Source organism: Kitasatospora sp. NPDC032757, from assembly GCF_055579305.1.
Window position 1 is genome coordinate 1 of record NZ_JBVINN010000051.1, and the last position, 55,887, is coordinate 55,887.

47 protein-coding genes, 1 tRNA gene and 3 pseudogenes are annotated in these 55,887 nt (G+C 74.4%); 22 read left to right on the forward strand and 29 right to left on the reverse strand.

Annotated elements, in window-relative coordinates:
• Positions 1–239: 239 nt before the first annotated feature.
• From ACZ5WK_RS35550 to ACZ5WK_RS35560, 3 genes are all read left to right on the forward strand, one after another.
• Positions 240–1,406, forward strand: a complete 1,167-nt coding sequence (locus tag ACZ5WK_RS35550) for an N-acetylmuramoyl-L-alanine amidase (RefSeq protein WP_465553903.1) — start codon at positions 240–242, stop codon at positions 1,404–1,406.
• Between the two features lie 155 nt (positions 1,407–1,561).
• Positions 1,562–2,455: an NAD-dependent protein deacetylase gene (locus ACZ5WK_RS35555; protein WP_465553905.1), complete on the forward strand. Its 894-nt coding sequence runs from the start codon at positions 1,562–1,564 to the stop codon at positions 2,453–2,455.
• A 135-nt stretch (positions 2,456–2,590) separates the two neighbouring features.
• On the forward strand, positions 2,591–3,400 hold the full coding sequence (locus ACZ5WK_RS35560) for a DeoR/GlpR family DNA-binding transcription regulator (RefSeq protein WP_396324899.1): 810 nt from the start codon (positions 2,591–2,593) through the stop codon (positions 3,398–3,400).
• Positions 3,401–3,591: 191 nt separating this feature from the next.
• Here the strand turns inward: ACZ5WK_RS35560 and ACZ5WK_RS35565 are convergent, their stop codons facing one another.
• Positions 3,592–4,641, reverse strand: a complete 1,050-nt coding sequence (locus ACZ5WK_RS35565) for a substrate-binding domain-containing protein (protein WP_465553907.1) — start codon at positions 4,639–4,641, stop codon at positions 3,592–3,594.
• 389 nt (positions 4,642–5,030) lie between these two features.
• Between ACZ5WK_RS35565 and ACZ5WK_RS35570 the strand changes: the two genes are divergently transcribed.
• From ACZ5WK_RS35570 to ACZ5WK_RS35580, 3 genes and pseudogenes are all read left to right on the forward strand, one after another.
• Positions 5,031–7,112, forward strand: a complete 2,082-nt coding sequence (locus ACZ5WK_RS35570) for an alpha-galactosidase (RefSeq protein WP_465553909.1) — start codon at positions 5,031–5,033, stop codon at positions 7,110–7,112.
• Positions 7,113–7,245: 133 nt separating this feature from the next.
• Positions 7,246–8,886, forward strand: a pseudogene (locus ACZ5WK_RS35575) (NPCBM/NEW2 domain-containing protein); the annotation flags it as partial.
• A 33-nt stretch (positions 8,887–8,919) separates the two neighbouring features.
• Positions 8,920–9,339: pseudogene (locus ACZ5WK_RS35580) on the forward strand (NPCBM/NEW2 domain-containing protein); the annotation flags it as partial.
• A 109-nt stretch (positions 9,340–9,448) separates the two neighbouring features.
• Here the strand turns inward: ACZ5WK_RS35580 and galK are convergent.
• From galK to ACZ5WK_RS35620, 8 genes are all read right to left on the reverse strand, one after another.
• A complete protein-coding gene (gene galK, locus ACZ5WK_RS35585) occupies positions 9,449–10,585 on the reverse strand; it encodes a galactokinase (RefSeq protein ID WP_465553911.1) in 1,137 nt (378 codons plus the stop codon).
• The gene (gene galT / locus ACZ5WK_RS35590; protein WP_465553913.1) at positions 10,582–11,700 is read right to left on the reverse strand and encodes a galactose-1-phosphate uridylyltransferase; all 1,119 of its coding nucleotides are present in this window, start codon (positions 11,698–11,700) and stop codon (positions 10,582–10,584) included. The genes galK and galT overlap by 4 nt, the downstream gene beginning before the upstream one ends.
• Positions 11,701–11,927: 227 nt before the next feature.
• On the reverse strand, positions 11,928–12,974 hold the full coding sequence (locus ACZ5WK_RS35595; RefSeq protein WP_465553915.1) for a LacI family DNA-binding transcriptional regulator: 1,047 nt from the start codon (positions 12,972–12,974) through the stop codon (positions 11,928–11,930).
• A gap of 34 nt (positions 12,975–13,008) precedes the next feature.
• Complete coding sequence (locus tag ACZ5WK_RS35600; protein WP_465553917.1) at positions 13,009–14,724, reverse strand: glycoside hydrolase family 36 protein; 1,716 nt, start codon at positions 14,722–14,724, stop codon at positions 13,009–13,011.
• Between the two features lie 3 nt (positions 14,725–14,727).
• Positions 14,728–15,564, reverse strand: coding sequence for a carbohydrate ABC transporter permease (locus tag ACZ5WK_RS35605; RefSeq protein ID WP_465553919.1), 837 nt, complete (start codon positions 15,562–15,564; stop codon positions 14,728–14,730).
• Positions 15,561–16,475, reverse strand: coding sequence for a carbohydrate ABC transporter permease (locus ACZ5WK_RS35610; protein ID WP_396322398.1), 915 nt, complete (start codon positions 16,473–16,475; stop codon positions 15,561–15,563). The genes ACZ5WK_RS35605 and ACZ5WK_RS35610 overlap by 4 nt, the downstream gene beginning before the upstream one ends.
• A gap of 5 nt (positions 16,476–16,480) precedes the next feature.
• The gene (locus tag ACZ5WK_RS35615; protein WP_396322382.1) at positions 16,481–17,824 is read right to left on the reverse strand and encodes an ABC transporter substrate-binding protein; all 1,344 of its coding nucleotides are present in this window, start codon (positions 17,822–17,824) and stop codon (positions 16,481–16,483) included.
• Positions 17,825–18,032: 208 nt separating this feature from the next.
• Positions 18,033–19,172 (reverse strand): aminotransferase class V-fold PLP-dependent enzyme, encoded by a 1,140-nt coding sequence (locus tag ACZ5WK_RS35620; RefSeq protein ID WP_465553923.1) that lies wholly within the window; start codon positions 19,170–19,172, stop codon positions 18,033–18,035.
• 236 nt (positions 19,173–19,408) lie between these two features.
• Here ACZ5WK_RS35620 and ACZ5WK_RS35625 point away from each other — a divergent pair, with 236 nt between their 5' ends.
• The 5 genes and pseudogenes from ACZ5WK_RS35625 (at position 19,409) to ACZ5WK_RS35645 (ending at position 25,677) form a co-directional block, all read left to right on the forward strand.
• Entirely contained in the window at positions 19,409–20,074 is a 666-nt protein-coding gene (locus tag ACZ5WK_RS35625; protein ID WP_465553925.1) for a hypothetical protein, read from the forward strand.
• A 101-nt stretch (positions 20,075–20,175) separates the two neighbouring features.
• Positions 20,176–20,889: an SMI1/KNR4 family protein gene (locus ACZ5WK_RS35630; RefSeq protein WP_465553927.1), complete on the forward strand. Its 714-nt coding sequence runs from the start codon at positions 20,176–20,178 to the stop codon at positions 20,887–20,889.
• Between the two features lie 420 nt (positions 20,890–21,309).
• Positions 21,310–21,702: pseudogene (locus ACZ5WK_RS35635) on the forward strand (LLM class oxidoreductase); the annotation flags it as partial.
• Between the two features lie 244 nt (positions 21,703–21,946).
• Entirely contained in the window at positions 21,947–22,906 is a 960-nt protein-coding gene (locus ACZ5WK_RS35640; RefSeq protein WP_465553929.1) for a polyphosphate kinase 2 family protein, read from the forward strand.
• A gap of 53 nt (positions 22,907–22,959) precedes the next feature.
• The gene (locus ACZ5WK_RS35645; RefSeq protein WP_465553931.1) at positions 22,960–25,677 is read left to right on the forward strand and encodes a cation-translocating P-type ATPase; all 2,718 of its coding nucleotides are present in this window, start codon (positions 22,960–22,962) and stop codon (positions 25,675–25,677) included.
• Between the two features lie 69 nt (positions 25,678–25,746).
• Here ACZ5WK_RS35645 and ACZ5WK_RS35650 read toward each other — a convergent pair whose 3' ends face one another.
• Complete coding sequence (locus ACZ5WK_RS35650) at positions 25,747–26,610, reverse strand: SDR family NAD(P)-dependent oxidoreductase (RefSeq protein WP_465553933.1); 864 nt, start codon at positions 26,608–26,610, stop codon at positions 25,747–25,749.
• 106 nt (positions 26,611–26,716) lie between these two features.
• On the opposite strand from ACZ5WK_RS35650, the gene ACZ5WK_RS35655 reads away from it, so the two are divergent.
• Complete coding sequence (locus ACZ5WK_RS35655; protein ID WP_465553935.1) at positions 26,717–27,298, forward strand: CGNR zinc finger domain-containing protein; 582 nt, start codon at positions 26,717–26,719, stop codon at positions 27,296–27,298.
• A 74-nt stretch (positions 27,299–27,372) separates the two neighbouring features.
• Here ACZ5WK_RS35655 and ACZ5WK_RS35660 read toward each other — a convergent pair whose 3' ends face one another.
• Positions 27,373–27,981, reverse strand: a complete 609-nt coding sequence (locus ACZ5WK_RS35660) for a GNAT family N-acetyltransferase (RefSeq protein WP_465553937.1) — start codon at positions 27,979–27,981, stop codon at positions 27,373–27,375.
• Positions 27,982–28,029: 48 nt separating this feature from the next.
• Positions 28,030–28,953 (reverse strand): LysR family transcriptional regulator, encoded by a 924-nt coding sequence (locus ACZ5WK_RS35665; RefSeq protein ID WP_465553939.1) that lies wholly within the window; start codon positions 28,951–28,953, stop codon positions 28,030–28,032.
• 87 nt (positions 28,954–29,040) lie between these two features.
• Between ACZ5WK_RS35665 and ACZ5WK_RS35670 the strand changes: the two genes are divergently transcribed.
• Both ACZ5WK_RS35670 and ACZ5WK_RS35675 read left to right on the forward strand, forming a co-directional pair.
• Positions 29,041–30,048, forward strand: a complete 1,008-nt coding sequence (locus tag ACZ5WK_RS35670; RefSeq protein ID WP_465553941.1) for an NAD-dependent epimerase/dehydratase family protein — start codon at positions 29,041–29,043, stop codon at positions 30,046–30,048.
• 1 nt (position 30,049) lies between these two features.
• Positions 30,050–30,958 (forward strand): aldo/keto reductase, encoded by a 909-nt coding sequence (locus tag ACZ5WK_RS35675; protein ID WP_465553943.1) that lies wholly within the window; start codon positions 30,050–30,052, stop codon positions 30,956–30,958.
• 42 nt (positions 30,959–31,000) lie between these two features.
• Here the strand turns inward: ACZ5WK_RS35675 and ACZ5WK_RS35680 are convergent, their stop codons facing one another.
• The 3 genes from ACZ5WK_RS35680 to ACZ5WK_RS35690 form a co-directional block, all read right to left on the reverse strand.
• Entirely contained in the window at positions 31,001–31,438 is a 438-nt protein-coding gene (locus ACZ5WK_RS35680) for a hypothetical protein (RefSeq protein WP_465553945.1), read from the reverse strand.
• Positions 31,439–31,546: 108 nt separating this feature from the next.
• The gene (locus ACZ5WK_RS35685) at positions 31,547–31,852 is read right to left on the reverse strand and encodes a hypothetical protein (RefSeq protein ID WP_465553947.1); all 306 of its coding nucleotides are present in this window, start codon (positions 31,850–31,852) and stop codon (positions 31,547–31,549) included.
• 198 nt (positions 31,853–32,050) lie between these two features.
• A complete protein-coding gene (locus ACZ5WK_RS35690) occupies positions 32,051–33,037 on the reverse strand; it encodes a hypothetical protein (RefSeq protein WP_465553949.1) in 987 nt (328 codons plus the stop codon).
• Between the two features lie 145 nt (positions 33,038–33,182).
• On the opposite strand from ACZ5WK_RS35690, the gene ACZ5WK_RS35695 reads away from it, so the two are divergent.
• The gene (locus ACZ5WK_RS35695) at positions 33,183–33,581 is read left to right on the forward strand and encodes a hypothetical protein (RefSeq protein WP_465553951.1); all 399 of its coding nucleotides are present in this window, start codon (positions 33,183–33,185) and stop codon (positions 33,579–33,581) included.
• Between the two features lie 27 nt (positions 33,582–33,608).
• Here ACZ5WK_RS35695 and ACZ5WK_RS35700 read toward each other — a convergent pair whose 3' ends face one another.
• A complete protein-coding gene (locus tag ACZ5WK_RS35700; protein WP_465553953.1) occupies positions 33,609–34,487 on the reverse strand; it encodes a carbohydrate kinase family protein in 879 nt (292 codons plus the stop codon).
• Between the two features lie 4 nt (positions 34,488–34,491).
• A complete protein-coding gene (locus ACZ5WK_RS35705; RefSeq protein ID WP_465553955.1) occupies positions 34,492–35,418 on the reverse strand; it encodes a pseudouridine-5'-phosphate glycosidase in 927 nt (308 codons plus the stop codon).
• 112 nt (positions 35,419–35,530) lie between these two features.
• Here ACZ5WK_RS35705 and ACZ5WK_RS35710 point away from each other — a divergent pair, with 112 nt between their 5' ends.
• Positions 35,531–36,433: a LysR family transcriptional regulator gene (locus ACZ5WK_RS35710; RefSeq protein ID WP_465553956.1), complete on the forward strand. Its 903-nt coding sequence runs from the start codon at positions 35,531–35,533 to the stop codon at positions 36,431–36,433.
• 230 nt (positions 36,434–36,663) lie between these two features.
• Positions 36,664–37,083: a PPOX class F420-dependent oxidoreductase gene (locus ACZ5WK_RS35715; RefSeq protein ID WP_396322366.1), complete on the forward strand. Its 420-nt coding sequence runs from the start codon at positions 36,664–36,666 to the stop codon at positions 37,081–37,083.
• Between the two features lie 69 nt (positions 37,084–37,152).
• Here the strand turns inward: ACZ5WK_RS35715 and ACZ5WK_RS35720 are convergent, their stop codons facing one another.
• Positions 37,153–38,811 carry a phospholipase D-like domain-containing protein gene (locus ACZ5WK_RS35720; RefSeq protein WP_465553959.1) on the reverse strand — a complete coding sequence of 553 codons (1,659 nt, stop codon included), beginning with the start codon at positions 38,809–38,811 and terminating at the stop codon, positions 37,153–37,155.
• A gap of 158 nt (positions 38,812–38,969) precedes the next feature.
• On the opposite strand from ACZ5WK_RS35720, the gene ACZ5WK_RS35725 reads away from it, so the two are divergent.
• A complete protein-coding gene (locus tag ACZ5WK_RS35725) occupies positions 38,970–39,884 on the forward strand; it encodes a DMT family protein (RefSeq protein ID WP_465553961.1) in 915 nt (304 codons plus the stop codon).
• 326 nt (positions 39,885–40,210) lie between these two features.
• Positions 40,211–41,563, forward strand: a complete 1,353-nt coding sequence (locus ACZ5WK_RS35730; RefSeq protein ID WP_465553963.1) for a PASTA domain-containing protein — start codon at positions 40,211–40,213, stop codon at positions 41,561–41,563.
• Between the two features lie 124 nt (positions 41,564–41,687).
• Here the strand turns inward: ACZ5WK_RS35730 and pgm are convergent, their stop codons facing one another.
• The gene (gene pgm, locus ACZ5WK_RS35735; protein WP_465553965.1) at positions 41,688–43,325 is read right to left on the reverse strand and encodes a phosphoglucomutase (alpha-D-glucose-1,6-bisphosphate-dependent); all 1,638 of its coding nucleotides are present in this window, start codon (positions 43,323–43,325) and stop codon (positions 41,688–41,690) included.
• 265 nt (positions 43,326–43,590) lie between these two features.
• A complete protein-coding gene (locus tag ACZ5WK_RS35740; RefSeq protein ID WP_396322363.1) occupies positions 43,591–43,890 on the reverse strand; it encodes a YciI family protein in 300 nt (99 codons plus the stop codon).
• A gap of 159 nt (positions 43,891–44,049) precedes the next feature.
• Here ACZ5WK_RS35740 and ACZ5WK_RS35745 point away from each other — a divergent pair, with 159 nt between their 5' ends.
• Positions 44,050–44,352 (forward strand): cupin domain-containing protein, encoded by a 303-nt coding sequence (locus ACZ5WK_RS35745; protein WP_465553967.1) that lies wholly within the window; start codon positions 44,050–44,052, stop codon positions 44,350–44,352.
• Positions 44,353–44,401: 49 nt separating this feature from the next.
• Here ACZ5WK_RS35745 and ACZ5WK_RS35750 read toward each other — a convergent pair.
• A tRNA-Tyr gene (locus tag ACZ5WK_RS35750) sits at positions 44,402–44,482 on the reverse strand.
• 287 nt (positions 44,483–44,769) lie between these two features.
• Here ACZ5WK_RS35750 and ACZ5WK_RS35755 point away from each other — a divergent pair.
• Positions 44,770–45,081: a hypothetical protein gene (locus ACZ5WK_RS35755; RefSeq protein WP_465553969.1), complete on the forward strand. Its 312-nt coding sequence runs from the start codon at positions 44,770–44,772 to the stop codon at positions 45,079–45,081.
• Between the two features lie 103 nt (positions 45,082–45,184).
• Here ACZ5WK_RS35755 and ACZ5WK_RS35760 read toward each other — a convergent pair whose 3' ends face one another.
• Together ACZ5WK_RS35760 and ACZ5WK_RS35765 are read right to left on the reverse strand one after the other, a co-directional pair.
• Positions 45,185–46,126: a hypothetical protein gene (locus tag ACZ5WK_RS35760; protein WP_465553971.1), complete on the reverse strand. Its 942-nt coding sequence runs from the start codon at positions 46,124–46,126 to the stop codon at positions 45,185–45,187.
• Positions 46,126–46,491, reverse strand: a complete 366-nt coding sequence (locus tag ACZ5WK_RS35765) for a sigma factor-like helix-turn-helix DNA-binding protein (RefSeq protein ID WP_465553973.1) — start codon at positions 46,489–46,491, stop codon at positions 46,126–46,128. Before ACZ5WK_RS35765 ends, ACZ5WK_RS35760 begins: the two co-directional genes overlap by 1 nt.
• 229 nt (positions 46,492–46,720) lie before the next feature.
• Here ACZ5WK_RS35765 and ACZ5WK_RS35770 point away from each other — a divergent pair, with 229 nt between their 5' ends.
• A complete protein-coding gene (locus ACZ5WK_RS35770; RefSeq protein ID WP_465553975.1) occupies positions 46,721–47,785 on the forward strand; it encodes an NAD(P)-dependent oxidoreductase in 1,065 nt (354 codons plus the stop codon).
• 57 nt (positions 47,786–47,842) lie between these two features.
• On the opposite strand, the gene ACZ5WK_RS35775 is transcribed toward ACZ5WK_RS35770, so the two are convergent.
• The 6 genes from ACZ5WK_RS35775 to ACZ5WK_RS35800 all read right to left on the reverse strand — a co-directional run bounded on the left by ACZ5WK_RS35775 (position 47,843) and on the right by ACZ5WK_RS35800 (position 55,599).
• Positions 47,843–48,283 carry a carboxymuconolactone decarboxylase family protein gene (locus ACZ5WK_RS35775; RefSeq protein ID WP_465553987.1) on the reverse strand — a complete coding sequence of 147 codons (441 nt, stop codon included), beginning with the start codon at positions 48,281–48,283 and terminating at the stop codon, positions 47,843–47,845.
• 332 nt (positions 48,284–48,615) lie between these two features.
• Positions 48,616–51,543 (reverse strand): bpX6 domain-containing protein, encoded by a 2,928-nt coding sequence (locus ACZ5WK_RS35780; protein WP_465553977.1) that lies wholly within the window; start codon positions 51,541–51,543, stop codon positions 48,616–48,618.
• On the reverse strand, positions 51,540–53,285 hold the full coding sequence (locus tag ACZ5WK_RS35785; RefSeq protein WP_465553979.1) for a hypothetical protein: 1,746 nt from the start codon (positions 53,283–53,285) through the stop codon (positions 51,540–51,542). Before ACZ5WK_RS35785 ends, ACZ5WK_RS35780 begins: the two co-directional genes overlap by 4 nt.
• Positions 53,282–53,776, reverse strand: coding sequence for a bpX5 domain-containing protein (locus ACZ5WK_RS35790; RefSeq protein WP_465553981.1), 495 nt, complete (start codon positions 53,774–53,776; stop codon positions 53,282–53,284). Before ACZ5WK_RS35790 ends, ACZ5WK_RS35785 begins: the two co-directional genes overlap by 4 nt.
• Entirely contained in the window at positions 53,773–54,996 is a 1,224-nt protein-coding gene (locus ACZ5WK_RS35795) for an AAA family ATPase (protein WP_465553983.1), read from the reverse strand. Before ACZ5WK_RS35795 ends, ACZ5WK_RS35790 begins: the two co-directional genes overlap by 4 nt.
• A gap of 78 nt (positions 54,997–55,074) precedes the next feature.
• The gene (locus ACZ5WK_RS35800; protein WP_465553985.1) at positions 55,075–55,599 is read right to left on the reverse strand and encodes a DUF4240 domain-containing protein; all 525 of its coding nucleotides are present in this window, start codon (positions 55,597–55,599) and stop codon (positions 55,075–55,077) included.
• Positions 55,600–55,887: the final 288 nt, after the last annotated feature.

Genomic DNA, 55,887 nt, shown 5'->3' on the forward strand with positions numbered 1-55,887 from the left:
ACGGTGGTTTGGAGCCTCCCCCTGCAGGGCGACCCCGGAGGACCTACCTCCATCTCTCGCACAGCACCGCGTCCAGAAGCTCCTACATCGACGCCTCCTTCAGCGTTCGTGGCACACGACCAGCAGAAACGATCAATCGGGTAAATTCGCGGCTGACTGATGGTCAGTCACCGGGGGCGTGGAGTCGGAGCAGGTCGTCGCGCCTCCGAGCCGTTCCCGCACCCTGGACAGGACCCTTGATGCCGAACCCGCAGCCCGCCGTGACCCGGCGCACCGTCGTCGGGGCGATTGGCGCCACTGCCGCCGCCCTCGCCGTCGCTCCTGCCGCCGCTGCCGCGGCCGCCACGTCCACCGCTCCGGCCGCGCCCGCCGCGCCCGCCGCCGGACGGGGCGCGCGGACCGTCAGCGCCCCGGCCACCCGGGCGCAGTCCGCGGCGGGCAGCGAGGCCGCGAGCGTGCGGGCCGGGTTCCCGATCCGGTACGTCGGCGTCAGCTGGGACGGCCCCCGGCGCGGCGCCGCGATCCGCCTCCACCAGGACGGCGCGGCACCCGGCGCCTGGCAGCCGCTGCCCGCCGGCTGCGCGGGCGGGCCGGACGGCCCCGAGGGCGCGGGCCGTCCGGGAGGCATCGGTACCGCCACCGCGCTGGTCGCCGCCGGCGGCGCGCCCGGCTACGACCTGCGTCTGCCCGACGGCGCGGGCAACGTCCGCACCGCCGCCATCGACACCGTGCACGGCCCGGTCCGCCGCCTGGCCGTCTCCCCCACCACGCCGGTCACCCTCGCCGGTGCCGAGTACCTCTCCCGGGCGGCCTGGGGCGCCGACGAGTCCAAGCGCTTCAAGAACGGCGTGGAGAACTCCCCCGCGAAGTACTACCCGCTCCAGACCCTGACGGTCCACCACACCGACACCCCGAACGCCGACCCCGACCCGGCGGCGACCGTGCGCGCGATCTACGAGTACCACGCCATCACCAACGACTGGGGCGACATCGGCTACCACTTCCTGATCGACGAGGCCGGGCGGATCTACGAGGGCCGCTGGTCCGGCGACGACGGTGCCCCGGCCGAGGACGGCGCCGGCAACGTGGTCACCGCCTTCCACACCGCCGGCTTCAACTCCGGCAACCTCGGCATCGCCCTGCTCGGCACCCTGAGCACCCAGGACCCCACCCCGCAGGCCCGCCGCTCCCTGACGGCCCTGCTCGCCCTCGTCACCGGCACGCACCACCTCGACCCGCAGGCCCACGTCACCTTCGTCAACCCGGTCAACGGTGTGACGAAGCCGGTCGAGATGATCAGCGGCCACCGCGACTGGCTCGCCACCGACTGCCCCGGCGGCTCCATGTACGCGAGCCTGCCCGCCCTGCGCGCCGAGGTCGCCGCGCTGGGCACCGCCGCGCGCTGACCCCGGAGGCCGCCGCGCGCTGACCCCGGAGGCCGCCGCGCGCTGACCCCGGGGGCCGCCGCGCGCTGACCCCGGGGGCCGCCGCTCGTCCTTCCCCGAGCGACGAGCGGCGGCCCTCCGGCCCGCCCTGGCGGCGGCTGTCCTACGCTGGCTGCATGCCCGTACATCGAGGACCCGAAGGGCCGGCCGCCCGTGAGCGCGTGCCGCAGGCCGAGGGGCTGGACGAGGTCCGGCGGCTGCTGGCGGGGCGGGGCGTCGCCGTCCTGAGCGGCGCGGGGCTGTCGACGGAGTCGGGCATCCCCGACTACCGGGGTGCCACCGGCCTGCTTCGCCGGCACACGCCGATGACGTACCAGGAGTTCGTGGGGAGCGAGGCGAGCCGGCGCCGGTACTGGGCCCGCAGCCACGCCGGGTGGCGGGCGATCGCCGAGGCGCGGCCGAACGCCGGGCACCGGGCGGTCGAGCGGCTGCGCCGGGCCGGCCTGGTGTCGGCGGTGATCACCCAGAACGTCGACGGGCTGCACCGCGCGGCCGGCACCGGCGACGCCGTCGAACTGCACGGCGGACTCGACCGGGTCGTCTGCCTCGGCTGCGGGCGCGGCAGCACCCGCGAGGAGCTCGGCCGTCGCCTGCACGCCCTCAACGGCGCTGCCGCCGGCGCGGACGCCCGGGTGAACCCGGACGGGGACGTGGAGCTGCCCGACGCGGCGGCCGCGTCCTTCCGCGTCGCGCCCTGCACGGCGTGCGGCGGCATCCTCAAGCCCGACGTCGTCTTCTTCGGCGAGAACGTGCCCGGGCCACGGGTCCGGCACTGCTACGACCTGGTCGACGACGCCCGCGCGCTGCTCGTCCTCGGCTCCTCCCTCACCGTCCTGTCGGGCCTGCGCTTCGTGCGGCACGCCGCCGCCACCGGCAAGCCCGTCGCGATCGTCAACCAGGGCGCGACGCGTGGGGACGCGTACGCGGAGGTGACGCTCTCCCTGCCACTCGGCGCGACGCTGACGGCCCTGGCGCAGCAGCTCGACGGCGGGCCTTCCGCCGGCGGCTGACGACGTACGATCCCGGTGGGCACCGCCTCGAAGGCGCTCCCCGGTACGCGCCGGGCCGCTGCGCCCGCGGGTTGCGTATCCTCTGTAGCTGTTTGGTTCTGGTGTTTTCGGTGTGGTGGTGAGGGGAGCGGGGCTGTGGCGGATACCGGACTTCTGGCCCATCAGCGGCAGGCGCTGATCGCCGAGATCGTGCGCCGCAGCGGTGCGGTGCGGGTCGCCGATCTGGTCGAGCAGTTGGGCGTCTCCGACATGACCGTCCGCCGGGACCTGGACGCGCTCGAGCGTTCGGGCACGGTGAAGAAGGTGCACGGTGGTGCCGTGCTCGGGTCGGAGACGGCGATGGCCGAGCCCGGGTTCGAGGTGAAGTCCGGCCTCGAGTCCGCGGCGAAGGCGGCGGTGGCGGACTCGGCGGCGGCCCTGGTCGAACCGGGCAGCGTGATCGCGATCTCGGCGGGGACGACGGCGTTCGCGGTCGCGGCGAGGCTGCTGCGGGTGCCGCGGCTCACCGTCGTCACCAACTCGCTGCCCGTCGCCGACCTGATCCGGTCGGCCGGGGAGCAGCACGATCCGGATGCGCCGTCGCTGCTGCTGACCGGGGGCTCCCCAACGCCGTCCGCGGCGCTGGTCGGACCGCTCGCGGACCAGTCGATCCGGGCTCTCCACGTCGACCTGCTGATCCTGGGTGCCCACGGGGTGTCCGAGAAGGCCGGTCTGACGACGCCGAACCTCGCCGAGTCGCAGACCAACCGGGCGCTGATCGCCTCCGCCCGGCGCGTCGCGGTGGTGGCCGACCACAGCAAGTGGGGCGTCGTCGGCCTCAGCGGGTTCGCGGCGCTGGAGGACATCGACGTGTTCGTCACCGACTCCGGGTTGGGCGAGCACGCCCGGGGCGTCCTGGCGGAGGCGGTCGGCGAGCTGGTGGTCGCCGAGGTGCCCGCGACCTGAGCGCGACGCCTCGGCGGCCACCGCCGCCCGGTGCGGCCCTACCCGGGCGGGCTCGCGGCGCGGTCGCCGTTGCGCGCTGCCGGACGACCACGGCGGCCGCCGGCAGCGCGCCCCCGACGACGTTCCGCCGGGCCGCAGCACCGGGTGCGCGCCCGGCCCGTACGGGCCGGGCGGCCGCCGGTGACGGTCGGTCAGCTGCAGGTGACCCCGGCGCTCTTCCAGGTCGCGGCGTCGACCATGGTGGTCTTGGCGAATGCCTCGGCGGGCATGTCCTTGCCGTTCTTGAGCTTGTCGTACATGGTCTGGACGGCGAGCGCGCCGACGTCCCGGCCGTTGATGAACAGCGCGGCCTTCATGCCGGAGGGCTGGGTGCCGCTCCAGTCCTTGCAGGCGAGGTAGGCGCCGAGGCCGACACCGGCCACGTTCTCGGCGCTCACGCCGGCGTTGCGCAGGGCGGTGACGCCGCCCTGGACGTTCTCGTCGTTGCAGCCCCAGACGATCCAGTGCTTGACGCCGGCGTTGGCGGTGACGGTCGCGGCGACCCTGTCCTGCGCACCGGTGGGGGTGTTGTCGGTGGCGACGTCGATGGTCTGCACCTGGGCGGCGTCGGCACTGAACGCCTCCTTGGCGGCCTTGACGCGGTCGCCGCAGACGGTGACGTCCTGCTTCCAGGCGGAGATGATCCGGGTGTCGGCGGGGTTCCAGCCGGCCTTCTTGTACTCCTGGGCGGCGCGCTTGCCGACCTCGGTGCCCATCTGCTGGCCGGAGAAGCCGATCCGGGCGACCAGGTCGCTCTTGGCGCAGGCGGCGGGGTCCGGGCCGGTGGCGCAGACCTGGTCGTCGGAGGCGAGGAGCGCGACCTTGGCGTCCCGGGTGGTCTGCACGACCTGCGGCCCCACCGCCGGATCCGGGACGACGATGATCACCCCGTTGGTCTTCTGCGCGATCGCGGACTGCACCTCGCTGACCGTCTTGTTGGCGTCGCTGCCCAGGTTTACCACCTTCAGGTCGACGCCGAGCTCCGCGGCCTTCGCCTTCGCTCCGGCCGCCTCCCCGACGAAGTACTCCTGGTCGCCCTGCTTCTGCAGGTAGGTGATCGAGATCTTCCCGCTCACCGTGGCCACGGAGGCGTCGCCCGACTTCACGGACTCCTGACCGGTGGAACAGGCGGTCGTGGTCAGGCCGAGGGCGAGCAGGAGGCCGGCGGTGGTGGCTGCACGGCCGGTGGTGCTTCGGATCATGGGGGAAACGCTCCTTTGTGCCGGTGCGGGACCGGTACCGGCACGGGTGGGGATCGAGGGTGCGCCGAACAGGCCCGGGATCGCGCACCTGTTCAATAAGCGATCAGAACTGAACGAATTTCAACGCGATGTGAAATATCACATGACGCACCGAGCTGGCGTCAAGCAGGTTGTCACGCCGAGATCAACCTGTGACATGCCACGGCACATGGCGGAACCCTCCGTGCCACTCGGGTCGAGCGGCCGTCACCGGCGGCTCCGTGCAAGGCACTTGAGCCCGGCGTGTCCGTGTGTCTATGCTGCGTTGCTTTCTGTTGGGACTTCAAACAGAAATCAACGGCAGTGGACTGCCGATCCCCCACCCCCCACCTGCGCACTCTGGAGCGCCCATGCGGATACCCCTGCCCCGCTCACTGCCCCGTGTCCTGGTCGCGCTGTCGCTCGCGGCCACCGGGCTCGGCACCGTCGTCCTCGGTGCGGCCGCCCCCGCGGCCGCCCTGGACAACGGACTCGCCCTCACCCCGCCGATGGGCTGGAACTCCTGGAACACCCTCGGCACCGGAGTGACCCAGGAACAGGTCGTCCAGACCATCGACTTCATGTCCGCCAACGGGCTGGTCCAGGCCGGCTACGACACCGTCACCATCGACGACGGCTGGTCGCTCGGCCACCGCGACGGCCAGACCACCGACCTGGTCAAGAACTCCTACGGCGCGATGCAGCTCTACGACGCCAACCGCAACCCCACCAGCGGCACCGACGGCTCCGGGTTCGACCTGACCTCCGGCCACCTCGTCCCCGACCCGGCGCGCTTCCCCGCGCACACCGTCAACGGGCAGTCCCTGAACGGGATCCAGTACCTGTCCTGGTACGCCCACAGCAAGGGCATGAAGTTCGGCCTCTACGCCACGGACACCTACACCACCTGCCAGGGCCGCCCCGGCAGCCTGGGCCACGAGTCCACCGACGCCGCCGACTTCGTCGCCTGGGGCGTGGACTTCGTCAAGTACGACGACTGCCCGTACGGCCCCCAGATCATCGGCCCCGACGGCCACAACTACTGGACGCAGGGCGAGGGGAGGGAGCTGACCCGGTCCATCTACGCCCGGGTGCGCGACTTCCAGCGGGCGCTCGACTCCGCCTCCCAGTCGCAGGGGCGCCCGCGGGTGGCGCTGAGCGTCTCCGCGCAGCCGGTGCACACCGGCGTGCCCTACCTCCTGGCCTCCGACGACCCCGCCCGCACCGACCCGGTGGTCGTCGCGGCCGGCACTCCCGCGAACGAGGCACCGGGCTACGCCCCGACCGGCGTGTGGTGCGGGCAGGTGGCCAACCTCTGCCGGATCGGCGGCGACCGCGGCCCGGACCTGGAGGGCGTGCTCTACAACGGGCAGTTGCAGACGGCCCTGAAGTACCCCGGCAACGCCCGGCCGGGCAGCTGGAATGACATGGACATGATGTTCGCGGGCTGGCAGAACCCCTACGGCGTCTACGGCGTCACCGACACCTGTCCCTGCCACAAGCCCATGTCCCTGACCGAGTCGCGCAGCGAGATGTCGATCCTCGCCATGATGGCCTCCCCGCTCATCTCCGGCGCGGACCTGCGCACCGCCGCCAACTCCCAGCACACCCGGGACGGCCTCACCTGGTCCACCGGCATCACCGCCGACCAGCTGGCCGTCTACAAGAACACCGACGTCATCGCGATCGACCAGGACCGGCTGGCCAAGCCCGCCACCCTGGTCGGCGCCCCGCCCAACAGCAGCACGGCACCGGTCGTCCTCAAGCGCCGACTCGCCGACGGTGACACCGCAGTCCTGCTGATCAACCAGGACCCGACCGGCTACCGGACCGTCTCCACCAGCCTGGCCGACCTCGGTCTGACCGGGCCCGGCTACTCGGCCAAGGACCTCTGGACCGGCGCCACCGGCAACGTGACCGGCAGCCTCAGCGCCCAGGTGGAGCCGCACGGCGTCACCCTGTACCGCCTCAAGGCGCTGCCGGGCACCGTCCCGGCGACGGTGATCGGCGACGGCCGGTACCACGGCATCAGCGCCGGCGGCACCGGCGGCCAGGCGCTGGAGGTCCAGGGCACGTGCAGCGCCCCCGACGGCTCCCCCGTCGACATCAACACCTGGTGGAGCTCCCACACGTCGGAGCAGTGGAACTTCGCCGCGAACGCGGACGGCACGGTGCGCATCACCGACAACTGCTACACGGGCACGCAGATCCACGGCACGCTCACCGGACCGGGCACGCCCGGCCAGCCCGCCCGGGTCCAGAACGCCTACGACCCCGGCAACCCCGCCCAGAAGTGGCGCGTCGTCCAGAACACCGCCACCGGAGCGCTGACCATCACCAACGTCGCGACCGGTCTGGTCCTGGCCGCCCCGCAGGCCGCCGCGACCTCCCCGGTGGTCCTCAGCCCGTCCGACGGATCGGCGGCGGGGCAGTCCTGGAGCCTGCTCTCCTGACGCTCCCCACCCCCTGCTCCCCCGGCTCCGGCTCCTCGCCGGGGCCGGGGGTCCCACCCAACACACCTTCTCTGGAGGACCTTTGCGCTCCCCCAGCACCTCGCAGTCCCGCCGTTCCGCGCCGTCCCGCCGCATCGCGTCGGCACTGACGGCCCTGACCCTGCTCACCGGTGGCGGCGCCCTCGCCGTCGGACTCCAACTCGCCACCGCGCCACCGGCGCTGGCAGCGGACAACGGGCTCGCCCTCACGCCGCAGATGGGCTTCAACAACTGGAACTCCACCCAGTGTGGTGCCCAGTTCAACGAAGCGATGATCAAGGGTATCGCCGACCTCTTCGTCAGCAAGGGCCTCAAGGCCGCCGGCTACCAGTACGTCAACCTGGACGACTGCTGGGCGCTGCCGCAGCGCAACGCCGCGGGCGACCTCGTCCCCGACCCGGTCCGCTTCCCGAACGGCATCAAGGCGCTCGCCGACTACGTCCACGCCAAGGGCCTCAAGTTCGGCATCTACTCCAGCGCGGGCGACCACACCTGTGACGTCAAGGGCTTCCCCGGCGGCCTCAACCACGAGCGGCAGGACGCCAGGCTCTGGGCCTCCTGGGGCGTGGACTACCTGAAGTACGACAACTGCCACAACCTGGGCATCGACGCCCAGACGCGCTACAAGGCGATGGGCGACGCGCTGAAGGCGACCGGACGCCCGATCCTCTACAGCATCTGCGAGTGGGGCAGCACCGGCCCGTGGAACTGGGCACCGTCGGTCGGCAACTCCTGGCGCACCACCGGCGACATCAGCGACACCTGGCAGAGCATGATCTCCATCGCCCAGGCCAACCAGGGCCTGGCCGGCTACGCCAAGGCCGGGGCCTTCAACGACCCCGACATGCTGGAGGTCGGCAACGGCGGGATGACCGCGACCGAGTACCGGACCCACTTCAGCCTCTGGGCCGAGATGGCCGCACCCCTGATGATCGGCACCGACCTGCGCAGCGCCGAACCGGAGACCTTCGAGATCCTGACCAACACCGACGTGATCGCGGTGGACCAGGACCCGCTGGGCCGGCAGGGCTCCGTGGTCTCCAGCGAACAGGGCCTCGTGGTGATGTCCAAGCCGCTGGCGGACGGCGGCCGGGCGGTCACCCTGACCAACGAGGGCTCCTACGACGCCACCATCACGGCCACCGCGCAGACCCTCGGCATCGGCGGGGCGGACTCCTACAAGGTCAAGGACCTGTGGTCGAAGAAGACCACCACCGGCAACGGGACCGTCAGCGCCACCGTCCCGGGGCACGGCACGGCGATGTTCCGGGTCACCCCGGGCTCGCCCGTCCCCCCGCCGACCGGGGTGACCCAGCTCAGCGACCTCCCGTTCGGCGCGGCCGCCAACCACTGGGGCCCGGTCGAGCGGGACCGCAGCAACGGTGATCACCAGCCGGGTGACGGGCACACCCTCAGCATCCGCGGCACCACCTACGCCAAGGGCCTGGGCGTGCACGCCCCCAGTGACGTCAGCTTCCACCTCGGCGGCGCCTGCCGGAACCTGGTCACCGACGTGGGGCTCGACGACGAGACCTACGGCAACGGCTCGGTGGTGTTCCAGGTCTTCAAGGACGGGGCCAAGGTCGCCGACAGCGGCACCGTCACCGGCAAGGACAAGCCCAAGCACCTCACCGCCGACCTGACCGGCGCCACCACCGTCCGCCTGGTGGTCACCGACGCCGGCGACGGCACCAGCTACGACCACGCCGACTGGGCGGGCGCGCACATCGCCTGCGGCAGCGGCCCGGCCGCCGGCACCCACCAGCTCTCCAGCCTCCCCTGGTCCTCGGCCGGCAACAGCTGGGGCCCGGTCGAGAGGGACATGAGCAACGGCGACAACCAGGCCCGGGACGGACAGACCATCACCATCGCGGGCACCACGTACGCCAAGGGCCTGGGCGTCAACGCGCTCAGCGAGGTGGTCTACTACCTCGGCGGCTCCTGCACCTCCCTCACCACCGACGTGGGCGTGGACGCCGAGGCGAACGGCCGCGGCAGCGTCACCTTCGAGATCTACAAGGACGCCGCCAAGGTCGCCGACAGCGGCCTGATGCTCGCGGCGTCCGCGGCCAAGCACCTCACCGCCGACCTCACGGGCGCCGACGAGCTGCACCTCGTGGTCACCGACGGCGGCGACGGCACCAACAGCGACCACGCCGACTGGGCGAACCCCGTTCTCACCTGCTGACCTTCACCACGGCCCGAAGGCGCGGTGGCGGACTTGGTCCGGCACCGCGCCCGGGCCGTTTCATGGCGCTCGGGGCTCTCCGGCCCGGCTCCGGCAGACCGCGGGGCGGTCAGGCCAGGTGGCGGGCTCCCTCGGCGGGGAGGGTGGGAAAGATCCGCGGCTGGGTGTGGCCGGCGGCCCGGAAGGCGGCGGTGACCCGGGTGGCGACGGCCGCGGCGGCGCGGTCGGGCACCAGGGCGATGACGGAGCCGCCGAACCCCCCGCCGGTCATCCGGGCACCGAGCGCCCCGGCGGCGACGGCCGCCTCGACCGCGAGGTCCGTCTCGGCGCAGGAGACCCGGAAGTCCTCGCGCAGGGAGGTGTGGCCGGCGGTGAGGACGGGGCCGAGGCCGGCCGGGTCGGCGGCGTCGAGCAGCGCCACCGCCTGCCGGACCCGGTCGTTCTCGGTCACCACGTGTCGCACCAAAGGCCCGAGCTCGTCCGGCAGTCGGGCGATAGCACGGTCGAGGTCGGCGGCCGGGAGATCGCGCAGCGCGGGCAGCCCGAGCAGGGCGGCGGCCCGTTCGCAGCCGGCCCGCAACGCGGCGTAGGCGCCGTCGCCGAGGTCGTGCCTGACCCGGGTGTCGATGACCAGCAGGGTCAGTCCGGCGGCGGCCAGGTCGAACGGGACCTGCCGGGCGCTGAGATCGCGGGTGTCGAGGTGGAGGGCGGCACCGGCGCGGCAGCACATCGACGCCATCTGGTCCATCACCCCGCACGGGACGCCGACGAACCCGTTCTCGGCCCGCTGGGCGATCAGCGCCAACTGCTTCCGGTCCAGGTCGAGTTGGTGGAGGTCGCGGTAGGCGACGGCGACGGCGCACTCCAGGGCGGCCGAGGAGGAGAGGCCCGCACCGGCCGGGACGTCGCTGGCGAACAGCAGGTCGGCGCCGCCGACCGGGTGGCCGGCCGCGCGCAGCGCCCAGACCACGGCGGCGGGGTAGGCGGCCCAGCCGTCCACGGCGCCGGGGGCGAGATCGTCGACGACCAGCTCGACGGGCGGGCCGCCGCTGCGGGTGGAGTGCAGGCGCAGCAGGCCGTCGTCACGGCGGCGGGCCTGCGCGCGGACGGTCTGCGGGAGTCCGATCGGGAGCACGAACCCGTCGTTGTAGTCGGTGTGTTCGCCGATCAGGTTGACCCGGCCGGGAGCGGCCCAGGTGCCGTCGGGGGCGTGGCCGTAGAGCTGCTGGAAGGCGGTGGCACTCATCGGGCGACCTCGCGCAGGCGGCGGGCGGCGTCCTCGGGGGCGACGTCGTTCATGTAGGCCTCCATGCCGGCTTCGGTGCCGGCCAGGTACTTGAGTTTCTCGGCGGTGCGGCGGACGGTGAACAGTTCGAGGTGGAGCGCGAGTTCGCCTCCGCCGACGGCGGGCGCCTGGTGCCAGGCGGAGATGTAGGGCGCCCGGACGGGGGTCTGCGGCGTGCCGAAGAGGCGGTCGAAGCGGCGGAGCAGGTCGAGGTACAGGCCGGGGAGTTCGGCGCGTTCGTCCTCGGTGAGGCGGGTGAGGTCGGGCACCCGGCGGTGCGGGTAGAGGTGGACCTCGTAGGGCCAGCGGGCGGCGAACGGCACGAACGCCGCCCAGTGCTCCCCGGACGCCACCACCCGTGCGGGGTCGGCGCGTTCGGCGGCCACCAGGTCCTCGAAGAGATTGCGGCCGGTGGCGGCGCGGTGGCGGGCGGCCTGCTCGGCCATGCGGCTGGTGCGCGGGGTGGTGAAGGGCAGCGCGTAGATCTGGCCGTGCGGGTGGGCGAGGGTGACGCCGATCTCGGCGCCGCGGTTCTCGAAGCAGTAGACCTGCCGGACGCCGGGCAGGGCGGCGAGCTCGGCGGTGCGGTCGGTCCAGGCGTCCAGCACCAGCCGCGCACGCTCCTCGTCCAGGTCGGCGAAGGAGGCGTCGTGGTCGGCGGTGAAGCAGACCACCTCGCACCGGCCGGCCGCCGGCCGCGACGTGCGCAGCGGGTCCTCGCCGGCCGGAAGGTCGGGGTCGGGCAGGCCGGCCAGGGAGGGGAAGCGGTTCTCGAAGACGGCGACCTGGTACTCCTCGGCCGGGATCTCGCTCAGCCGGCCGCCCCGGGAGGGGCAGAGCGGGCACTCGTCGGCCGGCGGGTGGTAGATCCGGGCCTGGCGGTGCGCCGCGATGGTGACCCAGGCGCCGGTGGCCGCGTCCAGGCGGATCTCGGAGCCACCGGAGGGCCGGTCCAGCGGACGGCGGTCGGCGGTGTCCCGGCGGGGCGCCGGACCACGGTCGTAGTAGATCAGCTCGCGCCCGTCGGCCAGCCTGGTCACGGTCCTGACGGTCGGTGCGGCGGCGGTCTCGGCCATGTGTTCTTCGTCTTCCTTGCACGGCGACGGGAGTAAACCGGGAGCAAACATTATCGAACATTACTCAACAGAGAAGCCGGAAGCCCACAGGAAGGTCCGCATGGACGACACGCGGGCCCGAGGGTACGAACGGTGGCCGACGGGCTGCCGGGCCGGTCCGTGCCAGGGCCGAGCCGTGCCGGGCTGCTCCGTGCCGGGCCGGTCCCAGCCGGCCGAGCTGCTCCCGACTACTCCGAGCTGGTCCGGACGACGAGCTCGGTGGCCAGCACCTGGCCGGCGGCGGGCACCGTCTGGCCGCGGACCTGGGCGAGCAGCAGCCGTACCAGGGCGGAGGCGATGGCCCGCAGGGGCAGCCGCACGGAGGTCAGCGCGGGGTGCAGGTGCCGGCAGAGCGGGGTGTCGTGGAAGCCGGTCACGGCGACGCCGCTCCCGACGGCCAGGCCCTCGGCGCGGATCGCCTCGTAGACGTCCAGGGCCGACAGGTCGCTCTCGGCCGCCACCGCCGTCGGCCGGTCCGGGCCTCGTAGCAGGGCGCGGAGTGCGGCCACCCCCGGCGCGCCGGCCACCCCGGGCGCCCCGGGCACGCCCGGCGGGGGCTGCACCACGTCCAGGCCCAGCCGGCGGGCCTCGGCGTGGAAGCCCTCGCGCCGCGCCGCCATCCATGGCAGGTCCGCGGCCGAGGCCGCGAAGCCGACCCTGCGGTGACCGCGCGCCGCCAGGTGCCGGACCACGTCGGCCATCGCCGCGCCGTTGTCGATGTCCACCCAGTGCTGCGGGAGGTCGGCCGTGGTGCGGCCGAAGGCGGCGAACGGGACGCCGGCCCGGGCCGCCCGGGCCACCCGGGCGTCGTCGTGCAGCACGTCCGCGAAGACCAGGCCGTCCACCTGACGGGCCGCCACGAGCTCGTCGATCGCCGCCCGGGCCGCCGCCTCGCCCGGCGCCGGGCGGACCAGCAGGACGCGGTGCCCCTCCGCGCCGGCCGCGTCCACCAGGGCCTCCAGGAAGCCCGCCATCAGCGGGTTCGGGTCGAACGGGTCGTCCACCGGGGCGAGGTAGCCGATCGTGCGCCGCTCGCCGGTGCGCAGCGAGCGGGCCGACTGGTCGGGCCGGTAGCCGAGCTCCTCGATGGCCGCGGTGACCCGGGCCAGGGTGTCGGGGTGGACGCGGTGGGGGGCGTTGAGGGTGTTGGAGACCGTCTGACGGGAGACGCCCGCCGCGTTGGCCACCTCCGCGATGGTGGTGGCGCGGCGCGGCGGGCGTGCTCCCTGGGTCATCGGTGCTCCGTAGGGTGTCAGGCGGCCCGGGCGGCTACGCCTGCGGTCGGCGCAGGGTCAGCAGCCCCCCGCGGGGAACGGTGACGACGCCGTCGCCGGCCAGGTCGGCGGTGTCGCTACGGACGATACGCCCGCGGGCGTCGTGGACGGTGACCGCGGCCGGGCCGCGGACGCCCAGCACGCGCACCTCGGGGTCGTCGTCGGCGTTGGCGACGAGCAGGGTGTGCCACGGGCCGCTACCGGCCCGCACGGGCAGCGGCGCGTAGCGGGCGACCGCCACCGTCCCGTCGCCGGTGGCGGTCACCATCGGGTAGCCCAGGTCGGGCCGGGCCGGGAGGAGTTCGCCGAGCTGCAGGGTGGGCAGGTGCTCGCGGACGACGCCGAGCCAGAACGCGAGCGCCTCGCGCTGCTCCGGGCTCTGGGCCGCCAGGTCGACGGAGATCTGCGGGACGGCGAAGAGGACGTTGATCAGGTGGCAGGCGACCTGCTCGGCCGGCTCGGCCGGATGCCACATGAGCATGTCGGCGTGGACCGCGACCGGCCCGGCGACCAGCCTCAGGTCGATGGTGCGCTGACGGTTCTCCTGCGGGCTGAGCGGGCAGTCGGTGGCGCGGACCATGGTGGTGTACGGCCAGAGACCGGGGCTGGTGTAGGGCTGGCGGTGCTCGGTCATCGCCTCGGGCTGTGCGGCGGTGATCCGGCGGTGGATGGCGGCGAGCAGCCGTTCGACGCCCTCGTCGACGGTGGCGCAGTCCGCCTCCGGGCCGGGCGCCGGCGGATCCGGGACGGCGAACCAGTCGATGAAGTCGATCTTCAGCCCGTCCATCCCCCACTCCTCGACGGCCCGGGCCAGCCGGTCGGTGAGGTGCTCGCGGACGGCCGGGTACCGGGGGTCCGCGACAACGGCGCCCATGTGTGCGGCGTCCGCGAGCGCGTAGCGGCCGAGCCGGTCCCAGGCGGCGCTCTCCTTGCCGATGAACGGCAGGGCGTACCAGAGCAGGTACCGGACGCCGAGGTCGTGGACGCGGCCGACGTGGGCGGCGGTGTCGGGCAGCGAGAGCGGTTCCCAGTCGCCGCAGTGGGCGTAGCCGCGGGTGCGGTCACGGGTCATCCAGCCGTCGTCGACGATGATCGTGTCGAGGTCGAGGGCCTTTCCGAGGGCGGCCTGGGTCTCCACGGTCCGGGGGGTGACGTTCTGCTGGAGCGTGTACCAGGTGGAGTAGGCGGGCCGGCGGGCCGCGTCGGGGACGTGGGCCGTCCGGCCGCTCCCCCACCACCGGGCGAGGTCGGCCAGGCTGCGGGCGAAGTGCCGGCGGGAGGTGTCGATCCGGACGGTGAGGCGGCCGGTGGCCTGGGCCCAGAAGCGGAACTCGCCGTTCTCCTCGACGACTCCCGCGCCGGCCAGGACGTCCGTGCGGTCGGCGGCGAAGGCGCAGAGCGCGACGTCGCCGGTGCCGATCAGGGCGGCGACCGGCGCGCCCTTGGCGAGGCCGGTGCGGCGCGGGGCGCTCCAGGCGGCGGGCAGCCAGCCGGTGCCGCGGGGTTCGGGGGTCCAGAAGGCGGTGGCGTCGACGCAGGGGACGCGCCACTCGATCCGGGTCTCGCCCTCGCTCTCGGCGGTCACCTCGGTCACGCCCTCGGTGACCGGGCGGACCGTGGCCTCACCGCTCACCCGCAGGTCAAGGCCCTCGGCGGGCAGCGGCCGGAGTCCGCCGGCGGTGGGGGCGTGCGGCTCCCAGATGTCGTCCATGGGTCAGCCTTTCGTGGCGCCGGCCAGCAGGCCGGAGATGAACTGCCGTTGGAGGGCCAGGAAGAGGACCATCATCGGCAGGGTGGACACTGCGGTTCCGGCGAGGATCGCGCCGTAGTCGGTGGTGCTCTCGCTGGCGTGGAGGGTGGCCAGCGCCACCGGCAGGGTGTGCATCTCGGGGCTGCGCAGGGCGATCAGCGGCCAGACGAACTGGTTCCAGGACCCGAGGAAGAGGAAGATCGCCAGCGCGGCCAGGGCCGGGCGCATGACGGGGACGACCACGCTCCACAGCACCCGCAGCTCGCCGGCGCCGTCGACCCGGGCGGCGTCCAGCAGTTCGTCCGGCATGCTGCTCAGGGCCTGGCGCATCAGGAAGATCGCGAACGGCACGCAGAGGCCGGGCAGCACCACGGCCTGGTAGCTGTCGAGCAGGCCGAGCGACATCATCATCTTGAACAGGGGCACCAGCATGACCTGTTCGGGCACCACCAGGGTGGAGAGCAGCAGCGCGAACAGCACGGTGCGCCCGCGGAAGCGGAACTTGGCGAAGGCGTACCCGGCGAGCAGGGCGACGACCAGCGCGCCGGTGGTCTGCAGGCCGGCGATGGCCAGGGAGTTGAAGACGACCCGGCCGAGGCCGATCTTGGCCTGGAGGTGGTCGAGGTTCTCGCCGAGGTGGCCGCCGGGCAGCAGGTTCGGCGGCCAGTCGAAGATCTCGGAGTCCGACCGTGTCGCGGCCACCACCAGCCAGTAGAACGGGCCGACGGAGAGGCCTGCGACACCGGCCAGGACGAGGGTCAGGGGCCAGCCGCGCAGCCGCGCGGACCTCGCGGTGCTCATGGGCGTTCTCCCATCAGACGCATCTGGGCCGCGCCGAGCACCGACACCAGCAGGGTCAGCGCGTAGGCGATGGCCGAGGCGTAGCCGAAGTCGAAGTAGCGGAAGCCGTTGTCGTACAGGTACATCGACACGGTGAGGGTGGCGTTGTCCGGGCCGCCGCGGGTCAGCACGTAGGGCTCGTCGAAGAGCTGGAGGGTGCCGATGGTGGAGAGCACGACGGTGAACAGCAGGACCGGGCGCAGGGCGGGCAGGGTGACGGAGGCGAACCGGCGCAGCGGCCCGGCACCGTCCATCATCGCGGCCTCGTACAGCTCCTTGGGGATGCCCTGCAGACCGGCCAGGTAGATCACCGCGTTGTAGCCGGTGTAGTGCCAGGTGAGGACGAGGACGACGGCCATCCGGGACCAGAACGGGCTGCCGAGCCAGTCGACGCCGGGCAGGCCGAGCTGTTCGAGGACGTGGTTGACGGCGCCCTGGCGGGTGTTGAGGAGGAAGGCGAACACCACGCCGGTGGCGACCAGGCCGGTGACGGCGGGCATGAAGACGCCCAGGCGCCAGACGGTGCGCCAGCGGACGACGGCCGAGTTGATGCCGACGGCCAGGCCGAGCGCGAGCGCGAGCATCAGCGGGACCTGGACGACGAGGATCCGGGCGGTGTTGCCCAGGGCGGTCCAGAACAGCGGGTCGTGGAGCAGGCGCCGGTAGTTGGCCGCGCCGGCGCCGTGGGTGGCCGCACCGGAGCCGGTGGTCAGCGACAGCAGTAGCGAGGAGACGATCGGATAGGCCTTGAACACCGCGAAGGTGACCAGGGCGGGGGCGAGCAGCAGGTACGGCAGCGCCCGGCGGCGCAGCACGGCCCGGCGGCGGGCCGGCGGCGACTCCGCCCGGACCGTGGCGGCGGGTGGGGCGATCGCGGTCACCGGACCGCACGCCCGGTCTGCTGGCCGAGCTGCTTGGCGGCCTCCTGGAGCACGGTGGCCGGGTCGCCGCCCTTGAGGAACACCTTCACCTGGGCGTCGCTGGCGAGCTTGAGGGCACGGGCGAAGTCGGCGGAGTAGTTGGTGGCCTCGGCGCCTTCGGCGAGCAGGTCGGCGAAGGGCCTCAGGACGGGCTGTCCGCCGTAGTAGTCGCTGGGCGCGGAGTACATCGGGTCCGCGTGGGCGGCGGTCAGGGCGGGGAAGACGCCGCCGGAGGTGAACATGGCGTTGACCGAGGCGGGCCGGGTGAGCGCGTACTCGACGAACTTCCAGGCGGCCACGCGGCGCGGGCTGGAGCCGGCGACGGCCAGGTAGGTGGAGTTGACGATCGCGGTGCGCCGACCGCCGGGGGTGACCGCCGGCGGCCGGGTGAGGCGCCAGTTGCCGCTCTGGTCGGGGAACTTGGCCTCCAGGTAGTGCGCGGCCCAGGCGGGCAGCGGGCCGGTGGCGAGTGTCCCGGCCTTCATCAGGTTGCGCCAGCCGTGGTCGCCGGCGGCATCGGCGACCAGCCCGGCCTCGTCGAGGCGCTTGATGATGGTGAGCGCCCGCACCGCCTCCGGGGAGCCGAGGGTGATGTCGCCCTTCAGGTCGAAGTAGAAGGCGCCCTGGAGCTGCATCAGCGCCTGCAGGAAGTCGAGGTCGGCGCCGGGGGTGGCGGGCTTGTTGAGGCCGATCAGGGCCTTGCCGGGGTTGGCGGCCTTGAACCGGTCGGCGATGGCGAGCACGTCGTCCCAGGTCTGGAACGTCGTCGGATCGACTCCGGCCTTGTCGAACATGTCCTTGCGGTAGAAGAAGCCGAGCGGGTTGACCTCCCAGGGCAGCGCGTGGACGCGGCCGTCCTTGCCGGTGACGACGGGCCAGAGCCCTTGGGCGAACTTGTCCTTGTGGGCGTCGGCGCCCAGCGCGGAGAGGTCGGCCAGGCCGCCGGGGAACTTCTCCATGTAGCCGGGCAGGTAGTCGCAGCCGATGTGCAGGACATCGGCCAGGCCCTGGCCGCCGGCCGCCATGCTGACGGTGATCTTGTCCCAGATCGCCGGTTCGCCGACGTCCTGGACGTCGATCTTGATCCCGGGGTTGTCCTTCTCGAAGGCCGGAACCACGCCGCGCAGCGCCTCGGCCGCGGTGGCCCAGGACCAGACGGTGACGGTACCGGTGGCGGCGTCTCCGCCCGAGGCGACGTCGCCGCCCGAGCCGGAGCAGGCGGACATCGCACCACCGGCGGCCAGGGCCAGCAGGCCGGCTCCGGAGGCGCGCAGCAGATCGCGGCGGGAAAGGTGTGACATTGCATTCCTCTCTGAGGGGTGGCCCGATTCAGGGGGCGGGCCCGATCCTGCGGGGGCTTGCGACTACGGGGGCTTGGGGCTGCGGGGGCTTGAGGCCGTGGCGGGGGGTGCGGCTGCGGGGGGGGGGTGCGACGGCGGGGGGTGCGCGACGGCGGGTTTCGCGCGAGGGCGGGAGTCGTGCGGCTGTGCGCCGGTCCGTGCGTGCCGGTCAGGTGGTGGCGGCGCGCTTGAGCGCCTCGGCCAGCCGCGCGGCGGCGTGCCGGTCGGTGCTGGCGTGCGGCGACAGCCGGATCCAGTCGGCGCGCCGGGTGGTGGCCAGGCCCGCCCGGGTCAGCACGTCGTGGACGGCCTGCGGGTCGGCGCCGGGCAGCCGCAGCCGGGCGATCCCGCTGACCCCGGCCGCTCCGCCGCCGGCGTCCGGGCCGCCGGCGGTCTCGGCGCCGGCAGCCCGGGCGGCGTCCAGCAGCACGCCGAGCACCTCGCCGATCCGGGCGTTGATCCGCCCGACGCCGACGTCCCGGACCAGCCCGAGGCCGGCGCCCAGCGCGGCGACGGCCGGGCCGTCCGGGTTGGTGAGCGTGTGCGCGACGGCGCCCGTCCTGGCGGGGCGCGGGTGGTCGCGCGCGTCGATCGGGTCGACCACGCCCGACCAGCCGCCGAGCCCGGGGGCGAGCAGCCCGGCCACCCGGTCACGGACCATCAGGAGAGCCGCGCCCCAGCCGGACCGGAGCCACTTCTGGCCGCCGGAGGCGAGGACGTCCGCGGCGTCGGCGGCGAACTCCACCGCCCCCAGCGCCTGCACCGCGTCCACCACCAGAACCCGCCCCGGGCCGATCACCTCCTTGATCGCGGCCAGCGGCGCACGGAACCCGGTGGCGCCGTCCACCGCGCAGACCGAGACGGCGCGGACCCGCTCGTCCAGGTGCTCCCGCACGGTGTCGGCGGTGACCGGGTTGTCCAGCAGCCGCACCGTCAGGCCGCCGTTGCCGGCGGCCCGCAGCCAGGGGTAGAGCGCGCCGGGGAAGTCCGACCGGCCGACCAGGACGGTGCTCCCCGGCGGCGCGGTGGCGAAGGCGTGGGCCGCGGCGAACATGCCGTGCGAGGTCGAGCCGACGAACGCGATCTCGTGCCGCGCGCACCCGAGGAGCTCGGCCGCCGTCCGCGCCGTCTCCTCCCCCGCCGCGTCCAGGGAGTCCAGCGCCTCCCAGCCCAGGTGACTGATCTGCGTGGCCGACCGGGCCAGCACCTCGTGCACCGCGGCCGACACCGGCCCGAACCGCGCGAAGTCCAGATACCCGGCCGGTTCGCCGAACTGCCGCAGGTACTCCGGGACAGAGCGCACCGGCATGAGATCCCTCCCGAATTTGAACGTTCAAATCCCCAAAACCGAGCAGAACCAAACAGGCCTGTGGGGTGGGAGACAGCAAACGCTCACCCTCGTGGCCCCGTCAAGCCCTCTGCGCGGCCGACCGCCACCCCGAGACCCTTCCGTTACCCGGGGGCGGCGGGCCGCCGGACGGCGAGGTGCCTCCCGGACGGCGGGCGTGCCAGGCTGTCCCCGACCAATCGGAGGGAATCACCGCCATGCACACACCGAGCCGACCCGAGGATCTCGCCCCAGCCGCCCGCGCGTGGGCGCGCGCCGTCACGTTCGCCCTGCTCCAGGCCGCCCGGGGGGACACCGAGGGCTACTGGTTGGACGAGGACGGCGCTTGGTGCGACGCCACGGCCGGCTCGTACTGGTGGCGCGTCACCAAGGTGGCCGACGGGCAGGTCGTGTTCTGCGGCCAGGACTCCGACGGCAGCGAGACCCACATCGACGGCCGGCAGATCGACTTCCTTGCCGGCGGCCCGGACTGGCTGCCCTGGAAGCAGCTGCGCGAGGACGCCCGGGGCAATCTGTTCGGCTTCGTCTACTGGTCGCACGCCGACGGCTGGGAGCGCATCCCGTACCCCGACGAGCTGGACGACGACGGGCTGGCCGGGGCCGCCCCCTGGCTGGGCTCGGCCGAGGACTTCGCCGACGAGGCGGCGGGCCTGGCCGGCGTGGCGCGCGCGGACACGGCCGCCTTCGCCACCGCCCTCGACCGCTTCGTCCGCCACGCCGAGACCGGCATCGTGGACGCCGCCCTGGTCGCCGACCTGCTCGCGGCAGCCGGCCCCGGGGGCGGGCGGGACCCGCTGCAGCCGGAGCCGGCGCTGGCGGTCGCCGTCCGCGCCGGGCTCACCGGGGCCGCCGCGCGGGGCTGACCCGGGCAGCGAGGCAGGGACGGCCCGGGCGCCCGGAGGTCCGGGCGCCAGGAGGTCCGGGCGCCAGGAGGGGTGTCCGACCGCTCGGCTAGCGTGTACGCGTGATCTTCGCTGACGTCCTCACGACACGGCTGCGCGCGCTGGCCGCCCGCGTTCCGTTCGACCTCGCGGTCCGCCCCGGAGCAACGGCCGACGACTTCGACGGCTGGCCCGTCCCGGTGCCGTCCGAGGCCCGCGAACTGCTGCGCCGCCTGGGCGGCTTCTCGGTGCCGCCCGTGGAGTTCACGCTGACCGGCCACCCCCGCCAGTCCCATGACCACGGCCTCCCGCACCCGCACTGGCTTGTCACCGACGACGGCGGTGGCGGCGTCACCTGGGTCGACATCGAGACCGACGGCCGTTGGGGCCAGGTGCTGATGCAGTACCGCGAGGGCGGACTCTTCGTCGAGGCCGACTCCCTGCCCGACTGGCTGGACCGGGTGATCGGCACCGCGGAGGAGCTGGTCGACGAGACGGGCTTCGAGAACGGCATCCAGCCGTACGCCGACGATTTCTGGGACCTCCTGAACCTGACCGGCCCCACGCTGCCGCTGTACCCGGCGGCGGAACTGCGGAGCCCCGGCACGGACCGGGTGGTCGCCGAACTCGCCGCCCGGGTACCGGACGACGCCTTGATAGCCGACCTTCGCGGGGCCCCGCCGGGCAGCCGGGCCCGGTTCGACCGGGCGCTCAGGCGGTACCGCCTCGAACGGGCCGCCGGCGGCGCAGTGTTCGCCGCCGTCCCCATGGAGCAGGAGCACAATCGTCCGAAGTGAGCTCCGGTCCGCAGCACCACCCGAGGAGGAGCGCCATGGCCGCCTACACGACCGATCCGCGCGTCGACGCCTGAATCGACGCGCTGCCCGCCTGGCATCAGCAGATCTGCCACCGGGTCAGGGCCCCGGTGCACGGCGCCGACCCGGAGGTCACCGAGACCGTCAAACGCACCGCCCGGCCTGACCACTGGCCCGGGTGAGCCGATTGACGGGGCGACAGCTCACCCAGTTGACACGCAACCTGGACCTGCGTATCAACCCGGCCTCCGCCCCGTCGGTCACCCTGCCGCTCGACGACTTGGCCGGCTGAGCACCTACCTTGGGTCCGGGTCAACGGCACCTGGAGGCGGCCGCGACGGGAGCCCGCAGCGATTCGGGCAGAAGAGAGCTGTTCTGCCAGAATTCGAGTTCGCCGTGGGGCCCGACCAAGAGCTGATCGCCGGGTTCGCCGAGCACGGCGGAGCCGGGAAACCGGCGGCGGGCCAGTTGCCGGTGTGTTGGGACGCCGACCGGGACGCGGCCGCACGCCGGGCCCACGAGCAGTTCCACTGGTTCGGCGGCGGCTGGAAGGTCAACGCCGAACTGCCCGGGACGGCGGGTTTCGCCGCCGCGAGCCGGTTCGTCCGCGCCGACGACGTCGCCGAGGCCATCCCCTGCGGCGAACGGGTCGAGGACTTCGTCGAGGCTGTCAGACCGTTCGTCGAGGCGGGTTTCGGCGAGGTCGCCCTCGTCCAGGTCGGCGGCGACAGCCAGCCCGCGTTCATCGACTGGGCCCAGGACACGCTGCTGCCGGCGGTGCGCGCGGCGTTCTGAACCTGCCCGTCCCGGCGGTGAGCCGCGCGGCCACCCGGACGGCCCGTCCGGTTGGACGGGCCCGACGGCCGGTCGGAGGGTGACAGGTACCGACGCCCACCGCACGGTGGGCCGGGTCACCGCAGCAGCGTGAGCGGCCGCGCGCCGGGCACCGGACCCGACCGGCCGGCCGGGGCGATGACGACGGCAGGGACCGGGCGGGTGAGCCACAGCAGTCGCGGACCGAGAGGAAGCGTTGCCGGTGATGGCGGACAAGCAGGCCAGACGGATCGCGAAGTTCATCGAGCCGCTGCGCGTGGAGCCGGGCTCACGGGTGGACCTCGCCGAGGACTTCGACCCCCGCTACAAGGCCCGGATCAAGAAACGGGACGGCGCGGAACTGCTGCGCACCGGTGTCGCCTTGCTCGCCGAGTACCAGGCGAAGCTGGCCGCCCAGGACACCTACGGTGTGCTCCTCTGCCTCCAGGCGATCGACGCGGGCGGCAAGGACGGGACGATCCGTCACGTCATGAGCGGGGTCAACCCGCAGGGCGTTCACGTCAGCAGCTTCAAGGTGCCCTCCGCCGAGGAGCTCGACCACGACTACCTGTGGCGCTACGCCTGGCGCCTGCCGGCCCGCGGGGACATCGCGATCTTCAACCGGTCGCACTACGAGGAAGTCCTCGTCGTGCGGGTGCATCCCGAGAACCTCGACCGCCAACGACTGCCCGAGGAGGCGAAGGGCCGGGACGTCTGGGCGCGCCGCTACCGGGAGATCAACGACTGGGAGCACTACCTCTGCGACAACGGGTTCAGGGTGGTGAAGATCTTCCTGAACCTCTCCGAGGAAGAGCAGCGCATTCGCTTCCTGAAACGGATCGACCGCCCGGAGAAGAACTGGAAGTTCTCGGCCGCGGACCTTCGCGAGCGCGGGAGGTGGGACGAGTACCAGCAGGCCTTCTCCGAGATGCTCTCGGCCACGAGCACCCCGTGGGCACCGTGGTACGTCGTGCCGGCCGACCGCAAGTGGTTCGCGCGCATCTGCGCCGCCGCGGTGCTCGTGCACACGCTGATGGAGATCGACCCCCGGTACCCGGTCGTCGGCAAGAAGGCCCGCAAACAGCTGCGCGCCGCAAAGAGCCTGCTGGAGCAGGACGCCCCTCAGGGCGCCGCCCGCGACCCGTACGCAGCGGAGCACCAGCACCGCAACGGGCACCGTGGCTGAGCACCGCAGGGGCCGACCCCTCGCGAGGAACGGAACGTATCGGAGGTGCTGCCATGGCGGAACGGACTGACCCGCCGGGATCGGGCCCGGCCATGCGGCCCTGGTACGCGACACCGCCGGACGAGGTCGCGGCACGGCTCGGCGTGGACCCGGAGGTCGGACTCTCCGCCGCCCGGGCGGTGGAGCTGCTGGCCGCGCACGGCCCGAACGCGCTGCCGGAGGAGAAGACGAGGCCGGGCTGGCTGCGCTTCCTCGACCAGTACCGCAGCTACATGCAGCTCATCCTGGTCGCCTCGGCGGTGGTCGCGCTGGCGATCAAGGAGTGGAGCACCGCGATCCTGCTGATCGTCCTGACGCTGTTCAACGCGGTCGTCGGGCTGCGGCAGGAGGGCAAGGCCGAGAGCGCGATGAACGCGCTGCGGTCGATGCTGGAGACCACGGCCCGGGTCCGGCGGGACGGGGCCGAGGCGGAGATCCCGGCCGAACAGCTGGTGATCGGAGACGTCGTGCTGATCGCCGCCGGCGACACCGTCCCGGCGGACGGGCGGATCGTGCGGGCCAGCTCGCTGCAGATCGACGAGTCGGCGCTGACCGGCGAGAGCGTCCCGGCGGTGAAGGAGGCGGGCACCCTGACGGGCGATCAGCTCGGCCCGGGCGACCAGTCCACCATGGCGTTCATGAACACCCCGGTCACCCACGGCAGTGGCGTGCTGATCGTCACCGGGACTGGCGCCGGCACGGAGCTGGGCAAGATCTCCGGGATGCTCTCGGCGACGGAGAAGGAGCAGACACCGCTCACCCGGGAGCTCAACACCCTGACCCTGTGGATCGTGGCGGCGGCCGGCCTCACCATGGTGGTGATGTTCGCCCTCGGCCGCAGCCGCGGCCAGGCCTGGGACGCCCTGTTCGTCAGTGCCGTCTCGCTGGCCATCGCCGCCATCCCCGAGGCCCTGCCCACCGTCACCCAGGTGATCCTCTCGGTCGGCAGCCTCAACCTGGCGAAACGCAACGCCATCGTCAAGGAACTGCCGTCCGTGGAGACCCTGGGCTTCACCTCCGCCATCAACTCCGACAAGACCGGCACCCTGACGATGAACCAGATGACGGTCGTCGAGGTCCTCAGCCCCACCGACCGCTACACCGTCTCCGGTAGCGGCTACGGTCTGGAGGGGCGGGTGCACCACGCCGCCGGCTCCTCCGCCGACATCGAGGACGCCATCCTGCCGTACCTGATCGCCAGCGACGCCAAGCTGGTGGACGGCACGGTGGTCGGCGACCCGACCGAGGGAGCGCTGCTCCTCCTCGGCCACAAGGCCGGCCTGGACATCGACGCCACCCGGGAGCGCTACCCCCGGCTCGCCACCCTGCCGTTCGACCCCGAATACAAGCTGATGGCCACCTTCAACTCGGCCGTGGACGCGACGGGCCGACCGGTGGTGCGCTGCTTCGTCAAAGGCGCGGCGCCCGCCGTCACCGCCCGCGCCACCACCGCACTCGCCGCCGGCCGGACCATCCCCTGGGACGCCGGCCTGCGCGGCCGCGCCGCGATCCAGTCCGAACGGATGGGCGGCGAGGGCCGCCGGGTGATGGCGGCGGCCGAACGCGACCTGGACCCGTCGGAGTTCGACCCGGACAGCGACCTGCTCGCACTCGTCACCGGCCTTCGGATGACCAGCCTGGTCGGCATGGTCGACCCGCCCCGCGCGGAGTCCAGGGACGCCGTGGCCGGCGCCCAGGCCGCCCACATCCGGGTCCGCATGGTCACAGGTGACGACGTCACCACCGGCGAGGCCATCGCCCGCCAGCTCGGGATCCCGGGCGAGGCGATCCTCGGAGCCGACTTCGCGGCGATGCCGGAGCACGAACGGCTGGCCCGGATCGACGGCATCGGGGTGGTCGGCCGGGTCGCGCCCGAGCACAAGGTCCTGCTCGCCGACACGCTCAAGAAGAAGGGCGACGTCGTGGCGATGACCGGCGACGGCGTCAACGACGCACCCGCCATCAAGGCCGCCGACATCGGCATCGCCATGGGCAGCGGCACCGACGTGGCCAAGAACGCCGGCCGGATGATCCTCTCCGACGACAACTTCGCCACCATCGTGTACGCCGTCGAGGAGGGGCGGAAGCTCTACGACAACCTCACCAAGTACGTCCGGTTCGTCCTGATGCTGCTGGTCACCTTCGTCCTGACCTTCCTCGGCGCGACGGTCTTCAACATCGCCGCCGGCGAGCCGTTCACCCCGCCACAGGTGCTGTGGATCCACTTCGTGGTCAACGCGCCGTTCGGCTTCGCCCTCGGCTTCGACCTGGCGAGCCCCGGCCTGATGCGGCGCACCCCGCGCCCGCGCGGCGAATCGCTGCTGACCAGGTCCGTCATGCTCACCGTCGGGCTCAGCGGCTTGGCCGTCACCGTGGCCCTGCTCCTGCTGATCGAGCTGGGCGAGCACCACTACGGCAGCCTGAAGACCGGCAGCTCGATCGCCTTCACCGCCTTCGCACTCTGCCTGATCGTGGCGGCCTACGAATGCCGCAGCGAACGCGCCACCGTGCTGACCACCAGCACCTTCGACAGCAGGCCGATGAACCTGGCAGCGCTGTCCGAGTTCGTCCTTGCGGTCCTGGTGACCCAGATGGACGCCTTCCGCCGCATCCTCGGCACCACCGAGATCACCCTCGCCCAGTTCGGCTGGGCCCTCCTGGCCCCCATCGCACTCCTGCTCCTGTGGGAGGCGGGCAAGCTCATGTCCCGCCGGGCGATGACGACTGCCTGACGCCAGGCCGGCCGGCTGGTGGGCCGGCCGGCTGCGGTCGCCGGCTGGTGAACGGGCCTCCCCAGCGGGTCAGACCGGCTGGGGAGCGCTGTCCACGCCGCGCGTGACGGCGACCCAGTCGTCCAGCTCCTGGAGACGTGCGGTCAGCGCCTCCCGGAGGCCGTCCTCCGCCGCGCGCCCCAGGGCCAGGCGCAGCGGCGGCCGTGCGGCGTCGACGGCGGTCAGGACGGCCGCGGCGACTCGGGCGGGATCGATGAAGGCCTCGGGGGGAAGCCCGCCGAGCGAGCTCTGGACGGTGCGTACGGTCGGGTCGTAGTCGGCGGTGGGTTCGGCGAAGACGAGGTGGGAGAGGAAGCCGGTCCCCAGGTAGCCCGGCTCGATCAGGGTGAGCTTGATGTCGAGTGGGGCGAGCTCGGCGGCCAGGGCGTCGGAGAGACCTTCGAGCGCGTACTTGCTCGCCGAGAGCAGGCCGACGCCGGGGTGTGCGGACTGCCCGTAGAGCGAGGATCCCTGGATGACATGGCCCGAACGCTGCCCGCGCAGCACGGGCAGCGCCGCGCGGAGCACGTTCAGCGGGCCGAAGAGGTTGGTGTCGAAGACGGCTCTGGCCTGCGCGTCCGTCGCCTCCTCGACAGCCCCGAAGAGTCCGTAGCCGGCGATGTTGGCGACCACGTCGATGCGGCCGAAGGCGGCGAGGGTCTGCTCGACGGCGCGGTGGGCCGCGCCCTCGTCGCGGACGTCGAGTTCGAGCGCGACGGCCCGGCCGGGGTAGCGGTCGACGAGGTCGGCGACCGATTCCTTGCGGCGGGCGGTGGCCGCGACGTGCTCGCCGCGGTCGAGTGCGGCCAGCGCGAGTGAGCGGCCGAGGCCCTGGGAGGAGCCGGTGATGAACCAGGTGCGGGGCGTGTCCGTGGTGTTGCCGCTGTTCGTCATGGTTATGACCATAGGCAGGTAGCTACTAACTTACAAGCCCGGGTTCGCGCTGGTGTCTATGAGTGTCAGAGGTGACGCCTCTCCCGCATCGGGTACTGTGGACCTCATGGCCATGGATGCGAGCGAGTCGATGCTCACCCCTTCGGCGGCGGCTGAGACCGTCCTCACCTTCGTCAACACCCGTGCGATCGACGGCAGTCGGGAGGAGCTCCGCGACGGTGCCGCCTTCTCCCGGTGGCTGCGACAGGAGGGTCTGATCGACTCCGCCGCGCTGGTCACGGACGCCGATGCCGCCGCCGCCCGTGAACTGAGGGACGCCCTGGTCCTGGTGCTGCTCGCGCACGCGGGCGAGCAGGACGAGCCGGGCCGGGCCGAAGCCGAGGAGTACCTGCGCCGGGGTGCGGAGCTGTACCCCCTGGCGCCTGTGATCACCGCCTCCGGCGTCCGGCTCACGCCCGTCCGCAGCGGGGTGCCGGGTGCGCTCGCCGGGATGCTCGCGGCAGCGTCCGACGTCGCTCTTCGCGGCTCCTGGATGCGCCTCAAGGCCTGCCGGAACCCACCGTGCCACCTCGGGTTCTACGACCGTACGCGCAACTCCTCCGCCGCCTACTGCAGCCCGAACCGCTGCGGAGCCCAGGTCGCCATGCGCTCCTACCGGAGTCGCAAGGCGAAGGAGGCCGGCCAGTAGCCGAGCCCCCGGTGAGCCGGTCCGGGTGGCGGGCCGTCAGGGCGAACGTCGCCTGATGCGGCACCGGGAAGTCCTCAGCGGGCCGGGCGCCACATGGTGGTGACGACGTGGCCGGTGGCGGTGGTGAGCTCGTCGCGGGGGCTGAAGCCGAGGCTCCGGTAGCGGTCCAGGTTGGCGGGGTTGGACGACTCCAGGTAGGCGGGGGCGCCGAGCGCGTCGATCCGGGCCAGGCTCTCGGCGAGCAGCCCCATACCGAGCCCCCTGCCGCGGTGGTCGTCGTGGGTGCCGAGCAGGGTGAGGTAGAAGCAGGGCTCCTCGGGGGCGACCGCGTAGAGCTGGTCGTAGATCGCCAGGATCGCGCCGGCCGTCTCCGCGTCGGTGGTCCTGGTCAGCAGGCCTTCGAGGCCGCTCTCCTCCTCCTCGGTGAGCTCGCGCCCGCCCGGCGGGATCCAGACGGCGGCGGCCTCGACGCCCGGCGTCACCAGCAGCCAGGGGTAGCGCAGCGCCGAGGTCACGTAGAGCCGCCACATCGCGGCCGCCTGCTCGGCGCGCCGCTCGACGTCGGGGAAGGCCGGGCCCCAGAGCGGGTCGTGGAAGAACGCGCTGGTCAGCGTGGTGACGACGGCGTCGATGTCCGCGGGGGTAGCCGTCCGCACCGGGACGTGAGGGTAGGGGGAGGTCATCCGTTCACCCTAGGTCCTGGCCGGTCGATCGTGGCGGATCAGCGCGGATCAGCGCGGACGGGACCTGGACGGCGGACCGGCCACGTGCGCGCGGAGCAGCCCGGCCAGTGCCTCGGCGTACGGGTTGGGGCGGCGGCGCCGGGCGAGCGCGACGCCGAAGTGACGGGCGGGGCGCGGGGGCTTCACCGGGACCACCCGGGTGCCGGGCTGCGCCGGTTCGAGGGCGACGTACGGGACGAGCGAGACCCCGACGCCGGCGGCGACCAGCGAGCGGGCGAAGAAGTAGTCGGTGGTGGAGCCGGCCACCCGGAGTTCGAAGCCGGCCAGTGCGGCGTGCCGGCGCAGGAAGTCCTCGGTCTTGAGGCAGCCCAGCACCCAGCGCTCCCCGGCGAGTTCGGCCAGGTCGACGGCGTCCCGGTCGGCCAGCGGGTGCCCGTCCGGCAGCACCACCGAGAGCGGGTCGTCCATCAGCGGCGTCCAGTCGAGGCCGGAACGGTCACCGGGGAGGACGGGCAGCGGGCCGTCGAAGTGGTAGGCGAGGGCGAGGTCGGCGGTGCCCTCGCGGACCATCGGCAGGCTGTCCTCGGGTTCCCGTTCCAGGATGCACAGTTCGGCCTCCGGGTGGTCGGCCGCGAACCGGGCCAGGACGGCGGGCAGCAGGCGCCGGCCGCCGCTGGTGAAGGTGGCGAGGGTGAGCCGGGGCCGGTCGGCGCCCAGCCGGCCGATCTGTTCGCGGGCGTTGCGCAGTTCGGCGTCGATCGCGCCGGCCGCCTCCACCAGCAGCCGCCCGGCCTCGGTGAGCCGCACCCCGCGGGTCGAACGCTCCACCACCACGGTGCCCAGGCCCCGTTCGAGGGCGGCGATCTGCTGGGAGACGGCGGACGGGGTGAGCAGCAGCGCGGCTGCCGCCCGGTTGAAGCTGCCGTGCTCGGCTACCGCCTGGAGCATGCTCAGCCGTCGGACGTCGATCATCGTGCTCCCCAGTCAACAGTTCTGCTGATGACGCGTTCAGCAGGTCGGCAGTTCTGCTGGGGACGATACGGCAGCAGAGTGGGGGCCATGCAAAACATCACGCGAAACCGACTGCACAGCGTCTGCGTCATCGGCGGCAGCCGGTACTTCGGTCTCCACCTGGTCACCCTGCTGCGGGAAGCCGGCACCCGCGTCACCGTCGTCAACCGCGGTGCCACCCCGCCGCCGCCCGGCGTCGACCACGTGGTCGCCGACCGGTCCGACGAGGCCGCACTGTCCGCCGCGCTCGGCGACCGGACCTTCGACGCGGTGATCGACCAGGTGCTGTACACCCCGGCCCAGGCGGCGGTGGCCCGCCGGGTCTTCGCCGGCCGCACCGGCCGGTACGTGATGACCTCCACCATGGAGGTGTACGACCCGGCGACCTCGCCGCTGGTGCGCACCGTGCCGGGCGTACCGGTGCCCGAGGAGGCCGTCGACCCCGCGAACTGGCCGGTGGACCTCGCGCTGCCGTGGCACGATCCGGCGGCGCTCGCCCGGCACTTCGACGAGGCGACCGGCTACGCGGAGGGCAAGCGGCAGGCTGAGGCGGTGCTCGCCGGGGACCCTCCGTTCTCCTGGGCGAGCGTGCGCAGCGCACACGTCCTGGGCGGCGGCGCACGGGACTTCACCGGCCGGCTGGCCCACTACACCGAGCTGATCGCGGCCGGCCGGCCGGTCGCCGTGCACGCGCAGCCGCAGCCGACCTCCTTCGTCCACCACGAGGAGATCGCCGCCGCCCTGGTGCAGGTGGCCGCCGGGGCGGCGGTCGGCCCGGTCAACGCCGGTTCCGAGGGGGCGCTCGACGTGGTCGCCCTCAGCGAGCTGGTCGCCGAACGCCTGGGCACCACCGCCCGCTACCGGTTCACGGACGGCGCGGACGCCTCGCCGTTCTCCTTCGACCGCTGGTACCCGATGGCGGGCCGGCGGGCGGCCGAGCTCGGCCTGCGCTTCTCACCGACGGCCCGGTGGCTGCCCGGCGCCGTCGCCGAGGCTGCCGAGGCCTCCGAGGCCTCCGAGGCCTCCGACGCGGCTCTCCCCGGAAAGGCGGCCTGACATGCGACAGCGGACCATCGGCGGCGTCACCGTCGGCGCGATCGGCCTCGGCGCGATGCCGCTCTCGGTCGAGGGCCGCCCGGACGAGGACGCGGCCCTCGCAACCCTGCACGCCGCCCTCGACGCCGGCGTCACCCTGCTCGACTCCGCCGACTCCTACCACTGGCACGCCGGCGAACTCGGCCACAACGAGCGGCTGGTGGCACGTGCGCTGGCCGCCCGGCCGGCCGCCGAGCGGGCGGCCGTGCTGGTCGCCACCAAGGGCGGCCGCGGCCGGCCCGGTGACGGCTCCTGGACGGTCGACGGACGGCCTGAGCACCTCCGGCGGGCCTGCGAGGGCTCGCTGCGGCGGCTCGGGGTGGAGGCGATCGGCCTCTACCAACTGCACAAGCCCGACCCGCGGGTGCCGTGGGCCGAGTCGGTGGGCGCCCTGCGCGAGCTGCTGGACGCCGGGAAGATCCGCGCGGCCGGCCTCTCCAACGTCGACGAGCAGCAGATCCTGACGGCCCGGGAGATCCTCGGCCCGGGCCTGGTCGCGGTGCAGAACCGGTTCTCCCCGGCCGTCCGCGCCGCCGAGCGGGAGCTGCGGCTCAGCGAGCGCCTCGGCCTGGCCTTCCTGCCGTGGAGCCCGCTCGGGGGCCTGTCGCGCAGCGTGCTGGACGACCCCGACGACACCGCCGTCGAGCGCAGTGCCTTCCACCGGATCGCCGCCGTCCGCGGTGTCTCGCCCCAGCAGGTCGGCCTGGCCTGGCTGCTGGCCCGCTCCCCCGCCGTCGTCCCGATTCCGGGAGCCCGCCGGCCCGCCACCATCCGCGACTCCGCCGCGGCCGCCGATCTCGTCCTCGAACCGGCCGAACTCGCGGCCTTGGAGGAGCCGTTGAGCCCCGGCGGGGAGCCGGCGGCCGGGTGAGCCGCCCGCCCGGACCGTCCGGGGCGCGCGGCACCGCGAGGGTCAGTTGTTCTCCTCGGCCCGGACGATCTCGTCGATCCGGCGCTGGAGGGCGTCGGCCTCGGCGCGGGCCTTGCGGGCGGCCTCGTGCTCGCCGAGCCGGTCCAGGGCGGCGGCCTTGCTCCGCAGGTCGGCGACCTCCTGCCGCATCTTCGGAAGGTCGTAGGTGACGGCGCCGCGGGTGGACGGGCCGGAGGAGGCGGACTGGCCCGGCTCGTCGGCCGGCTGGACGGCGCAGACCGGGCTGACGCCCCCCGCGCCGGACAGCGAGCCGCCGAACGGCGTGTTCAGGACGCCCTGGCAGGCGGCGGACTCCTCGGGCGTCTTCGGCCCGTTGTTGGCCACGGCCGGCTGGGCGAGCAGGAGCGGGGCGGCGAGCAGCAGGACGGAACAGGCCGCGCGGGCGGCGGACTTCAGCGGCTTCGGGGTGTTCGGGGACATGACGGACCCTCCGGGCAGGCGATGGACGAGCCATCCCTACCGGAAGGGCGGTTCACGGCGGCGGACGCTGCGTCGTCCGTGGGCGTGTCAGCGGTCCGGCGGTGCCGTTCAGACCTCCTCGTCGGGGTAGCCCCAGGTCACGGTGGCCTTCGCGGCCGGAGCGGCCTCGCCGACGACGCGGGCCACGGCCTCCTCGAACATCGGCCGCCAACGGTAGAACCGGGTGATGATCAGTGGATAGCTGCTCTCGCCCGTCACGAAGAACTCACCCCTGTCCTCCACCCAGCCGATGGGCACCTCGTCCTCGATGCCCTCCTCCCGCAAAAGGCCGACCAGGGCGTGCAGAACCCGCTCGGCCTCCTCACGGCTGCCGAGGTTGCCGATGCTCAGGTGAAGATCGATGTTGACTGACATGGACCGCATCGTAGGCTCCCGGACCGACAGTCCGACGGACCGGGCGGCGGCACGGGCGGCAGGACGTCCCGCCGGGCCGGGCGGGCGGCAGGCCGACGGCAGGTCGGGCGAGCGGCAGGCCGGGCGAGCGGCGGGCCGGGCGAGCGGCAGGCCGACGGCGGGCCGGGCAGGAGCGGGCCGGCCGTCGCCCCGGCGCGGTCAGTAGCCGCCGAAACCGCCGTAACTGTGCCCGCCCGTGAAGCCGCCGGTGCCGCCCATGCCGGTGCCGCCGAAGCTGGGACGGGGGCCGGAGCCCGGCGGACTCGGCCGCACCGGCTGCGGGCCGTCCTCCCGCACCGACCAGCTGTGCAGGGCCATCTCGCGCCACCACTGGGCGAAGGCGACGGAGACGCCCCGCGCCAGGCACTCCTCCTCGACGGCGGCCCGGGCGGCCTCGTCCCACCGCAGGGCGATCCCGCCAGCCTCCTGGGCACGCGCCAGCGCGTACAGGTCCTTCTCCAACTCCCTCGCCGTCAGCGACTCCTGGGGCGGATCGGCCTGGTCCGCGGCGATCGGCGGGAGGTCGGTCCGGAAGACCCGGACCCGGACTGCGCCGTCGCCCTCGCCCGCCTCCTCCCCCGCCGCCTCGCCCACCTCGTACAGCCACACCCGCCGGGCGGCCACCTCCACCAGGACGGCGCGGCGCTGCTGCGCCTCCCGTGCCCGGGCCCGCTCGGCCTCCTCCCGGACCGCGCGCTGCTCCGCGAGGCGCCGGTCGATCTCCTCCCGGACCGGCCGGTAGGCCTCGGTCGCGCGCTGCACCTCCGTCAGGAACGCACGCTGGGCGGCCTCCGACCGTTCGACGGCCCGCTGCTTCCAGCCGGGCCAGTGACGCGGGGCGGGGATGATGCGCCAGGCCCCGGTGCCCTGCTCCAGGTCGAACGCCCCGCCACGGCCCCCGTGGGCGTGGTAGAGCTCCTCCAGCGCACGGGACACGGCGGCCAGGAAGGTGCTCGCCGCCTCGCTCCACCGCTCGCGCTCGGCCTCGGAACAGGCCACCGCCTCGCCCCAGTTGCCCTTGATCCGGTAGACCTCGACCTGCTCCGGCAGCTCCACCGAGGCGACCGGCTCGAACGCCCCTCCACAGCGCTTCGTCGCATGGAGCCGCACGTTGTCCTGGTGGACCTTGACCTCGGTGACCGCCACAGCTCCGACCTCCCGCCAGCCGATTCGACCGTCACTCACCATAACGGCGCGACCACCGTCCGCGTCAGCCCCTGTCACCGGGTTCGTCCCACCTCGGCGATAGGGTCGGCCCGCAAACCACGACACGAGCACCCCGGGGGCAGCCATGGGCACCGCGGCGGGAGCCGGCACCGCAGCAGGAGCCGAGGCCGGAGCCGGGGGCGGCATCGAGACCGGGCCGGACGGCGTCGCCACCCCCGCCGCCACCCGGGCCTTCGGCAACCGCCTCGCCGAGCACTGGCTGGCCCTGGACGACCGCCCCCCGACGGCGGGCACCGTCACCGTGCCCGAGGCCCGGGCCGCCGCCGACCCCGTCCTCCGGGAGGCCGCCGCCGACCCCGTCCTCCGGGAGGCCGCCGCCGACCTGCCCGGGGACGCCCTGCTCGCCGACCTGCGGGCGGTCACCGGCCCCGCCCGCGTCGACTTCGGCCTTCCCGTCACCTGCCGCTACGCCCGCCGGGCCGGCGGCGCCGTCCTGGCCGCCACCCCCTGGGACGGGGAGTAGGCCCCCGCCCCACCGGGGGCCGTGGGGTCACCCCTCGCCGCAGGTCGCCCCCGGCGAGGCCAGGACCTTCGCCGCGCACGCATGCCCGCGGGCGGCGGCCGCCCGCAGGTCGCCGTCGGCGAGGTAGCCGGCCAGGAAGCCGGCGGCGAACGCGTCGCCGGCGCCGGTGAGGTCGCGGACCTCGCCGACCGGCGGGACGGGCACGGTGAACGGCGCCTGCCCGGGGGCGTCCACCACGGTCGCCTCCGCACCGGACTTGGTGACGACGGTGGTGGCCGCCAGCCGCGCGCGCTCGGGGCCGGGGCGGCCGTCGGCCAGCAGGCCGAGGAAGGCGGACTCCTCCCGGTTGGCGAACAGCAGGGTGGGTGCCAGCTCGGTGGCGAGGGTGAGGAACCGCTCGCGGCCGAACTGGCCGAGCATCCCGGTCGAGGAGGCGTCGAGCGAGGTGGTGCAGCCCGCACGGCGGGCCCGCCGGAGGGCGTCGGCGGCGGCGGTGCCGACCGGTTCCCCGTCAAAGGAGTAGGCGGGCACGTGCAGGTGGGTCAGGCCGTCCAGCCAGGTGTCCGGGACGGTCTCGAGCAGCGTGGCCGCGCCCCGGTCGGGGAGCATGGTCCGCTCGCCGGCCTGGTCGATCAGGACGACGATGGAGCCGGTCTGGCCCTTCCGTGCGACCCTCACATCGACGCCGTGGCCGGTGAGTTCGGCGACGAGGCCGTCCCCCGCCGGGTCGTCGCCGACGCAGCCGAGGAAGCGCACGGGGCACTGGCCGGCGGCGAAGCTCGCGACGTTGGCCGCGCTGCCGCCGCGCCGCCGGAAGACCCTGGCGCTGGTGTCGGTACCGTGCCGGAGCGGGCCGTCGACCCAGACGACGATGTCTTCGACGAGGTCGCCGAGTACTCCGAGCATGCGCCTACGCCTCGTTCCGCAGGGCGGCGAGCGCGGTGGCGATCTGCCCGCCGAGCCGCACGTTGCCCCGGTAGACCTCGACGTTGACGTCCAGGCTGCGGCCCTGGGTGTCGCGCTGGATGAAGTCGAGCAGGAACGGCGTCGAGGCGTTGCCGGTGACGCCCTGGCGCTCGGCCTCCGCCCAGGCGCGGGCCAGCAGGGCGTCGAGCTCCTGCGGCGGCAGCTGCTTGGCGGGGTCGACCGGGTTGGCGATCAGTACGGCCTGGGTCAGTTCGAGGCCGTCCCGGGCGGCGATCACCCGGGCCGCCTCCTCGGGCGAGTCGACGCGGTAGTTGATCCGGTGGCCCGAGTCGGTGACGTAGAAGCCGGGGTACTGGCGGGTCCGGTAGCCGATGACGGGGATGTTGAGCGTCTCGAACCGCTCCAGGGTCGCCCGGATGTCGAGGATCGACTTCACGCCCGCGCTGATCACGGTGACGGGCGTGACGGCCAGCGTCGTCATGTCGGCCGACTCGTCGAAGCTCTCGGACGCCCCGAAGTGCACACCGCCGAGGCCGCCGGTGGAGAAGACCGGGATGCCCGCGCGGTGGGCGAGGAAGGCGGTGGCGGCGACGGTCGTCCCGCCGTGCCGGCCGAGCGCCGCGACCACCGGCAGGTCGCGCAGGCTCGCCTTGTCGAGGTCGTCCGCCTCGGACAGCTCCTTGATCTGGTCCACTCCGAGCCCGACCGTGGGCACCCCGGCGTAGACGCCGATCGTGGCCGGGACGACCCCGGCGGCCCGCAGCTGCTCCTCCGCCTCCAGCGCGACCTCCAGGTTGCGCGGCCGGGGCAGTCCGTGCGTGAAGATGGTCGATTCCAGCGCGACGACGGGGGCGCCGGCGGCAACGGCCCGGGCGACGTCGTCGGAGATACGGATGGGCAGTCCGGTCATGGCACGAGCTCTCTCTGCGATGCCACCACGGTGTGGCAACTCGGGCTCAGCCTAGAGAGGCTACGCATCGGCATCCAGAATGAGTCCTGGGCCTTCCCATAGGCTTCAGCCTATGGGTTTCACCTTGCGTCAGCTCGAAGTCTTCCTCGCGGTGGCCGGCACGCTGCACTTCGGCCGTGCCGCCGAGCGCCTGCACATCTCCCAGCCGACGGTCAGCCAGGAGGTGGCCCGGCTGGAGCGGACGGTGGGCGTGGAACTGTTCGACCGCAGCCGGCGGGCGGTGCGGCTGACCCCGGCCGGCGAGGTGATGGCCACGGAGTCGGCCCGGCTGCTCGAACAGGCCGGCTCGCTGCTCGCGCGGGTGCGGCTGCACGAGGAGTCACGGAGGGGGACGGCCCGGATCGTCGCCTCCCCCAGCGTCATGAACCGGCTGCTGCCCGCCGTGGTCAGCCGCGCCGAGCAGGAGCTGCCGGCGCTGGAGCCGGCGGAGCTGGCCGTGGACACCGGCCACGTCTCGGCGACGCTCGCCTCCGAGCTCGCCGACATCGGTCTCGGCCGCTTCCTGGAGGAGGTGCCCGGCTACCGGCGGGAGAAGCTCGCCGACGAGCCGGTGCAGGTGGCGCTCAGCCGCCGCCACCCGCTCGCCCGGCGGGACGCCGTCCACCTGCACGAGCTGCGCGACCTGCCGCTGCTGCTCTGGTCCCGGGAACAGCACCCGCGGTACTACGACCATGTGCTCGGCCTCTGCTCGGCCCGCGGCGTCGAGCCGCCGGTGCTGGTCAGCCCGCCGCGGATCGTCGGCTCGCGGCTCTACCTGCTCGCGCACAACCGCGCGTTCTCGCTCGTCCCCGCCTCGATGGCGGGCCATCTGACCGAGGACGTGGTCACCGTCCGGCTCGCCGACCGGGCCACCCTGCCGCTGGAGATGCAGTGGCGGCTGGACGACGAGCGGCCCCGGCTCGCCGCCCTGCGCGAGCTGATCCGGCAGGAGGCGGCCGTGCTCGGGACCGGCTGAGCGACCGGCCGGAGCGGCGTGGGGAAAGCCCGGCGGTGCCCTCGCCGCCGCCCAGGACCCCGACGGCGAAAGGGCGTTGCCGATCGGCCCACGACACCGGGGCGCCGTCCGGCTCCGGTCGGCGGCACGCGCCCGAGCGGCTCCTGCGGGGCTTGACGTGAAGTCCGCTTCACCTTCTACGGTCGTCCTCGTCCGGCTACCACCCGATGCCCGAACGGAGCGCAGCAGTCATGGTGTTCACCCCCGAGGAGCGCGCCTACCTCACCACCCAGCGGATCGGCCGGCTGGCCACCTCCGGCCCGCAGGGCGCGCCGCAGACCCGGCCGGTGGGCTTCCGGCTCAACGAGGACGGGACGATCGACATCGGCGGGCCGGGGATGACGGCCAGCCAGAAGTACCGCAACGCGGTGCGTGATCCACGGGTCTCCTTCCTCGTCGACGACCTCACACCGGCCGACGACCCCGACGCGCCGGCGCCGGGCTGGGGCCGCGGTGTGGAGATCCGTGGCCGGGCCGAGCCCCTGACCGTCGACGTCCCGCCGGTGGACCCGTCCTTCTTCGACCACGAGATCCTGCGGGTGCACCCCGAACGCGTCATCAGCTGGAACGTGGCCGTCAGGGGCAGCGCGGGCCGCGACGTGAAGGGCTGAGCCCGACGGCGCCGGGCCGCCGCACGCCGAGGCGTGCGGCGGCCCGGGACGGTTCGGGGCGGTCGGGCGTCAGGCCTTGCAGGTGCCGGTGCTCCAGTCGACGGTCGCGGTGGCCTGCGAGTACTTCCATTCCGGCGCCAGCAGGTCGCGGTCGAGCTGGGCGGCGGCCGTCCTGTCCTCGACCACGTAGCCGAAGTCCTGCAGCCAGGCCGGGTAGAGGTTCTTCGACCCGATGTAGAAGGCCGAGCCGTCGACCGCGACCAGCTTGTGGTGCAGCGCGTACGGGTGGCCGTCCGCCCAGGTGGCGGCGGGGGCCGCGCGGAACGTGGCGAGCTGGAGGTTGCTGCAGAGCGCGGCGCCGGCCTTGGCCTGGTCGCCGGTGAGGGCGGTCAGCCGGGCCTTGAGGACGTCGCTGATCTCGGCGAGGGACTTGATCTGCGAGTAGCCGCCGCTGCCGACGGTGCCGCGGTTGGCCGGGTCGCTGACGACGATCCGCACCTTGACGCCGGCGGCGAGCTTGGCGGCCAGCGCCTCGTACAGCCGGGAGTCGTACCGGGGCAGCGGCGGGCAGGTGCCGTTCATGTCCTGCTGGGAGATCTCGATGTGGCTGGTGGCGCTGGAGACGAGCGCGCGCAGCGCGTTCTCCTCGGGGTTGACCGTCTCGTAGTCCCGGTCGGCGTTGGTGTTGTCGTGCAGGGCGAGCGGGCCGCACTTGGTGTCGGAGACGGCGGGGACGGGGCCGGGCCGGTAGGCGGAGGCCGGGTCGTTGGCCTTGATGCCGACGCCGAGGCCGCCGACGGCGATCACCGGGACGGTACCGGTGGCGGCCGGGGCGGGGTTGAGGTCCCGCTCCATCGAGGGGCTGCAGGCGCCGCCGTTGGAGGAGGCGAACCAGGCGTTGTCGAACACGCCGGTCCGGCCGCAGGTCCACTCCCAGAGGGTGTCGAGGTAGCTCGCGGCGGAGCCGGCGGCGGGCCCGGTCAGCGCGAGGTCGACGTCGGAGACGGGGTGGGCGGTGTCGAGGTAGTCGTCCTTCCAGCCGTTGATGCCGCCGGCGACGACACTGCGGCCGTCGACCACCAGCAGCTTCGAGTGGTTCCAGGAGAACGCGGTGCGGGAGGTGGTCATCGACGCCACGTTGAGGGTGACCGAGCCGGCGGCGGGGCCGAGCTTGGCGATCAGCTCGTCCCGGTAGCGGGACGGCAGCACGTTGGCGTTGTAGACCGGCGCGGCGCCGACCATGATGCGCACCTGGAGGCGGTGGCCGGCCGCCACCGAGGCCTTGAGGCCCTCGACCAGGGCGTCCTGGAAACCGCCGTTGGGGAACGGCGCGAGGGTGGAGACGTCGACCGTCCGGGTGGCGGCCGCGACGTCCGCCTTCATCCGGGCGAGCAGCGCGCGGGTGCCCGGGCGGTCGGCGCAGGCGGCGTCGCCCCAGCAGCCCGGCGTCTGGAGCAGCCAGCCGGCCGGGTCGTCGGCGGAGGCGTTCAGGCTGTTGCCCTCGGTGCGCTGCCAGACGGTGCCCGCCAGGCCGGGCGCCACCTCGCGCAGGGCGCGCTCGACCGCGTCGAGGTGGGTCGTGCCGCCCTCGCCGGCGGTGGTGGTGCCGGCCGCGGACTCCGCGTGGGCGGGCAGGGGCGAGGCGACGGCGAGCACGGTGGTGGCTGCGGCGGCGGCCAGGGCCGACCGCACGAGGCGGCCGGACCGGCGGGACCAGGGGAGGTGCACGTGTGGTTCCTTCAGGAAGTGACGGGTGGTTCACCCGTGAGACGACCTGAGATTACCGAAAAGTAACTTGTTCTCTAAACTGCGCATGACAATCAGTCACCGGGCCGGAATCACACCCGTCGATCGGCCCCCGCCGATCGGCAGGACGACCCGGCAGGATGACCGCCCTGACGGCGCGCCAGACCACCCCGCACACCACGGCGCCGTACCGTCGGCCCATGCTCCTCGGCCTGCTCTCGGCCCTTCTGGCCGCGCTGCTCACCGGCACCGCCACCGTCCTCCAGGCCGTCGGCGCCCGCCGGGCCGCCACCGGCCACCGCCCGGGCGAGGCCGCCGCGCTGACCGACGCCCTCCGGCAGTGGCCCTTCCTGGTGGGCATCGGGATGGACATGCTCGGCTTCGCCGCCGAACTCGTCGCCCTGGAACGGCTGCCGCTCTACGAGGTGGAGGCAGCGCTGGCCTCGGCACTCGCCGTGACCGCCGTCGGGGCCTCCCGCGTCCTGCGGGTCCGGCTGCGGAGCAGCGAGTGGGCCGGGGTGGCCGCGGTCTGCGCCGGGCTCTGCGTGCTCGCCCTCACGGCGGGGCGGGACGGCAAGGGCACGGGTGACACCGCGCTGCGTCTGGGCGTACTGCTGGTCGCGGTGGTCCTGACGGGCGCGGGCTGGGTGGTCGTGCGGTTCACCGGGGCCCGCCGCGCCCCGCTGCTCGGGCTGGTGGCGGGCCTCCAGTTCGGGGTGGTGGGCGTCGCGGTGCGGGTCCTGCCAGAGTCGCGGCTCCCGGAGCTCCTCGTCGAGCCCTCGGCGTACGCGGTCGCCGTGGCCGGGCTGGGCGGGTTTGCCGCACTGACCTGGGCGATGCAGAGCGGCTCGGTGACAGCGGCCACGGCGGCGATGGTGCTCGGCGAGACGCTGGGCCCGGCCGTCGTCGGGGTGCTCGTGCTCGGGGACCACACGCGGCACGACGCGACGCCGCTCGCCGTCGCCGGCTTCGCGGCCGCGGTGATCGGCGCGCTGACCCTGGCGCGCTTCGGCGACGCCGAACAGCCGGCCCCGGCCCCGGCCCCGGCGGGCTGAGCCCCGACCGCCCCTGGGTCCGGGCGGGCGGACCGGCGGGGGCGAGCGGACCGGCCTGCGCCGGGGCGGGCGGACCGGCGGGGACGGGTGGACCGGCCCGCCGGACCGGGGATCGAATCTCCGTTCCCCCTCGATCTTTTGACTGATCGTCATATGCCCTCGGCCGTGGGCGAGATGACGAGTACGGGGTCGATCGGTCACAGCCGGGTCGCGGTGGGCCGGCTGCGGTTTTCCCGCTCGCCGGCCGGGTACCCCCGCAGCGGAGACCGCGGCCCCCGGGGACGGGCCGGCGCGAGGGCTTGTGTCAGACCAGCCGTGGGGGGACCATGAGGCTCTTCTGCCGCCTGTGCGGCACCCGGACCGACGGGGCCGAACGGCTCGGCGCCTACTGCCCGGGCGAGTACTGCGGCACCGACCTCCGCGCCGGTCCCGGCGCCGGCGTCCAGGCCTGGTGCGAACCGCCCCGCCGGTACGGGCAGGCGGGCGGCACGATCACGGTGGAGCTGGTCGTCCACAACGCCGGCCCCCGGGCCACCGGCTTCCACCTCGAACCGGTCGAACCCCTCGACGGGCGACTGGACTTCGACCGGCGGGAGGTCGAGGCGTCGCTGCCGCCCGGCCGCACCCGCCGGGTGGAGCTGCGGTACGCGCTCCCGGCAGACCACCTCGGCACCGGGCTGGACATCGCCTCGCGGTTCGGGGTCCCCGGGGCGGACCTGGCCGGCCAGGTGCACGGCGCCCGGTGGGAACGGTTCGGGGTCGCGCTCCGGGTGGTCGCGACCTCGGCCCACCAGGGGGCGGCCTGTGCCGCGTTCGCGGTGGACGTCCCGGGCGCGATCGACCTCGACCTCGGCAGGGACGACGACGGGCCTTCCCGGGGCCAGGACGACGGGCGCCCGGACCGGCCGTCGGGCCCCGGCCGGGACGGTCCCGGCCACCGAACGGCTCCCGGCCGGCCGGGGCGGCCCGGGCAGCAGCGCGTCCCCGAGCCCCGGCCGCCGTCGCGGAGCGCCGGCGGCTGCGGGCCCGCGGCCGTCGCCGTGCTCGTGCTGGTGGTGATCGTGGCTGCGGTGGCGGTCGTCCTCGGGCTCGGCCGCCAGGCCGACGGGGGCGGCGACCCGCCCGTCCCGCCCGCCACCTCGGCACGACCCGTCCCGCCGTCACCCACCACCCCGGGCAGCACCCGGACCGACGGCGGCGGCAAGGGCAAACCCTCGCCCTCGCCCACCCGTTCAGCCTCCCCCACGACTTCACCTTCACCCTCGGCGCGCGCGATCGTTCTGCCGGATCTGGCCGGTCTCGGCCAGGCGGCCGCCGAGGCGAAGCTCAAGGCGCTCGGGCTGGCCTCCCGCGCCACGGTCGTGGAGGGCGGTGGCACACCCGCGCAGCAGGTGGTCGGCACCGACCCGGCGGCGGGCGCCAAGGTCCTCCCGGGCAGCACCGTGGCCCTGCACGTCTCGGACGGCCGGGCGCGGATCCCCGACGTCGCCGGCCTGAGCCGGGCCGACGCCGAGCAGGCCCTCCGCGCGGCCCACTTCACCGCCGTGACCGTCTACAGCGAGGACACCACGACCGTCGCCGAGGGTCTGGCCATTCGTACCGACCCTCCGAAGGGCACCTCGGTGGCCCTCGACGCGCCGATCACCCTCTGGTACGCCCACCGGCCACGGCCGCGGTGACCAGGGCGAGCCCACCGACGGCCGGTGGTGGGCTCGTCCGGGCGTGATCGGCCCCGGCCCGGTCCACCCCGATCCGGGCCGGGCCGCAGGGACCGGGCCGGTCGGCCCCTGCGGCCCAGTCGGCTCAGCCGGCCAGGACCTCGCCGACCAGCTCGCGGGCCTCGGCCTGGACGCGGGCCAGGTGCTCGTCGCCCCGGAAGGACTCGGCGTAGATCTTGTAGACGTCCTCGGTGCCCGACGGCCGGGCGGCGAACCAGGCGTTCTCGGTGCAGACCTTGATGCCGCCGATGGCCGCACCGTTGCCGGGCGCCTCGGTGAGGACGGCCGTGATCGGCTCCCCGGCCAGCTCGCCGGCCTTGACCTGCTCCGGCGAGAGGCGGCCCAGCAGCGCCTTCTGTTCCCGGTCGGCCGGCGCGTCCACGCGGGCGTAGGAGGGAGCGCCGTGGCGGTCGGTGAGGTCGCGGTAGTACTCGCTGGGCGTGCGGCCGGTCACCGCGGTGATCTCGGAGGCCAGCAGGGCGAGCAGGATGCCGTCCTTGTCCGTCGTCCAGACCCCGCCGTCGCGGCGCAGGAAGGACGCCCCGGCCGACTCCTCGCCGCCGAACGCGATCGAGCCCTCCAACAGCCCGTCGACGAACCACTTGAAGCCGACCGGCACCTCGATCAGCTCGCGCTTGAGGTCGGCCGCGACCCGGTCCAGCATCGAGGAGGAGACCAGCGTCTTGCCCACCGCCGCGTCGGCCGGCCAGTCGGCGCGGTGCCGGTAGAGGTAGTCGACCGCCACCGCCAGGTAGTGGTTGGGGTTCATCAGGCCGTCCGGGGTGACGATGCCGTGCCGGTCGGCGTCGGCGTCGTTGCCGGTGGCGATCGCGTACTCGCCCCGGCGGCCGATCAGCGAGGCCATGGCGGCGGGCGAGGAGCAGTCCATCCGGATCTTGCCGTCCCAGTCCAGCGTCATGAAGCGCCAGGTCGGGTCGGTGACCGGGTTGACGACGGTCAGGTCGAGACGGTGCACCTCGGCGATCCGCCCCCAGTAGGCGACGGACGCCCCGCCCAGCGGGTCCGCGCCGATCCGCAGGCCGGACGCCCGGATCGCGTCCAGGTCCAGGACGCAGACCAGGTCCTCGGTGTAGGCGGTGAGGAAGTCGTGCCGGCCGGTGGTCGCGGCGGTCAGCGCGCGGGCGTACGGGACCCGCTTGACGCCGCGCAGGCCGTCCCGGATCAGCGCGTTGGCCCGGTCCTGGATCCAGCCGGTGGCATCGGAACCGGCCGGGCCGCCGCTCGGCGGGTTGTACTTGAAGCCGCCGTCGCGCGGCGGGTTGTGCGAGGGCGTGACCACGATGCCGTCGGCGAGCGCCTGCGGGTGGCGGCGGTTGTGCGCCAGGATCGCGTGCGAGACGGCCGGGGTGGGCGTGTAGCCGTCGGCGCTGTCCAGCAGGACGGTGACGCCGTTGGCCGCCAGCACCTCGACGGCGGTGACCTTGGCCGGCTCGGAGAGCGCATGGGTGTCCGCGCCCAGGAACAGCGGGCCGGTGATGCCCTGACCGGTTCGGTACTCGCAGATCGCCTGGGTGGTGGCGGCGATGTGGTCGTCGTTGAAGGCCGCGTCGAGCGAGGAGCCGCGGTGGCCCGAGGTCCCGAAGGCCACGCGCTGGCCCGGTTCCTCCGGGTCCGGGTGCAGCGCGTAGTACGCCGTCACCAGCCGCGCCACGTCCACCAGGTCGTCCGGCTGCGCAAGCTGACCGGCCCGTGCGTGTGCCATACGTGTCTCCCACCAGTCCCTGTCCGTACGCCGGCCCCGCCGGCCCGGCGCTTCCATGCCCTGTGCTCACCGATCGTAACCAGAACACGACCGGTGGCCGTACCCGGGCGGGCGCCGGGTACGGCTCACAGGGGCGGCCAGGGGGCCGGCGATCGAAACTCAGGGCTCGGAGCTCAGGGCTCTGAGCTCAGGCTCCGGGCTCACGGCGGGCAGGCTCAGGCGGGCAGGCTCGGGGCTCGAACGGGCAGGGCTCGAACGGCAGGGCTCAGGCGGGCAGGGTTTCGCGGAAGGAGTCCAGGGCCGGAGCGGTGTTGGTGGCCACGAACTCCGTGACCGTGTACGCGGCCAGGCCCGCCAGGACGAAGGGGTCGCTGCCGGTGATCTCCTCGATCGCCGCCCGGTCGGCGCCCGCGGCGAGGATGACACCCCCCTCGCGGGGCACCTTGCGGCCGGAGGCGAGGAAGGCCCCGGCCGCGTAGTGCGCCTTCAGCCACTCCAGGTGCTCGGAGAGCACGGCGTCGATACGGTCCAGGGGCGCGGTGTAGGTCAGATCCAGAACGAACATGTGCCCCAGGCTAACCGCCCGTTCCGAGGCACCGTCAGCCACCCTGGCACTGCGGGATTTTACCGAACGGTCGACCAACCGGGCCCGCCGCGCGGCTAGCGTTCACGGCATCCCCGACAACCACCGGGCGCGGGCAGACCGCGCAGGAAGAGGTGTGCCATGAGCAGGATCGACGTCCCCGGAGCCGCGGCGGCGCTGCCGCGGGCATGGAGCTCCCGCGTCCTGGGCCGGGTGGGCCCGACGGCGGTCAAGGTGCTGCGGATGGACGAGCTGCCGGTCGCGGAGGAGCGGCACGACGTGACCGAGGTGCTGCTCGTCCTCGACGGCCGGATGGAGCTGCTCGTGGACGGCGCCTCCGTGCCGGTGGGGACCGGCGAGATGTACGTCGTCCCGGCGGGTGTCCCGCACGCGGTCGCAGCGGGGAGCCGGGGCACTCTGGTGATCGTGGAGACCGAGGGCTGAACCGCCCGGACCGCGTGCCCGGGTGGCGGACACCCGGGCACGCGCGAGGTGGGCGAGGAACGGATTCGAACCGTCACAGCCGAAGCGGGGGCTTTACGGACCCTTGGGCTCACCGGTGCCCAGCTCGCCCTCGACGTCTTCACCCTGTCCCCGGCCGCCCACCCGCCACAACAGGGTTTCCGGCCACCGCCGTCAGGTCCGCAGCAGCGTGTCAGGCTCAATCATGCCCGGTCAGCGGCCGTTTCGGTAGGACTCGGGACACGTCCGATTCTCCTTGCCCCGGGTACGGCGCCGGCCGCAGACTCGTCCGCATCCACTCCCCCGGCCCCCGTGCCGGCACCCGTCCGCGGGCGCCGTCGCGCGCGGCGTGCTGCCCAGCCGCCGGGAGGAGACGGCGAATCGAGGGGGAAACAGGGCATGAACGGTGTGAACCAGGACGCGGTGCTGCGGGCGCGGATGATGCTGCTCACCACCAACCGGCGGGTGCTGCGCGGGCCGAACGCGCTGTCGGTGTACCGGCTGCTGACGACGGTCGCGCCCGAGGTGTACGGGTCCAAGCTGGCCTACGTGCTGGTCGAGGCGGCCGGCTCGCCCGCGGTGCGCGAACTGCCGCAGGCCCGGCGGGCATTGCTGGACGAGGCGGTCGCGGTGGCGCAGGCGCTGGAGCCGCGGAACCCGTTCCGGGCCAAGGTGCTCGCCCGGGCCCTGACGGCCCGCCGGGCCGTGTAGCCCCGCCCGGCCCCGACCGGCCCAGGTCGGCCCAGGTCGGCCTGGGCCGGTCGGCCGTCCGTCACCTGCGTCTCCGGCCGCGCCCTCCCCGGCCGGCGTCGCGTCAGGTGATGTTCAGCGTGAGCTCCGCGGTGTGCAGCTGTCCGGCGGTCTGGAACTGCAGGAATACCCGCCAGCTCCCGGCCTCGTCGAACATGGCCTGGAAGGTCAGCGTCGGACCGCCGTGGTCGCCGTCGACCTCGTTCGCCGGGTGGAGATGGGCCAGCGCCTGGTCGCCCTCGTGGAAGGCGGTGAGGTGGGCGTAGCTGTCCAGGTACGGCTGGAGGTCGGTGACGGGCTCGCCGTCCTTTCCGACGGTGGCGGTGAGCTGGTGGGCACCGGCCTTCGGCTCGCTCCGGAGGGTGACGGTGTAGCCGTCGACCGTGGTGCTGCCGACCGGGGCGGGGAGCGGCACCGCGGCGGCCGCGCCGGGCACGGTCACGGTGCGGCTGAGGACGAGCTCGCTGCCCTTGCGGGGGCCGCTGTCCGGGATGAACGACGTGTACAGCCGCCAGTCTCCCGGGGCGAGGGCCGCGAGGTCCGCGGTCCACGTGCCGTCGGCAGCCATCACCGGGTGCAGATGCTGGAATCCGGTGAGATCGGAGCGGATCGCGTAGAAGTGCAGCTTCTTCGTCTGGTGCACGGCGAAGTCGGTGACCGGCCGACCGTCCGGGCCCGTGATGGTGAACCGGTAGCCCACGGTCCGGTCTGCGGGCAGGGCGGCGGCCTCGGGGTCCAGGCGGTAGCCGTCCCGTTCGGCGGCGAGGCCCCGGGCGGTCGCGGGCATGTCCGGCATCCCCTGCATCCCCTGCATCCCCTGCATGGCCGGCATGGCCGGGGCCGCCGCGCCGGGCGTCATGGCCATCGCACCGTGGCCCGTGGCCGGCATGCCCTCATGCCCGGAGTGCGACGACGAACCGCATGCGACGAGCCCGACGAACAGCAGAACCGGCACACAGGACGCCAGCGCCCAGCCGCGGGAGAACGAACGATGAGGAGCGGGCATCAGCAGGTCTTTCCCGTGACAGCGCGCCGCGAGGAGCGCATGGATGAGCGGTGACAGACAGGAGATCCGTGAGGGCCGCCGGGATAACCAAAAGTTCGGGGACGGCGCACGGGCGCCCGCGCCCACTTTCTGGCGCGGGCGAAGATCTGCCGGCAGTTCGCCTCGGACTTGCCGACGATCCTCGCCACGTCCGGGTAGCCGTGCCCGAAGGCCTCACGCAGCATGAACACGGCCCGTTCCACCGGCGAGAGGGCCTCCATGAGCACGAGGAACGCCATCGACAGCGAGTCGGCCAGCTCGGCGTGCTCGGCCCGCCCCGGGCGGTCGGCGGACACGACGACCGGCTCGGGCAGCCAGTCGCCCACGTAGATCTCCCGCCGCACCCGCGCCGAACCCAGGTGGTTGATTCCCAGTCTGGTCACCGACGTGGCCAGGTACGCCTTCGGGTCGGCGATCGCCGTCCCCGCCTGCTGCGCCCGGGTCAGGCCGCGTCGACGTCGGGCACCCCGGGGCGCATTCCGTAAGAGCCACTACTATCATTCATGCCTTACCTCATGGGGCGCTCGGCTCCGGATGCCCCGAAGGGAGTACCCCATGCACCAGCCCCGGGTCCTGCTGCTCGACGCGGCCCCCGGCGACCTGCTCGACCGGGAGCTGGCGCGGTTGGTCGGCCACGGGCTGGCCGTCACCCTCAACCTCCGCCGGGTGGCCGACCACACGGCGGTGCGCGCCGCGTGGGCGGGCCGGGTCGGGTTCACCGACTTCGACGCCTTCGACGAGTCCGCCCTGATCGCCGAGACCGTCCGGGGAGGCCTCGGCCACGACGCCGTCAAGTCCCGGGGCGGGGTGCCGCTGCGTGCCGCCTTCCTGGACGCGGCGACCGGCCCCGCGCTCGCCCACCGGCTCCGGGCGGTCGGCCGGGCCGGGGCCGGCACCGACCACGTCGACCTGGCCGCCGCCGCCCGCCACGGCGTCACCGTCACCCACACCCCGGGCTCCAACGCGAACGCGGTCGCCGAGTTCGCCCTGGCCCAGCTCCTCACCCTGACCCGCGACCTGTCCGCCCACAACGAGGCCGCACACCGGGGCAGTTGGCGCACCCCGGCCGGACCGGCGGTGGAGCTGTCGGAGCTGACCCTCGGCATCCTCGGCCTGGGCCGGATCGGCCGGGCCCTGGCCGCACGGGCGACCGCCCTCGGCATGGACGTCCAGGCCCTCTCACGCGGCCCGGCCGAGGCCCCGGTGCGCAGCGCCCCCACCCTCGCCGCACTCCTGGCCGGCAGCGACGTCGTCTCCCTGCACCTGCCGCTCACCCCGCAGACCCGCGGGCTGATCGGCCGGGCGGAGCTGGCACTCATGCGGCCGGGGTCGGTCCTGCTGAACACCGCCCGCGGCGGCATCGTCGACGAACAGGCCCTGGCGGATGCGCTCCGCGACCCCGCGCACCCGCTCGCGGCGGCCGCCGTCGACACCTTCGCCCATGAGCACGCCGCCTTCGCCTCGCCGCTCTTCGGCCTGCCGAACGCCCTGCTCACCCCGCACGTCGCCGGGATGACGCGGGGCGCGATGGCCACCGCCGCCCTGCGGTGCGCGAACCACCTCGCCGCCCTGCTCGCCGGCCGTCCGGACGGCGTCCCGGTGGTGGGCGTCGGCCGGTAGCCGGCGGCCCGTGCCCCCAGCGCCGTTCGGTTCCGGGGGGTCGGCCGCGCGGCGGTGTCACCAGGTGGTGCCGACGGGCTGGCGGGTGGTGGCGTTGAGGCGGTTGAAGAAGTTGCTCAGGCTGATCCAGAGGAGCAGCGAGGCCAGCTGCCGCTCGTCGAAGTGGGCGGCCGCCGCGCCCCAGACGTCGTCCGGTACGAGGGCCCGGTCGGCGAGGCGGGTGACGTGCTCGGCCAGCTCCAGGGCCGCGCGCTCGGCGTCGGTGAAGTAGGGCGCCTCCCGCCACGCGGCGACGGCGTGCAGGCGCTCGTCGGTCTCGCCGTTCCTCTTCGCGCTCGCCACGCCGCTGACGACGCAGTAGCTGCAGCCGTTGATCTGGCTGGCGCGCAGGTGGACGAGTTCGAGGGTCGACTCGGGTACGCCGCCCTTCTTCGCGGCCTTCATCACGCCCAGGATCGCGGGCAGCGCCTCGGGGATGACAACGGCGGGGTTGGCCATGCGGGCGTCGTTCACAGCGGTGTCCTTCTCTCTCTGTTCCGTGGTGCTGTCATCTCTTTCGACGGGGCCGATCCCGCAGATGTGACAACCGGCGCGGAGAAATCCGAACACCTTGCGTGCCGGCCTCAGCCCGCCCGGCGGGCGGCGGCGAGCAGGTGGGCCAGGGCCAGTACGGCGAGCCCGGCGACCGGCACGAGGTAGCCGGCCGTCAGCACCCGTACCGGGCCGAAGCGGTCGGTGGCGTACCCCGAGGCGAGGTTGCCGCCGGCTCGCCGGGGCCGCCCCGCCCTTCGGCGCCCCGTGCTGAGCCGGGGCCGGGGGCGGGGCGCTCCTCACTCGGCGGTGACGCGCAGGTTGGCGAGGAGCGTGGCGCCGTCGGCGGAGGTGGCGAGGACGCGGCCGGAGCGGTGCCAGTGGGTGACCGCGCCGGCATGGCCGCGCAGGCCGACGTACGGCGGGTCGGCGTGCGGGAAGACGGCCGTGGCGGTGGGCTCGGCCGCCGGGGCGGCGCCCAGATGGACGAGGGCGCCGGTGCCGTCGGCCAGGGGGACGGTGAGCGCCCAGTGGTCACCGTCGGCGGTGGGGCCGTACGGAGCGAGACCGGCGACGGTCATCTCGGTGGCGGGGCCGGCGGACTCGTCCGTCCGGACGAGGGTGGTCCGGTCCGGGTGCTCCTGCACGTGTGCGGTGAGCAGGCCCTCGGCGGCGAGCGCCACCGAGACGCCGAGGTCGGTGGTGGCCTCGTCCAGGCGGAGCCGGGAGCGCAACTCCCAGCCGGGCAGGTCCCAGCGCCACAGTTCGGTGAGCGGCGAACCGTCGGGCAGGGCGGAGACCACGACGGCCGCGCAGCTGCCGGCCGTACGGGCGATCCGGCCCACCAGCCGCTGCCCGTCACCGAGTTCGCGCCAGACCACGGTGGGTCGTGGCGCCAGGGTGTCCAGGACGGCGATGCCGTCCTCGTCCTCCGTGATCAGGTGGCGGCCGTCGAAGGACGGGGCGATCTGCCGGACCCGCAGGGTGGCCCAGGGCCGGACGGCCCGGGTGGCGAGGTCGAGGCGGGCGATCTCGCGCACCCGTCCGTAGCCGGCCACCAGGAGCGCGCTGCCGCCGTGGTCGGCGAGGACCAGTTGGTCGGCGGGCACGTCCCAGCGGGCCTTGGTGCGGCCGTCGGCGGTCAGCAGCCGCACGCCCGCCTGGCCGCAGGCGACCAGCAGGGCGCCGGAGCCGAGCAGTGCCGCGTCCAGCACCGGCAGCGTGCCGGGCCGCTCGGCGGCGGTGTACGCGGGCGCGGCGCCGGCGGGACGGACGCTCTGCCGGGGCCGGGCCAGGTCGGCGGCGGCCAGCGGGTCGGCCCGCTTCAACAGCCGCTCGGCGAGGGCGCTTTCGGCCTTCCTGGCATGGACGCCGCCGAAGCCGCCGTCCCGTACGACGGCCCGGATGGCGGCGGTGGCGAGTTCACGGTCGGCGGCCGGGTCGGCGGCGGGCAGGTCCGCCAGGGCCGCTGCCAGCGCCGAGCGGCCGGTGGCGCGCGGGTCGCCGTCGCCGTCGAGGACGGCCAGGGCCAGCGCCCGGGTGGCCTCCCCCGCGCCGAGTGCCAGCAGGTACGGCAGCGCCCGGCCGCGGGCCGGGCCGCCGAGGGCGACCGCGTCACGCAGGTCGGCCGCGATCGTGGGCCGCAGCGCCTCGTCCGGCCAGGCGGCCTCGACGGCGCCGAGGCGGTCGCCGGCCTCCCGGCAGTGCGCGGCCCAGGCGGCACGCAGTTCGCGGGCGGCCTGCGGGTAGGTGGCGGTGAGGCGTTCGACGGCGGTGGCGAAGGCAGCCCGGCGGTGTGCGATCCGGACGGCGTGCTCGCGCTCGCCGGCCCGCCACCAGAGCCGGACCACCAGGTCGGCGGCCAGGTCCCGGCCCTCGGCGAGTTCGGCGGCCTGTGCGGTGCGGCCGTTGCGGATCAGCACGGCGACCGCCTCGGCCGGCGCGTTCAGCAGGTCGGCGAGGACGAACGCCGCCTCGTCGACCCGGCCTTCGCGCTCCAGCGCCTCCGCGGCGTGGCGGTAGAGGCCGGCGAGGTGCTCGTGGACGGTGGGGCCGGAGAGCGGGGACGCACCGCCCGCGCCGGCGGCCTTCGGAGTCGCCCGCAGCTCGCCCGTGTAGCGGCGGGGCAGGCCGAGGGAGAGCCAGGACTTCCCGCCGGCCGGCTTGGCCCGGGCGACCGGGACGGCGTCGCGCAGGGCGTCCTCCCAGCGGCGCTGTTCGAAGGCGCGGGTGAGTTCGTGCAGGTAGCGGGCGTGGCGGCCGCGCACCAGTCGGGCCGCCGGGGTGCGCATGGCCAGGCGTGCCAGCAGGCCGCCCAGCCGCGGGCGGCGGGCGCTCCGGGGCCGGCCGGGGGCCGGTGCGGCGGGGCTTGCGGCGCCGGCCGCCGGAGTGGTCTCGGTGGCTCCCACGCGGCCGCGGGCAGCAGCCAGCCCGACGGCGACCACGATGAGGAACCCGCCGGGGCGGAAGCTTCGGTCGGCCACGATCCCCACGAAGCTGGCCGCGGCCATGAGCATGGCGCCCAGCGTCAGGACCAGGGCGAGCCAGTACGCGGCCGGTCCGACCTTGGCCGCGAGGGTGCCCGGCCCGGACCGGACGGAGGACCGTCGGCGGGCTCCGGCCGGGGCATCCCCGGTGAGCCGGCGGGCCCGGGCGGCCAACCCCGGCCGGACGAAGGACCGTCGGCGGGCTCCGGCCGGGGCCTCCCCGGTGAGCCGGCGGGCCCGGGCGCTCGACGGACGAATGCCGGCGGCGGTCCGCAGGTCGGGCTGCGGTCGCTGCGGCACGGCCTCCTCGACCGGTTCGGCCACCGGCTCGGCGGCGGCACCGACCGGTCGCGGGCGGTGCAGGGCGACGCCGGTCGGGTCGAGCCAGTCCGACGGGTCCAACTCCGGCAGTTCGGAGATGCGGTGGGTGATCGTCAGACCGGCCGCGGTGAAGGCGAGCCGCCCGGCCCGAATCTCCTGCCGATCCGTGCCGACGGCGACCAGCGCACCACTCTCCGCACGCTCGACCGGAAGTCCCGGGGCCCGGTCGGCCCGGCTCTCCACGGCTGCGGCCAGCTTGAACAGCCAGCGTCCGTCCGGTAGTTCACGCAGCTCGGCGCCGTCCTGCCAGCGCGCCAGGACGCGGGCGGCTGCCTCGGCCGCGCCGATCACCGGCACGTCGAGGAGGTATCCGGAGGCGGTGACGGTGGCGCGGAAGGCCGCGGCGGGGGTGGCGGTCACTCGTCGCTCCCGATCAGGTGGTGGATCCGGCCGGTGTGTGCGTGGCCGACCACGATCCGACCCGGCCGGGTCTCGGCGGCGATCAGCGGCAGCGTCGGGTGGACGGCGGGCGGTGCGGTGCCGCCGGAGAAGCGGCTCAGGGTACGGACCCCGTCCGCGCGGACGGTGCGCACCAGACGTCCGCTGTGGGTACAGGTGACCAGCGCGGGCACCGCCTCGTGGTGGACCAGGCCGATCACCTCGGCGGGCTCGCGGAAGGAGATCCGGTGCTCCTCCCCCTGCCACGTCCCCACCTGCCGGTTCCGGCCCTGCCACGTCCGCACGTACCAGTTCCTGCCGTCCTCCGACCAGCCGACGGTGGCGCCGCTGTGCACGAGGTGACGGGCCCGGGCGGCCTCGCGCGGCAGGCTCCGGTCGTACAGCCGCGGCTCGCGGAAGCGGTTGAAATACTGCCGCCCCTCCACGCCCTGGCCGACCTCGCCGTCGTCGGCCACGGCACCGTCGGGCGCGATCCGCCACCAGCGGCCGGCCAACGGCAGCACCAGATCGTCCCCGTTGCGCAGCAGCGGCAGGACGGGGCGGGTGAGCTGCTCGGCCAGCCGGGCCCGGTCGAGCCCGAACGCGGCCGCCTCGGCGGTGAACCCGCCGGGCTCGCCGCCGCGACCGGAGAGCGGCCGGCCGCTGACGTAGGGGATCAGCCGGTCGCCGCGCACGTACAGGGCGATCAGCCGCCGGCCGATGCGCCCGGCGGCGACCACCGGGCCGTGCAGTTCGTGGCGCCGCGGCCGGACCGCGGTGACGGGACCGTCCTCACCGCTCGGCAGGTTGACGGCGAGCAGGGTGGAGGCGCGCTTTCCCCGGGCGATCAGGGTGCGGGCGTCGGTGGTGAAGGCGGGCAGCGCTGACCCGGTGCCCCCGGCCGGCCCGGTCGCCCCGTCCGGCAACGCGACGGCGGCCGGCGCTACGGCGCGTCGGAACTCGCTGCCGCGCAGCGCCCGGACGGCGATCTCCGCTGCGGGCAGCGGGAGTTCGGTGGCGGCGCCGTCGAGGCGGACGGTGACGTGGGTGGCTCCGTCGGCGGACCAGCGGGCCGGTTCGCTCGCCAGCACCCGGGCCCGGGCCGGGAGTTGCCCGGCGAGCCGGGGCGAGGTGAGCAGCCAGGCGTTGTCCTCGGCATCGAGGCCGGCCTGGGCCCGCCGGACGTCCTCGGTGGTGGGGTCGGCCGGCCGGCGGGCGGCCAGCCAGGCCGGCAGCAGCTCGGCGAGGTCGCCGGTGAGCAGGCGGCCGAACGGGTCGCCGAGCACGCCGACCGCCAGTTCGGTGCCGCGCGCGGCCGCCCGGCGGTGCAGGACGAGCAGCGCGGCGAGCTGGACCAGCCGGCCGGCCCCGGCCTGGGTGGGGCCGGTGTCGACGAGCGCGACGATCCGGCCGCGGGCGGCCGGAGTGCGGAATTCCGTCGCGTGGTGGAGGAGTTCGCCGTCCGCCAGGCGGCGCAGGAACTCGTCCGGGTAGGCGTCGGCGAGCAGCCACTCGGAGGGCAGCAGCCGGTCCGGCCGGCCCGCGCGGGTGAGGCCGCCGAGGCCGTCCGGGTCGCCGAGCACGTCGGCGACGGGCTCGCGCGCCCCGACCAGGGTGTCCAGGCGGCGCAGCAACGGGCCGAGGGCGACGGCGAGTTCGGGGCTGAGAGCGGAGAGGGTGGCGGCCCAGGGGGCGAGGGCGGCGGGCAGCCGGGTGGTCGTCATCGGTGCGCACTCCGGGTGTACGGCTCCAGCGCGTCCGGGGAGGCCACGGACGGGGGCGGGTCGGCGACCAGGGCATGGCCCGGGACGAGGACGCAGAGTCGGCCGTCCTCGGCGCCGAGCGCGCGGCGCCAGAGTGCGGCGGCCGGCCCGGGGCGGGCGGTGGTGGGGACCAGCAGGCCGGCGTCACGGCCGAGGTAGCGGGCGCCGTCGGCCCACGGCAGGTCGGCCTCGGAGCCCAGCACGAGCAGCGCGACCGCACCGAGCTCGGACAGCACACCAGCTGCGGCCACTGGGCCACCCGCGGTCGGCACGGCGTCCGCAGGCGGCGGGCCGTCGGCAAGAACGCCGAGGCGGGCGCCGTCGCGGAGCCGGTCCCGGGTGGCGGCGGCCAGTGCGGGCACCGCGTCGCCCAGGGCGAGCACGGCGGCGGCGGGCAGCGGGGGCTCACGGCGCTCCCACCGCAGCGGGAAGGCGGGCGGGGCCTGGGTCACGAGGGCGCGACCGCCGCAACCAGCTCGGCGCGTATGCCGGCCAGCGCGGCCGGCAGGTCGGCCGGGTCGAAGCCGGCGTCGATCTCCCGCAGCGCCGCCTCCAGCCGCAGCCGCGAGTCGCGACCGCCGGGCAGGCCACGGTGCTCGGCGAGCAGCGCGGTGCCGGTGCGGGCGAGCCGCTCCGCCCGGGCCGCCGTGCTGCGGGACAGCTCCTCGGCGGCGTGCACCAGGCTGCGGTTGGCGGCCTTCTCGATCAGGTCGGCGAGGGTGTCCCGGGCCAGCGCCTGGGCGTCGGCGGTCGGGGCGATCAGCGGCAGTACCCAGAGGTCGCGTACGGAGGCGGAGCTCCGGCCGTCGAGCACGGCGGCCGCGGCGACCAGCTTCTGCGAGCGCACCGCCCGCCGGTCGCTGACCGGCACCCCGGCCCCGCGCAGCCGGCGCAGCGCGGCGGCGAGCAGTGGGGTCACCTCGTCGAGGTCGCACGTGCGGGCGGCGGCGGCGAGCCGGTCCACGGCGCCGAGCAGGTCGCCGGGGTGAGCCGGGTCGGCGGCCGGGCGACGGCCGGCCTCCAGCAGCTCCTCCAGCCGGGCGTCGGCGACCGGCTCGACGAAGACCCGGGCCAGGAAGCGGTCGGCGAAGGCGGCGAGCGCGGGATCGTCCGGCAGGTGGTTGGCGGCGCCGACGCAGACCCGCAGCGGGCTGGCGAGGACGGTGCCGCCACGGCGGAATACCCGCTCGTTCAGCAGGCCGAGCAGCGTGTTGAGGACGGCGGTGGAGCCGAGGAACACCTCGTCCAGGAAGGCGATGTCGGCCTCGGGCAGCATCCCCGCGGTCTCGAACTCCACCCGCCCCTCGCGGAGTCGGCGCAGGTCGACCGGCCCGAACAGCTCGTTGGGCTCGGTGAACCGGCCGAGCAGGTACTCGAAGTAACGGCCGCCCAGCTGCCCGGCGACCCGCCGCACCGCCTCGGACTTGGCGGTGCCAGGCGCGCCGACGACCAGCAGGTGTTCACCGGCGACCGCACAGAGCGTCACGACCTCGGCCACCGTCTCACGGTCGATCATGCCCCGGCCTGCGGCGGCCACGGCGGCACCGACCAGTTCGGCGTCCCCCGCGGGGGCCGAAGGGCGGGTGGTGGCGGCCGGGTGGACGCCGGCGGTCGGGTGGACGCCGGCGGTCGGATGGACGCCGGCGGTCGGGTGGGTGCTGGTCTCGGTCACGAGCACCGGAGTCTACGGGGCCGCACCCGCGCCGACGAGCGGGTTTCCGGGTGGCCGGCCGCGCAGGGGCCGGACCGCTCAGTCGCCCCGCCCCGGCCAGCCGTCGCGGTTGGAGCAGGACTCGTAGTCGTAGCGCGTGAGCCGGTCCCACTCCTCCCCCGTCGCCCGCTCGTACGCCTCCTCGTGCACGTAGAGCAGCTCCTCGCACTGCCGCCCGGTGAACGGTGCGAACCGCTCCGGCTCGCCGAAGACGCTCTCGTACGTACGGCGGCCGGCGGCGACCACGGCGGCGCGCGCGTACAGGAAGCCGTCGTCCGACTGCGGGAAGGGCTCGCCGCCGGGCAGCTCCAGCCCGGCGACCGGCAGGGTGCCGAAACTCTCCTGGTCGATCCGGTACAGCGCCTCCGCGAGGCGCTCGCCGAAGCCGATGATCTGACCCACCGTTCCGGCGGCCAGCGCCTCGGTCAGCCGCTCGCAGCCGGCCTCGATGCCTGCACAGGTCGCGGTGCCGGCCTCACCGCCGAGCAGCTCGACCAGCTCCCAGAACCGCGCCCAGGTCATCGACGGCAGGTCGGTGGTGGTCGCTTCCGCAGTCGTGCCCATGCGTCCAGCCCTTCGTGGTGTGCGAATCGGCGGTCGTCCCGCCGGAGCAGACCCTGTCAGACGGTACCGACAACGCCGCAGGCCACAGGGCCCGCGGCCACGCCGGCCCCCGCTCTCGGGCACCGGGGCCGCCGTCCGGGGCGAGCGGGAAGACCCGTAGCCCGACGGCGCCGCCACCGGAGAGGATGCGTCCTTGACTTCCTCCCCCTCGTGAACGAGGGGGATTCCCCTCAGCCTCGCGGCTGAGCCGCTGCGCGTGTGCGCTGCGGTGGGGATGTTTCCTGCTTC

What these genes read in the sequence shown, in the direction of transcription:
- ACZ5WK_RS35595 (WP_465553915.1), bottom strand. Translation starts at nt 12,974, where the DNA reads ATGACCCAGGGAGCACGCCCGCCGCGCCGCGCCACCACCATCGCGGAG.
- ACZ5WK_RS35685 (WP_465553947.1), bottom strand. Translation starts at nt 31,852, where the DNA reads ATGTCAGTCAACATCGATCTTCACCTGAGCATCGGCAACCTCGGCAGC.
- ACZ5WK_RS35730 (WP_465553963.1), top strand. Translation starts at nt 40,211, where the DNA reads ATGAGGCTCTTCTGCCGCCTGTGCGGCACCCGGACCGACGGGGCCGAA.
- ACZ5WK_RS35710 (WP_465553956.1), top strand. Translation starts at nt 35,531, where the DNA reads ATGGGTTTCACCTTGCGTCAGCTCGAAGTCTTCCTCGCGGTGGCCGGC.
- ACZ5WK_RS35775 (WP_465553987.1), bottom strand. Translation starts at nt 48,283, where the DNA reads ATGGCCAACCCCGCCGTTGTCATCCCCGAGGCGCTGCCCGCGATCCTG.
- ACZ5WK_RS35705 (WP_465553955.1), bottom strand. Translation starts at nt 35,418, where the DNA reads ATGACCGGACTGCCCATCCGTATCTCCGACGACGTCGCCCGGGCCGTT.
- ACZ5WK_RS35755 (WP_465553969.1), top strand. Translation starts at nt 44,770, where the DNA reads ATGAACGGTGTGAACCAGGACGCGGTGCTGCGGGCGCGGATGATGCTG.
- ACZ5WK_RS35600 (WP_465553917.1), bottom strand. Translation starts at nt 14,724, where the DNA reads ATGGACGACATCTGGGAGCCGCACGCCCCCACCGCCGGCGGACTCCGG.
- ACZ5WK_RS35615 (WP_396322382.1), bottom strand. Translation starts at nt 17,824, where the DNA reads ATGTCACACCTTTCCCGCCGCGATCTGCTGCGCGCCTCCGGAGCCGGC.
- ACZ5WK_RS35670 (WP_465553941.1), top strand. Translation starts at nt 29,041, where the DNA reads ATGCAAAACATCACGCGAAACCGACTGCACAGCGTCTGCGTCATCGGC.
- ACZ5WK_RS35715 (WP_396322366.1), top strand. Translation starts at nt 36,664, where the DNA reads ATGGTGTTCACCCCCGAGGAGCGCGCCTACCTCACCACCCAGCGGATC.
- ACZ5WK_RS35650 (WP_465553933.1), bottom strand. Translation starts at nt 26,610, where the DNA reads ATGACGAACAGCGGCAACACCACGGACACGCCCCGCACCTGGTTCATC.
- ACZ5WK_RS35645 (WP_465553931.1), top strand. Translation starts at nt 22,960, where the DNA reads ATGGCGGAACGGACTGACCCGCCGGGATCGGGCCCGGCCATGCGGCCC.
- ACZ5WK_RS35625 (WP_465553925.1), top strand. Translation starts at nt 19,409, where the DNA reads ATGCACACACCGAGCCGACCCGAGGATCTCGCCCCAGCCGCCCGCGCG.
- galT (WP_465553913.1), bottom strand. Translation starts at nt 11,700, where the DNA reads ATGGCCGAGACCGCCGCCGCACCGACCGTCAGGACCGTGACCAGGCTG.
- ACZ5WK_RS35605 (WP_465553919.1), bottom strand. Translation starts at nt 15,564, where the DNA reads ATGAGCACCGCGAGGTCCGCGCGGCTGCGCGGCTGGCCCCTGACCCTC.
- ACZ5WK_RS35640 (WP_465553929.1), top strand. Translation starts at nt 21,947, where the DNA reads ATGGCGGACAAGCAGGCCAGACGGATCGCGAAGTTCATCGAGCCGCTG.
- ACZ5WK_RS35760 (WP_465553971.1), bottom strand. Translation starts at nt 46,126, where the DNA reads ATGCCCGCTCCTCATCGTTCGTTCTCCCGCGGCTGGGCGCTGGCGTCC.
- ACZ5WK_RS35785 (WP_465553979.1), bottom strand. Translation starts at nt 53,285, where the DNA reads ATGACGACCACCCGGCTGCCCGCCGCCCTCGCCCCCTGGGCCGCCACC.
- ACZ5WK_RS35555 (WP_465553905.1), top strand. Translation starts at nt 1,562, where the DNA reads ATGCCCGTACATCGAGGACCCGAAGGGCCGGCCGCCCGTGAGCGCGTG.
- ACZ5WK_RS35700 (WP_465553953.1), bottom strand. Translation starts at nt 34,487, where the DNA reads ATGCTCGGAGTACTCGGCGACCTCGTCGAAGACATCGTCGTCTGGGTC.
- ACZ5WK_RS35550 (WP_465553903.1), top strand. Translation starts at nt 240, where the DNA reads ATGCCGAACCCGCAGCCCGCCGTGACCCGGCGCACCGTCGTCGGGGCG.
- ACZ5WK_RS35660 (WP_465553937.1), bottom strand. Translation starts at nt 27,981, where the DNA reads ATGACCTCCCCCTACCCTCACGTCCCGGTGCGGACGGCTACCCCCGCG.
- ACZ5WK_RS35770 (WP_465553975.1), top strand. Translation starts at nt 46,721, where the DNA reads ATGCACCAGCCCCGGGTCCTGCTGCTCGACGCGGCCCCCGGCGACCTG.
- ACZ5WK_RS35665 (WP_465553939.1), bottom strand. Translation starts at nt 28,953, where the DNA reads ATGATCGACGTCCGACGGCTGAGCATGCTCCAGGCGGTAGCCGAGCAC.
- ACZ5WK_RS35740 (WP_396322363.1), bottom strand. Translation starts at nt 43,890, where the DNA reads ATGTTCGTTCTGGATCTGACCTACACCGCGCCCCTGGACCGTATCGAC.
- ACZ5WK_RS35570 (WP_465553909.1), top strand. Translation starts at nt 5,031, where the DNA reads ATGCGGATACCCCTGCCCCGCTCACTGCCCCGTGTCCTGGTCGCGCTG.
- ACZ5WK_RS35695 (WP_465553951.1), top strand. Translation starts at nt 33,183, where the DNA reads ATGGGCACCGCGGCGGGAGCCGGCACCGCAGCAGGAGCCGAGGCCGGA.
- ACZ5WK_RS35620 (WP_465553923.1), bottom strand. Translation starts at nt 19,172, where the DNA reads ATGCCGGTGCGCTCTGTCCCGGAGTACCTGCGGCAGTTCGGCGAACCG.
- ACZ5WK_RS35800 (WP_465553985.1), bottom strand. Translation starts at nt 55,599, where the DNA reads ATGGGCACGACTGCGGAAGCGACCACCACCGACCTGCCGTCGATGACC.
- ACZ5WK_RS35675 (WP_465553943.1), top strand. Translation starts at nt 30,050, where the DNA reads ATGCGACAGCGGACCATCGGCGGCGTCACCGTCGGCGCGATCGGCCTC.
- ACZ5WK_RS35725 (WP_465553961.1), top strand. Translation starts at nt 38,970, where the DNA reads ATGACCGCCCTGACGGCGCGCCAGACCACCCCGCACACCACGGCGCCG.
- galK (WP_465553911.1), bottom strand. Translation starts at nt 10,585, where the DNA reads ATGAGTGCCACCGCCTTCCAGCAGCTCTACGGCCACGCCCCCGACGGC.
- ACZ5WK_RS35745 (WP_465553967.1), top strand. Translation starts at nt 44,050, where the DNA reads ATGAGCAGGATCGACGTCCCCGGAGCCGCGGCGGCGCTGCCGCGGGCA.
- ACZ5WK_RS35680 (WP_465553945.1), bottom strand. Translation starts at nt 31,438, where the DNA reads ATGTCCCCGAACACCCCGAAGCCGCTGAAGTCCGCCGCCCGCGCGGCC.
- ACZ5WK_RS35655 (WP_465553935.1), top strand. Translation starts at nt 26,717, where the DNA reads ATGGCCATGGATGCGAGCGAGTCGATGCTCACCCCTTCGGCGGCGGCT.
- pgm (WP_465553965.1), bottom strand. Translation starts at nt 43,325, where the DNA reads ATGGCACACGCACGGGCCGGTCAGCTTGCGCAGCCGGACGACCTGGTG.
- ACZ5WK_RS35565 (WP_465553907.1), bottom strand. Translation starts at nt 4,641, where the DNA reads ATGATCCGAAGCACCACCGGCCGTGCAGCCACCACCGCCGGCCTCCTG.